Origin of the sequence: Cellulomonas sp. URHD0024 (assembly GCF_000426185.1) — a bacterium.
Classification (GTDB): domain Bacteria; phylum Actinomycetota; class Actinomycetes; order Actinomycetales; family Cellulomonadaceae; genus Cellulomonas.
Genome location: NZ_AUEW01000001.1, coordinates 745,480 through 801,436, shown reverse-complemented (window position 1 = coordinate 801,436; position 55,957 = coordinate 745,480). Strand labels below are relative to the sequence as shown.

57 protein-coding genes (2 of these 57 running past the window's edge) are annotated in these 55,957 nt (G+C 70.4%); 31 read left to right on the top strand and 26 right to left on the bottom strand.

Going from position 1 to position 55,957, the window contains the following annotated elements:
- Together sucB and lpdA are read right to left on the bottom strand one after the other, a co-directional pair.
- A protein-coding gene (gene sucB, locus I847_RS0103770; protein WP_028048628.1) for a 2-oxoglutarate dehydrogenase, E2 component, dihydrolipoamide succinyltransferase crosses the window boundary here: on the bottom strand, nt 1–761 show its start. 1,084 nt of this gene lie to the left of the window's left edge; the window shows 761 of its 1,845 coding nt (coding positions 1–761); it begins with the start codon at nt 759–761; its stop codon lies beyond the left edge, outside the window.
- Nucleotides 762–791: 30 nt separating this feature from the next.
- Nucleotides 792–2,192 carry a dihydrolipoyl dehydrogenase gene (gene lpdA, locus I847_RS0103765; RefSeq protein WP_369751700.1) on the bottom strand — a complete coding sequence of 467 codons (1,401 nt, stop codon included), beginning with the start codon at nt 2,190–2,192 and terminating at the stop codon, nt 792–794.
- A 170-nt stretch (nt 2,193–2,362) separates the two neighbouring features.
- On the opposite strand from lpdA, the gene I847_RS0103760 reads away from it, so the two are divergent.
- Complete coding sequence (locus tag I847_RS0103760; RefSeq protein WP_028048626.1) at nt 2,363–2,707, top strand: hypothetical protein; 345 nt, start codon at nt 2,363–2,365, stop codon at nt 2,705–2,707.
- Between the two features lie 10 nt (nt 2,708–2,717).
- Here I847_RS0103760 and I847_RS0103755 read toward each other — a convergent pair whose 3' ends face one another.
- Nucleotides 2,718–4,193, bottom strand: coding sequence for a leucyl aminopeptidase (locus tag I847_RS0103755; protein WP_028048625.1), 1,476 nt, complete (start codon nt 4,191–4,193; stop codon nt 2,718–2,720).
- 41 nt (nt 4,194–4,234) lie between these two features.
- On the opposite strand from I847_RS0103755, the gene I847_RS0103750 reads away from it, so the two are divergent.
- From I847_RS0103750 to I847_RS0103735, 4 genes are read left to right on the top strand one after another with little or no spacing between them, the layout of a single operon-like run.
- Nucleotides 4,235–4,594 (top strand): hypothetical protein, encoded by a 360-nt coding sequence (locus I847_RS0103750; protein ID WP_028048624.1) that lies wholly within the window; start codon nt 4,235–4,237, stop codon nt 4,592–4,594.
- Nucleotides 4,591–4,989: a hypothetical protein gene (locus I847_RS0103745; RefSeq protein WP_231384056.1), complete on the top strand. Its 399-nt coding sequence runs from the start codon at nt 4,591–4,593 to the stop codon at nt 4,987–4,989. The genes I847_RS0103750 and I847_RS0103745 overlap by 4 nt, the downstream gene beginning before the upstream one ends.
- A gap of 10 nt (nt 4,990–4,999) precedes the next feature.
- Nucleotides 5,000–6,064, top strand: coding sequence for a quinone-dependent dihydroorotate dehydrogenase (locus I847_RS0103740; protein ID WP_028048622.1), 1,065 nt, complete (start codon nt 5,000–5,002; stop codon nt 6,062–6,064).
- Nucleotides 6,064–6,276 carry a hypothetical protein gene (locus I847_RS0103735; protein WP_028048621.1) on the top strand — a complete coding sequence of 71 codons (213 nt, stop codon included), beginning with the start codon at nt 6,064–6,066 and terminating at the stop codon, nt 6,274–6,276. Before I847_RS0103740 ends, I847_RS0103735 begins: the two co-directional genes overlap by 1 nt.
- Here the strand turns inward: I847_RS0103735 and I847_RS0103730 are convergent.
- Nucleotides 6,273–7,733 (bottom strand): PLP-dependent aminotransferase family protein, encoded by a 1,461-nt coding sequence (locus I847_RS0103730; RefSeq protein WP_028048620.1) that lies wholly within the window; start codon nt 7,731–7,733, stop codon nt 6,273–6,275. The two genes, I847_RS0103735 and I847_RS0103730, sit on opposite strands and share 4 nt — an antisense overlap.
- A gap of 200 nt (nt 7,734–7,933) precedes the next feature.
- On the opposite strand from I847_RS0103730, the gene I847_RS21755 reads away from it, so the two are divergent.
- On the top strand, nt 7,934–8,557 hold the full coding sequence (locus tag I847_RS21755) for a YitT family protein (RefSeq protein WP_369751699.1): 624 nt from the start codon (nt 7,934–7,936) through the stop codon (nt 8,555–8,557).
- Between the two features lie 3 nt (nt 8,558–8,560).
- On the opposite strand, the gene I847_RS0103720 is transcribed toward I847_RS21755, so the two are convergent.
- Both I847_RS0103720 and I847_RS0103715 read right to left on the bottom strand, forming a co-directional pair.
- Nucleotides 8,561–9,571 carry an aldo/keto reductase family protein gene (locus I847_RS0103720; protein WP_028048619.1) on the bottom strand — a complete coding sequence of 337 codons (1,011 nt, stop codon included), beginning with the start codon at nt 9,569–9,571 and terminating at the stop codon, nt 8,561–8,563.
- A 9-nt stretch (nt 9,572–9,580) separates the two neighbouring features.
- Nucleotides 9,581–10,156: a DUF3043 domain-containing protein gene (locus tag I847_RS0103715; protein ID WP_028048618.1), complete on the bottom strand. Its 576-nt coding sequence runs from the start codon at nt 10,154–10,156 to the stop codon at nt 9,581–9,583.
- Between the two features lie 32 nt (nt 10,157–10,188).
- Here I847_RS0103715 and I847_RS0103710 point away from each other — a divergent pair, with 32 nt between their 5' ends.
- Nucleotides 10,189–11,550 (top strand): dipeptidase, encoded by a 1,362-nt coding sequence (locus tag I847_RS0103710; protein ID WP_028048617.1) that lies wholly within the window; start codon nt 10,189–10,191, stop codon nt 11,548–11,550.
- Here I847_RS0103710 and I847_RS0103705 read toward each other — a convergent pair.
- Genes I847_RS0103705 through nadA form a run of 3 tightly spaced genes read right to left on the bottom strand, consistent with a single transcriptional unit; the run spans nt 11,541 to nt 13,664 of the window.
- A complete protein-coding gene (locus I847_RS0103705; RefSeq protein WP_028048616.1) occupies nt 11,541–11,864 on the bottom strand; it encodes an antibiotic biosynthesis monooxygenase in 324 nt (107 codons plus the stop codon). The genes I847_RS0103710 and I847_RS0103705 overlap by 10 nt on opposite strands.
- Nucleotides 11,861–12,460, bottom strand: a complete 600-nt coding sequence (locus I847_RS0103700; RefSeq protein ID WP_028048615.1) for a DJ-1/PfpI family protein — start codon at nt 12,458–12,460, stop codon at nt 11,861–11,863. Before I847_RS0103700 ends, I847_RS0103705 begins: the two co-directional genes overlap by 4 nt.
- A gap of 1 nt (nt 12,461) precedes the next feature.
- On the bottom strand, nt 12,462–13,664 hold the full coding sequence (gene nadA / locus I847_RS0103695) for a quinolinate synthase NadA (protein ID WP_028048614.1): 1,203 nt from the start codon (nt 13,662–13,664) through the stop codon (nt 12,462–12,464).
- Nucleotides 13,665–13,723: 59 nt separating this feature from the next.
- Here nadA and I847_RS0103690 point away from each other — a divergent pair, with 59 nt between their 5' ends.
- On the top strand, nt 13,724–14,917 hold the full coding sequence (locus tag I847_RS0103690; protein ID WP_028048613.1) for a glycerate kinase: 1,194 nt from the start codon (nt 13,724–13,726) through the stop codon (nt 14,915–14,917).
- Nucleotides 14,918–15,067: 150 nt separating this feature from the next.
- Nucleotides 15,068–15,418 (top strand): iron-sulfur cluster insertion protein ErpA, encoded by a 351-nt coding sequence (gene erpA, locus I847_RS0103685; RefSeq protein ID WP_028046529.1) that lies wholly within the window; start codon nt 15,068–15,070, stop codon nt 15,416–15,418.
- A 41-nt stretch (nt 15,419–15,459) separates the two neighbouring features.
- Here erpA and I847_RS0103680 read toward each other — a convergent pair whose 3' ends face one another.
- Nucleotides 15,460–15,678: a sulfurtransferase TusA family protein gene (locus tag I847_RS0103680; RefSeq protein ID WP_028048612.1), complete on the bottom strand. Its 219-nt coding sequence runs from the start codon at nt 15,676–15,678 to the stop codon at nt 15,460–15,462.
- Nucleotides 15,678–16,814 (bottom strand): cysteine desulfurase family protein, encoded by a 1,137-nt coding sequence (locus I847_RS0103675; RefSeq protein WP_028048611.1) that lies wholly within the window; start codon nt 16,812–16,814, stop codon nt 15,678–15,680. Before I847_RS0103675 ends, I847_RS0103680 begins: the two co-directional genes overlap by 1 nt.
- A gap of 307 nt (nt 16,815–17,121) precedes the next feature.
- Here I847_RS0103675 and coxB point away from each other — a divergent pair, with 307 nt between their 5' ends.
- From coxB to I847_RS21750, 4 genes are all read left to right on the top strand, one after another.
- Nucleotides 17,122–18,006, top strand: a complete 885-nt coding sequence (gene coxB, locus I847_RS0103670; RefSeq protein WP_028048610.1) for a cytochrome c oxidase subunit II — start codon at nt 17,122–17,124, stop codon at nt 18,004–18,006.
- Nucleotides 18,006–19,817, top strand: a complete 1,812-nt coding sequence (gene ctaD / locus I847_RS0103665; protein WP_028048609.1) for a cytochrome c oxidase subunit I — start codon at nt 18,006–18,008, stop codon at nt 19,815–19,817. The genes coxB and ctaD overlap by 1 nt, the downstream gene beginning before the upstream one ends.
- The gene (locus tag I847_RS0103660) at nt 19,814–20,212 is read left to right on the top strand and encodes a cytochrome c oxidase subunit 4 (RefSeq protein WP_028048608.1); all 399 of its coding nucleotides are present in this window, start codon (nt 19,814–19,816) and stop codon (nt 20,210–20,212) included. Before ctaD ends, I847_RS0103660 begins: the two co-directional genes overlap by 4 nt.
- A 62-nt stretch (nt 20,213–20,274) precedes the next feature.
- Nucleotides 20,275–20,673: an META domain-containing protein gene (locus I847_RS21750; RefSeq protein ID WP_081680394.1), complete on the top strand. Its 399-nt coding sequence runs from the start codon at nt 20,275–20,277 to the stop codon at nt 20,671–20,673.
- A gap of 73 nt (nt 20,674–20,746) precedes the next feature.
- Here I847_RS21750 and I847_RS0103650 read toward each other — a convergent pair whose 3' ends face one another.
- From I847_RS0103650 to I847_RS0103630, 5 genes are all read right to left on the bottom strand, one after another.
- Nucleotides 20,747–21,373, bottom strand: coding sequence for a superoxide dismutase (locus I847_RS0103650; protein ID WP_028048607.1), 627 nt, complete (start codon nt 21,371–21,373; stop codon nt 20,747–20,749).
- 114 nt (nt 21,374–21,487) lie between these two features.
- Complete coding sequence (locus I847_RS0103645) at nt 21,488–23,239, bottom strand: ubiquinol-cytochrome c reductase cytochrome b subunit (RefSeq protein WP_028048606.1); 1,752 nt, start codon at nt 23,237–23,239, stop codon at nt 21,488–21,490.
- The gene (locus tag I847_RS0103640) at nt 23,236–24,279 is read right to left on the bottom strand and encodes a Rieske 2Fe-2S domain-containing protein (RefSeq protein ID WP_369751698.1); all 1,044 of its coding nucleotides are present in this window, start codon (nt 24,277–24,279) and stop codon (nt 23,236–23,238) included. The genes I847_RS0103645 and I847_RS0103640 overlap by 4 nt, the downstream gene beginning before the upstream one ends.
- Nucleotides 24,276–25,061: a cytochrome c gene (locus I847_RS0103635; RefSeq protein ID WP_028048604.1), complete on the bottom strand. Its 786-nt coding sequence runs from the start codon at nt 25,059–25,061 to the stop codon at nt 24,276–24,278. Before I847_RS0103635 ends, I847_RS0103640 begins: the two co-directional genes overlap by 4 nt.
- A 68-nt stretch (nt 25,062–25,129) precedes the next feature.
- Nucleotides 25,130–25,777 (bottom strand): heme-copper oxidase subunit III, encoded by a 648-nt coding sequence (locus I847_RS0103630; protein WP_081680390.1) that lies wholly within the window; start codon nt 25,775–25,777, stop codon nt 25,130–25,132.
- Between the two features lie 311 nt (nt 25,778–26,088).
- Between I847_RS0103630 and I847_RS0103625 the strand changes: the two genes are divergently transcribed.
- Complete coding sequence (locus I847_RS0103625) at nt 26,089–26,517, top strand: response regulator transcription factor (RefSeq protein ID WP_028048602.1); 429 nt, start codon at nt 26,089–26,091, stop codon at nt 26,515–26,517.
- Nucleotides 26,514–27,560 carry an anthranilate phosphoribosyltransferase gene (gene trpD, locus I847_RS0103620; protein ID WP_028048601.1) on the top strand — a complete coding sequence of 349 codons (1,047 nt, stop codon included), beginning with the start codon at nt 26,514–26,516 and terminating at the stop codon, nt 27,558–27,560. Before I847_RS0103625 ends, trpD begins: the two co-directional genes overlap by 4 nt.
- Before the next feature lie 151 nt (nt 27,561–27,711).
- Here trpD and I847_RS0103615 read toward each other — a convergent pair whose 3' ends face one another.
- Both I847_RS0103615 and I847_RS21745 read right to left on the bottom strand, forming a co-directional pair.
- The gene (locus I847_RS0103615; protein WP_028048600.1) at nt 27,712–27,993 is read right to left on the bottom strand and encodes an Lrp/AsnC family transcriptional regulator; all 282 of its coding nucleotides are present in this window, start codon (nt 27,991–27,993) and stop codon (nt 27,712–27,714) included.
- An 8-nt stretch (nt 27,994–28,001) separates the two neighbouring features.
- Entirely contained in the window at nt 28,002–29,885 is a 1,884-nt protein-coding gene (locus I847_RS21745; protein WP_081680388.1) for a DEDD exonuclease domain-containing protein, read from the bottom strand.
- 77 nt (nt 29,886–29,962) lie between these two features.
- Here I847_RS21745 and I847_RS21740 point away from each other — a divergent pair, with 77 nt between their 5' ends.
- On the top strand, nt 29,963–31,270 hold the full coding sequence (locus I847_RS21740; RefSeq protein WP_051274416.1) for an NYN domain-containing protein: 1,308 nt from the start codon (nt 29,963–29,965) through the stop codon (nt 31,268–31,270).
- A gap of 36 nt (nt 31,271–31,306) precedes the next feature.
- On the top strand, nt 31,307–31,528 hold the full coding sequence (locus tag I847_RS0103600; RefSeq protein WP_028048599.1) for a hypothetical protein: 222 nt from the start codon (nt 31,307–31,309) through the stop codon (nt 31,526–31,528).
- A 4-nt stretch (nt 31,529–31,532) separates the two neighbouring features.
- On the opposite strand, the gene I847_RS0103595 is transcribed toward I847_RS0103600, so the two are convergent.
- Nucleotides 31,533–33,347, bottom strand: coding sequence for a long-chain fatty acid--CoA ligase (locus tag I847_RS0103595; protein WP_028048598.1), 1,815 nt, complete (start codon nt 33,345–33,347; stop codon nt 31,533–31,535).
- Between the two features lie 201 nt (nt 33,348–33,548).
- On the opposite strand from I847_RS0103595, the gene I847_RS0103590 reads away from it, so the two are divergent.
- The gene (locus I847_RS0103590) at nt 33,549–34,493 is read left to right on the top strand and encodes an ROK family glucokinase (RefSeq protein WP_028048597.1); all 945 of its coding nucleotides are present in this window, start codon (nt 33,549–33,551) and stop codon (nt 34,491–34,493) included.
- 4 nt (nt 34,494–34,497) lie between these two features.
- On the opposite strand, the gene I847_RS25345 is transcribed toward I847_RS0103590, so the two are convergent.
- A complete protein-coding gene (locus I847_RS25345) occupies nt 34,498–35,040 on the bottom strand; it encodes a hypothetical protein (RefSeq protein ID WP_051274415.1) in 543 nt (180 codons plus the stop codon).
- A gap of 113 nt (nt 35,041–35,153) precedes the next feature.
- On the opposite strand from I847_RS25345, the gene I847_RS0103580 reads away from it, so the two are divergent.
- From I847_RS0103580 to I847_RS0103570, 3 genes are all read left to right on the top strand, one after another.
- Nucleotides 35,154–35,954, top strand: a complete 801-nt coding sequence (locus I847_RS0103580; RefSeq protein ID WP_028048596.1) for a 1-acyl-sn-glycerol-3-phosphate acyltransferase — start codon at nt 35,154–35,156, stop codon at nt 35,952–35,954.
- 97 nt (nt 35,955–36,051) lie between these two features.
- Nucleotides 36,052–37,272, top strand: coding sequence for a pyrophosphate--fructose-6-phosphate 1-phosphotransferase (locus tag I847_RS0103575; RefSeq protein WP_028048595.1), 1,221 nt, complete (start codon nt 36,052–36,054; stop codon nt 37,270–37,272).
- Complete coding sequence (locus I847_RS0103570) at nt 37,269–38,624, top strand: class II 3-deoxy-7-phosphoheptulonate synthase (RefSeq protein WP_028048594.1); 1,356 nt, start codon at nt 37,269–37,271, stop codon at nt 38,622–38,624. The genes I847_RS0103575 and I847_RS0103570 overlap by 4 nt, the downstream gene beginning before the upstream one ends.
- A gap of 39 nt (nt 38,625–38,663) precedes the next feature.
- On the opposite strand, the gene pknB is transcribed toward I847_RS0103570, so the two are convergent.
- Both pknB and I847_RS0103560 read right to left on the bottom strand, forming a co-directional pair.
- Nucleotides 38,664–40,685: a Stk1 family PASTA domain-containing Ser/Thr kinase gene (gene pknB / locus I847_RS0103565; protein WP_028048593.1), complete on the bottom strand. Its 2,022-nt coding sequence runs from the start codon at nt 40,683–40,685 to the stop codon at nt 38,664–38,666.
- Between the two features lie 31 nt (nt 40,686–40,716).
- Entirely contained in the window at nt 40,717–41,877 is a 1,161-nt protein-coding gene (locus I847_RS0103560) for a LysM peptidoglycan-binding domain-containing protein (RefSeq protein ID WP_034608796.1), read from the bottom strand.
- Between the two features lie 144 nt (nt 41,878–42,021).
- Here I847_RS0103560 and I847_RS0103555 point away from each other — a divergent pair, with 144 nt between their 5' ends.
- Nucleotides 42,022–42,435, top strand: coding sequence for an Rv2175c family DNA-binding protein (locus I847_RS0103555; RefSeq protein WP_028048591.1), 414 nt, complete (start codon nt 42,022–42,024; stop codon nt 42,433–42,435).
- A gap of 54 nt (nt 42,436–42,489) precedes the next feature.
- Here I847_RS0103555 and I847_RS0103550 read toward each other — a convergent pair whose 3' ends face one another.
- Entirely contained in the window at nt 42,490–43,611 is a 1,122-nt protein-coding gene (locus tag I847_RS0103550) for a polyprenyl synthetase family protein (RefSeq protein ID WP_028048590.1), read from the bottom strand.
- A 10-nt stretch (nt 43,612–43,621) separates the two neighbouring features.
- Nucleotides 43,622–44,155, bottom strand: a complete 534-nt coding sequence (locus I847_RS21730) for a hypothetical protein (protein ID WP_051274414.1) — start codon at nt 44,153–44,155, stop codon at nt 43,622–43,624.
- A 142-nt stretch (nt 44,156–44,297) separates the two neighbouring features.
- Between I847_RS21730 and I847_RS0103540 the strand changes: the two genes are divergently transcribed.
- From I847_RS0103540 to I847_RS0103520, 5 genes are all read left to right on the top strand, one after another.
- A complete protein-coding gene (locus I847_RS0103540; RefSeq protein ID WP_028048589.1) occupies nt 44,298–45,416 on the top strand; it encodes a DUF4192 domain-containing protein in 1,119 nt (372 codons plus the stop codon).
- A gap of 117 nt (nt 45,417–45,533) precedes the next feature.
- A complete protein-coding gene (locus I847_RS0103535) occupies nt 45,534–45,923 on the top strand; it encodes a universal stress protein (protein ID WP_028048588.1) in 390 nt (129 codons plus the stop codon).
- Nucleotides 45,924–46,124: 201 nt separating this feature from the next.
- On the top strand, nt 46,125–47,702 hold the full coding sequence (locus tag I847_RS0103530; protein ID WP_028048587.1) for an RNA polymerase sigma factor: 1,578 nt from the start codon (nt 46,125–46,127) through the stop codon (nt 47,700–47,702).
- A 213-nt stretch (nt 47,703–47,915) separates the two neighbouring features.
- Nucleotides 47,916–48,590 carry an FMN-dependent NADH-azoreductase gene (locus tag I847_RS0103525; RefSeq protein WP_028048586.1) on the top strand — a complete coding sequence of 225 codons (675 nt, stop codon included), beginning with the start codon at nt 47,916–47,918 and terminating at the stop codon, nt 48,588–48,590.
- 256 nt (nt 48,591–48,846) lie between these two features.
- Complete coding sequence (locus I847_RS0103520) at nt 48,847–49,125, top strand: YciI family protein (protein ID WP_028048585.1); 279 nt, start codon at nt 48,847–48,849, stop codon at nt 49,123–49,125.
- A 69-nt stretch (nt 49,126–49,194) separates the two neighbouring features.
- On the opposite strand, the gene I847_RS0103515 is transcribed toward I847_RS0103520, so the two are convergent.
- The gene (locus I847_RS0103515; RefSeq protein ID WP_196804457.1) at nt 49,195–49,404 is read right to left on the bottom strand and encodes a hypothetical protein; all 210 of its coding nucleotides are present in this window, start codon (nt 49,402–49,404) and stop codon (nt 49,195–49,197) included.
- A 227-nt stretch (nt 49,405–49,631) separates the two neighbouring features.
- On the opposite strand from I847_RS0103515, the gene I847_RS0103510 reads away from it, so the two are divergent.
- The 4 genes from I847_RS0103510 to I847_RS0103495 all read left to right on the top strand — a co-directional run bounded on the left by I847_RS0103510 (nt 49,632) and on the right by I847_RS0103495 (nt 54,147).
- Nucleotides 49,632–51,758, top strand: coding sequence for a type IIA DNA topoisomerase subunit B (locus I847_RS0103510; protein WP_028048583.1), 2,127 nt, complete (start codon nt 49,632–49,634; stop codon nt 51,756–51,758).
- 22 nt (nt 51,759–51,780) lie between these two features.
- A complete protein-coding gene (locus I847_RS0103505; protein WP_028048582.1) occupies nt 51,781–52,143 on the top strand; it encodes a DUF2200 domain-containing protein in 363 nt (120 codons plus the stop codon).
- 67 nt (nt 52,144–52,210) lie between these two features.
- Nucleotides 52,211–53,239 (top strand): GNAT family N-acetyltransferase, encoded by a 1,029-nt coding sequence (locus I847_RS0103500; RefSeq protein ID WP_231384055.1) that lies wholly within the window; start codon nt 52,211–52,213, stop codon nt 53,237–53,239.
- Between the two features lie 122 nt (nt 53,240–53,361).
- The gene (locus tag I847_RS0103495; protein WP_028048580.1) at nt 53,362–54,147 is read left to right on the top strand and encodes a lysoplasmalogenase; all 786 of its coding nucleotides are present in this window, start codon (nt 53,362–53,364) and stop codon (nt 54,145–54,147) included.
- Here I847_RS0103495 and I847_RS0103490 read toward each other — a convergent pair.
- Nucleotides 54,119–55,957, bottom strand: partial view of a DNA topoisomerase (ATP-hydrolyzing) subunit A gene (locus tag I847_RS0103490; protein WP_028048579.1) — the 3' portion only. Its footprint extends 636 nt past the window's final position; the window shows 1,839 of its 2,475 coding nt (coding positions 637–2,475); its start codon lies off the right edge, out of view; its stop codon occupies nt 54,119–54,121. The genes I847_RS0103495 and I847_RS0103490 overlap by 29 nt on opposite strands.

The following is a 55,957-nucleotide window of genomic DNA, read 5'->3' as shown; positions in this document are numbered from 1 at the left end:
GCGGCGGGTGCGGACACGGGCTGGGGTGCCGGTGCAGCCTCGGCCGGTGCCGACGAAGCGGAGCCGGATCCACCCGAACCGGAGCCGATGACGGCCAGCGTCGCGCCGACCTCGACGGTCTCGTCCTCCTGGACCAGGATCTGCTCGAGCACCCCGGCGAACGGCGACGGGATCTCGGTGTCGACCTTGTCGGTGGAGATCTCGAGCAGCGGCTCGTCGACCTCGACCGTGTCGCCGACGCTCTTGAGCCAACGCGTGACGGTGCCCTCGGTGACGGACTCGCCCAGTGCGGGAAGGGTGACGTTCTCGCCGGTGCCACCGCCGTCCGACGACGCCGCCGGAGCCGCAGCGGGCTCCTCGTGCTCCTCGGTCGACTGCACGGGTGAGACCTCGGCGGCGGACTCCTCGGCGGGTGCCTGCTCCGCAGGCGCCTCAGCCTCGGCGGGCGCCTCAGCCTCGGCGGGAGCCGACGATCCCTCGCCGGAGGCCGACGACCCCTCGTCGGAACCCGACTGCGAACCGGAGCCGGAGCCGATCACGGCCAGCGTCGCGCCGACCTCGACGGTCTCGTCCTCCTGGACCAGGATCTGCTCGAGGACCCCGGCGAACGGCGACGGGATCTCGGTGTCGACCTTGTCGGTCGAGATCTCGAGCAGCGGCTCGTCGACCTCCACCGTGTCGCCGACGTTCTTCAGCCAGCGGGTGACGGTGCCTTCGGTGACGGACTCACCGAGGGCGGGCAGCTGCACGTTGTCGGACATGACCGCTCGTGTCTCCTTCGAATCGTGTGGTCAGTTGTGGGCGTGCAGCGGCTTGCCGGCGAGGGCGAGGTGCGCCTCTCCGAGAGCCTCGTTCTGCGTCGGGTGTGCGTGCACGAGCGAGGCGACGTCCTCGGGGTAGGCCTCCCAGTTCACGATGAGCTGGCCCTCTCCGATGAGCTCGCCGACGCGCGCGCCGATCATGTGGACGCCGATGACGGGGCCGTCCTTCTGGCGGACGAGCTTCACGAAGCCCTGCGTGCCCAGGATCTGGCTCTTGCCGTTGCCGCCGAGGTTGTACTCGAGGATCTCGACGTTGTCTGCACCGTGCACCTCCTTGGCGCGTGCCTCCGTGAGGCCCACCGACGCGACCTCGGGGTCGGAGTACGTCACGCGGGGGATTCCCGACTCGACGATCGTCGCCGGGTTGAGCCCGGCGATCTCCTCGGCGACGAAGATGCCCTGGGCGAACCCGCGGTGCGCCAGCTGCAGGCCGGGCACGATGTCGCCGACGGCGTAGATGTTGCCGACGCCCGTGTGGAGGCGGTCGTTCGTGATGACGAACCCGCGGTCGAGCGTGATGCCCTGGTCCTCGTAGCCGAGGCCCGAGGTCCGGGGACCGCGGCCGACGGCGACGAGCAGGAGCTCGGCGTCGAACGTCTTGCCGTCCTCGAGCGAGACGTGCACGCCGTTGTCGTCCTGCGTGACGCCGGCGAACCGGACGCCGAGGTTGAACGTGATGCCGCGCTTGCGGAACTGGCGCTCGAACGCCTTGGACAGCGCCTCGTCCTCGTTCGCGACGAGGTGCGGGAGCGCCTCGATGATCGTGACGTCGGCCCCGAAGGACTTCCAGACGGAGGCGAACTCGGAGCCGATGACGCCGCCGCCGAGCACGATCACGGACTTGGGCACCCAGTCGAGCTGCAGCGCCTGGTCGGACGTGATGACTCGGCCGCCGATCTCGAGGCCGGGCAGGGTCCGCGCGTAGGAGCCGGTGCCGAGGATGATGTTCTGACCGGTGATGCGCTGGCCGTCGACCTCGACCGTGTCCTTGGCGACGAGCTTGCCGTAGCCCTCGAAGACGGTGATGTTGCGGGACTTGATGAGGCCCTGCAGTCCCTTGTACAGGCGGCCGATCACGGTCGCCTTGTACTCGTTGACGCCCGCCATGTCGATCTTCTCGAGCGTGGTGTGGACGCCGTAGTGCGCGCCCTCGCGGGCGTGGTCGGCCAGCTCGGCGGCGTGCAGCAGCGCCTTGGTGGGGATGCAGCCCACGTGCAGGCAGGTGCCGCCGACCTTGTCGGCCTCGACAAGTGCGACGGACTTCCCCAGCTGGGCGGCCCGGAGCGCAGCCGCGTAGCCGCCGCTGCCTCCGCCCAGGACGACGATGTCGAAAGCGGTGCCGTTGGTGTCGGCCACGTGCAGACTCCTCATACGCAGACGGGTGGTCTCAAGCTCGCCGACCATCTTGTCATCCCCGCAGGTCCCGAACGACCCGGACGCTCGGCGCGCTCATGTGACCCTCGGAACAGTCGTCCCATGACTGCTGTTCCGTCTGGTGCGTCACAGGCCCCGCAGGGGCGCGGAATGTACCCTCAGGCGGCATGGGCCTGTTCTCTCGTCGGAAGCACCCGCCGGCCAACGACGCACCGACCGACCGTTCCGCCCGAGACGCCACGGTCGCGCACCTCAAGGAGTTCATCCTCACCCGGGTCGGGGTGGAGGCGTACGTCGAACCGCGCACCAACTCCACGCCCACCACCGTGATGCTCGTCGCGACGGACGGGGAGTGGACGCGTCGACGCGTGCCGGACGGTGAGGCCGCCGCGGAGATCGCGCGCGAGATGAGCATCCCGATCTACGACGTGCAGCGCACCGGCTACCCGCAGCGCGTCCGCGACTACAACTCCCGCCAGCGCATCCTGCGGAAGCGCGCCAACGGCGTCTGACAGCCGGTTCCTAGGCCTGCGGGACCCGGCCTTCGATGAGGCTCAGCATCGTGCGGACGCCGACGCCCGTGCCGCCGACGGCGGTGTACCCATGGGCGCTGCGCTCGTTGTACGCCGGACCGGCGATGTCCAGGTGCGCCCACGGCGTCTGACCGACGAACTCCTGCAGGAAGATCCCCGCGGTGAGCATGCCGCCGAACCGGTCGCTGATGTTGGCGATGTCGGCGACCTTGGACTTCAGCCCGGCGCGCAGGTCGGCAGGCAGCGGCATCGGCCAGAACTGCTCACCGGACGCGCCTGCGGCCGCGACGACCTCGGCTCGCACGTCGTCCGTGCCCATCACCGCGGACACGCGGTGGCCGAGCGCGATGACCTGCGCGCCCGTGAGGGTCGCGATGTCGAGGACCACGTCCGGCTTCTCGCCGACCGCCTCGACGAGCCCGTCGGCCAGCACCAGGCGGCCCTCGGCATCCGTGTTGAGCACCTCGACGGTCTTGCCGCCGCGGATCGTGATGACGTCCGACGGCCGCTGGGCGGTCCCGGACGGCATGTTCTCCGCCAGGCAGAGCCAACCCGTGACCGCGACGGGGAGCTCGAGACGAGCCGCCGCGACGACCGTGTGCAGCACGGCGGCCGCACCGGCCATGTCGGACTTCATCGCCTCCATGCCCGCGGCCGGCTTGATCGAGATGCCGCCCGAGTCGAACGTGATGCCCTTGCCGACGAGCGCGACCTTGCCCTTGGCGCGCGACGGCGAGTAGGCGACCTTGACCAGCCGCGGACCGCGCGACGAGCCCTGTCCGACGCCCGTGAGACCGCCGTACCCGCCCGCGAGCAACGCCTTGTCGTCGACGACCGTGACCCGCAGACCCTTGGCGCCCGAGTCCTTGACCGCAGCCTTGGCGAGGTCTGCGAACGCCGCGGGGTAGAGGTCGTTCGGAGCGGTGTTCACCAGGTCGCGGGTGCCGTGCACCGCGGCAGCGACCACCGAGGCCCGGTCGACCGCAGCCTTGGCGGCTCGGTCGCGCGGGTGCTTGGTGACGATCTGGATCTCCCCGACGGGCGCCTTCGCCGAGGCGCTGTAGCGCGTGTAGGAGTACGCGCCGAGGAGGGCGCCCTCGGCGACGGCCGCCACGGACTCGGCGTCGTCGGCGGGAAGTGCGAGGCCCACGCTCGCGGTTCCGGCGAGGTCGCGGGTCGCGGCACCGGCCGCCCGGCGCAGGGCCTCCGGTGTGAGCGGGCCGGCGCCGACCCCCGTCAGGACGAGCACCGGGGCGACGAGGCCGGTGCCGGGCAGCCGACGGACCTCGTCTGCAGCGCCGGTGACGCCGAGGGCCGACGCAGACGACGCCAGGAGCGTACGAAGCTCCTTGGGCAGCTGGTCGGCGCCGAGGACGACGGGTGCGCCGTCCTGCTGGCTGACGGCGACGACCAGGGCGTCGACGACGAGGCGGGCAGGGTCCTGTGAGGTCAGCGTCACGGTCACGCGTCCGACTATAGGTCGGCGCGCCGGTACGGTGGGGCACCGTGATCGTCCCCCTCGCGCTGCTCGTCGTCGGCCTGTGCGCCGTGCTCGGCGCCTGGGCCCTGTGGTTCGTCGTGCGCGACCGCGCCGTGGTCCTGCGTCAGCTGTGGGGCGGTGCGGTGGTCGAGGCGGTGCTCGTGGTCCAGGCGATCGTCGCCGGAGTCCTTGCCGCCACCCAGGCTCCGGACGTCGACGGGGTGCTCCTGTGGGGGTACGTCCTGACGCAGCTGCTCATCCTGCCGATCGCCGCAGCGTGGGCCTTCGCGGAGCGCACCCGGTGGAGCAGCGTCGTGCTGCTCGTCGGCGCACTGACCGTCGCATTCCTGGAGTACCGACTCCTGCAGATCTGGGGGACCGTGTGAAGACCCGTTCGACCGCCAGCGGACCGGGACGCCTGCTCGTCGCCGTCTACGGCATCCTCGCGCTGGCCGCGACTGCACGCGGCCTCTACCAAGTCGCGACGAAGCTCCACGAGGCGCCCGTCGCCTACCTGCTCTCGCTCGCCGCGGGACTGGTCTACATCGTCGCCACGATCGCCCTGGCGAAGGACTGGCGGACTGCCGCGTGGTGGGCGGTGAGCATCGAGCTCGTCGGCGTCCTGACGGTGGGTGTCCTGTCCCTGACCGTCGTCGACGACTTCCCTGACGAGACCGTGTGGTCGGCGTTCGGACAGGGCTACGGCTACATCCCGGTGATCTTGCCGTTCCTCGGGCTGCTCTGGCTCTGGCGGACCGGCCGACCCGCGGAGACCACCTAGGGTTGAGTGCGTGTACCGCCTGCTCTTCGACGTCGTATTCCGCCGCATGGACCCCGAGCGTGCGCACGAGCTCTCGTTCGGCCTGATCCGTGGGGTCGCGCGTGTCCCGCTGCTGCGAGGACTCGTCGCCCGCGTGTTCGCGCCGCCGGCACAGGGTGCGGTCCAGGTGTTCGGCCGTCGTTTCCCGTCCCGGTTCGGCCTCGCCGCCGGGTTCGACAAGAACGCCCAGGGCATCCTCGGCATGACGATGCTGGGATTCGGCTTCGTCGAGGTGGGGACGGTGACCGCGCACCCCCAACCGGGGAACGAGCCGCCGCGGCTGTGGCGGGTGCTCGAGCAGCGCGCACTGCGCAACAGGATGGGCTTCAACAACGAGGGTTCCGCCGAGGTGGCAGCGCGCCTGCGCCGGCTGCGTGCGACTCCGGCAGGTCGTCGGCTCGTGGTCGGGGTGAACATCGGCAAGACCAAGGTCACGCCGACCGAGCAGGCGCCTGTCGACTACGCGGCGAGCGCCGGACGGCTGGCTCCCTATGCGGACTACCTCGTGGTCAACGTCTCCTCCCCGAACACACCGGGCCTGCGTGACCTGCAGTCCGTCGAGGCGCTGCGCCCGATCCTGGAGGCGACGCGTGTCGCGGCCGACGAGGCGACCGCGGCGGCGGGCAAGCCTGCGGTCCCGCTCCTGGTGAAGATCGCGCCGGACCTGTCCGACGAGGACGTCGACGCCGTTGCCGAGCTCGCGGCCGAGCTCGGGCTCGAGGGGATCGTCGCGGTGAACACCACGATCGCCCACGACCTCGGCGCGGGTGGCCTGTCGGGTCCGCCCGTGCTGGCCCGCGGGCTGGACGTGGTCGCACGCCTGCGCAACAGGCTTGGCCCGGAGGCGGTGATCGTCGGCGTCGGCGGCATCACGACGGCGGCGGACGCGCGCGAGTACGTCGCCGTCGGCGCGACCCTGGTCCAGGCCTACACGGGCCTGATCTACCAGGGCCCGTTCTGGCCGTCCCGCATCAGCCGCGCGCTCGGTGCCGACCAGGCCCTCCGATCGCCCGCGCAACGCAGGGCGGTCGCGTGATGGTGCTCCGGCCGCAGTGGGAGTGGCGGTTCGACGGTGCGGACACCGAGCCGGTCAGCAGCCCGGTGAGCCCCGTCTTCACCACCCAGTACGACGCCGAGCAGTGGCTGGGGGAGCACTGGCGCACCCTCGCTGCGCAGGGCGTGCACGCGGTCCGCCTGCTGCACGAAGGCACGCAGGCGACACCGACGCTGACGCTGCCCTACACCTAGACCATGGCGTGCACGCGGGCCGCACCGCGGCCCGGCTCGGTGATGCCGAGGTTCGCCCACGCGTCCGCGAGCGCCGCGACGCCGCGGCGCAGCTCGTCATGGGACGTCGTGAACGGGACCCGCAGGTTCTGCTCGAAGCTGCCGTCCACGCCGAAGGCCGTCCCGGGCACGATCCGCACGCCGTGCCGGACCGAGATCGCGGCGAGTGCGCTGGAGGCCGGTGCGCCCAGATCGACCCACAGCGACAGGCCGCCGCGCGGGAGCTCGAAGTGCCAGGAGGGCAGCCGGTCGAGCAGCAGGCCGGCCAGGAGGTCGCGGTGCTCGCGCAGGACGGCGCGTCGGCGGTCGAGCAGGTCCACGGGCCGCGCGAGAAGCTCGGCGACCACGAGCTGCTCGAGCAGCGGCGTGCCGATGTCGACGGTCGCACGCGCCGAGGCCAGCCGGGCCACGAGGTCCGGGTGACCGCGGACCCAGCCGACCCGCAAGCCGCCCCAGAACGACTTGGACGCCGACCCGATAGAGACGACGAACGCCGACCCGGTCCCGTCGCCGGCGAACGACGAGGGTGCGGGCCCGTCGATCGTCAGCTCGGTCAGGACCTCGTCGCCGACGACGGTCGTGCGGTACCGCCGAGCCAACGCGCGCACGGCGGCGCGCTCGTCGTCGTCGAGCGAGGTGCCCGTCGGGTTGCGATGGTCGGGCACCAGGTACACGAGCCGGGGGGCGACCTGGCGGATGGTCGACTCGAGCAGGTCGATGTCGAGCCCACGCTCCCCGGACGGCACGGGCACCGGACGCGCGCCGGCGCCCCGGACCACCTCGATCGCGTGCGGGTAGGTGGGGTGCTCGACGACGACACGGTCACCCGGGCCGGCGTGGGCGTGCACGAGGAGGTGGATCGCCTGCTGCGCACCCGTGGTCACCAGGATCTGGTCCGGCGTCGTGGGTGTGCCGCGGACCGAGTACCACGCGGCGATGGCCTCGCGCAGGACGGTCAGCCCGAGGGGCGCGTACCCGGTCCCCGTCAGGTGACGGGGGAGTGCGTCGAGTGCCGCGAGGTAGGCGCTGTGCAGCACGGACGGGGCCGACGGAGCCGCCATCGACAGGTCCACGACGCCCGGCTCGTCGTCGTGGGGCTTCGGGAACGTCCCTCGTGCGCCGCGATCGCTCGGCAGCGTGGTGACGGTGCCGGAGCCGCGCCGACTGGCCAGGTAGCCCTCGTCGCGAAGCAGTCCGTACGTGGCCGTGGTGGTGGTCCGGGAGATCCCGGCGGCCTCAGCGAGCTCGCGTTCGCTCGGCAGGCGGGTGCTGAGGGGAACCGAGCCCGACAGGATCGCCGCACGCAGCGCGTCCGCGAGAGCGATGTAGGCCGGGCCGGGACGCTGCCAGGCACCGAGCACGGACTGCAGCCGCCGGCCGCTGATCCGGCGGTCGGCCGGCAGGTCGGTCATCGTCATGGAGCCACTCTTGCACAAGTGGCTATGTCCAGGAAGGCCAATCGCCGCGCAGGCTTGGCGACCATGGACATGTGGCTATCGATTATTCTGATACTCGTGCTGACAGCGTCGATCGTGACCGCCACGACGGCGATGCGGCGTCGGCGTCGTCCTCGACCGCAGCGTGAGCCGCGGTACGGGTGGACCGAATGGAACTTCCGGTGACCCGCAGGTCCGGGCAGCTCCTCGGTGGGCTCGTGCTCTACGCGGCGTCGATCGCGATGGTCGTGCACGCCGGGCTGGGCTCCATGCCGTGGGACGTGCTGACCCAGGGGATCGTCGCGCACACGGGTCTGTCGTTCGGGATGGTGACGCTGCTGACCGGCGTCGTCGTCCTGACCTGCTGGATCCCGCTGCGTCAGCGCCCGGGTATCGGGACGGTGGCCAACGTCGCGGTGATCAGCATCCTCGTCGACCCGTTCCTCGGCGTTCTCGACCGGCTGCCCGACCCGCTGCCCCTCGGTGCGCGCGGCGCGCTGGCGGTCGCCGGGATCGTCCTCAACGGCCTGGCGACCGGTCTCTACGTCGGCGCCCGCCTCGGGCCGGGTCCGCGCGACGGGCTGATGACGGGTCTGGTCGCGCGGACGGGCTGGTCGATCCGGCTCGTCCGCACCGGGATCGAGGTCGTCGTGATCTCCGCCGGATGGATCCTCGGGGGCACCTTCGGGCCTGCCACGGTGCTGTACGCGGTGGCCATCGGACCGCTCGTGCACGTGTTCCTGCCGCGGTTCACCGTGCCGACGGCCGACGCCGCGGCTGCGGAGCCGGCCGTCGTGCCGGTCTGAGGATCAGCGCGGACCCGGCGCGCCCAGGGCCGTCTCGGCGGGGTCGTTGACGACCGAGTCGCCCAGGACCGTGTCGATGCGCTTGAGGAGCTCGGGCGGGATGACGACGCCGGACGCCTTGACGTTCTCCGTGACCTGCTCGGGACGAGAGGCGCCGATGATGGCGGAGGCGACGTTCGTGTTCTGGAGCACCCAGGCGACGGCCAGCTGAGCCATCGTGAGGCCGAGCTCGTCCGCGACGGGCCGCAGCTTCTGGACGCGCGGGAGCACCTGCGGGCGAGCGAGGATGCGCCCGATGAACCCTGCGCCCCCCTTCTCGTCGGTAGCCCGCGACCCGGCGGGCACGGGCTGATCGGGCAGGTACTTGCCGGTGAGCACACCCTGCGCGACGGGGGACCAGACGATCTGCGAGAGGCCGAGCTCGGCCGACGTCGGGACCACCTCGCCCTCGATGACCCGCCAGAGGGCCGAGTACTGCGGCTGGTTCGAGACCAGGTGGATGCCGAGCTCCTGGGCCAGGGCGTGCCCGGCACGGATCTGGTCCGCGGTCCACTCGCTGACCCCGATGTAGAGAGCCTTGCCGGCACGGACGACGTCCGCGAACGCCTGCATCGTCTCCTCGAGCGGCGTGGACTGGTCATATCGGTGTGCCTGGTACAGATCGACGTAGTCGGTCTGCAGGCGCTGCAGCGAACCGTCGATCGACTCGAGGATGTGCTTGCGGGACAGGCCCGAGTCGTTTGCGCCGCCGGGGCCGGTCGGCCAGTAGACCTTGGTGAAGATCTCCAGACTGGCACGCCGTTCGCCCTTGAGCGCCTCGCCGAGGACGCTCTCGGCCTTGGTGTTCGCGTAGACGTCCGCGGTGTCGAAGCTCGTGATGCCCGCGTCGAGCGCGGCCCGGACACACGCCTTCGCGGTGTCGTTCTCCACCTGCGAACCGTGCGTGAGCCAGTTGCCGTAGGTGATCTCGGTGATCTTGAGGCCGGAGCGGCCGAGGAAGCGGTAGGAAACCATTCCTCGACCCTAGCTGGGGTACTGGCCGCGCTTCACCTGGGGCTTCGGCAGGCGGGACCGGCGGATCTGGAGCGCTCGCGTCACCGTGTAGAACGGCGCGCCCTTGAGCGCGACGTCGGCGCCGAACTTCGCCTTCAGACGCTTCTTCGTGCTGCGCCACAGGAACCAGGAGTCGATCGAGAACAGGATCATGTAGGCGTACAGCGCCAGGATCGCGCCGAAGGCGATGGGCGTCTGCTGGAACGCGAACTGGAGGACGATGAGCGCCACGGCGACCGGGAGCACGAACTCGCCGAGGTTCCAGCGGGCGTCGACGACATCGCGCATGAACCGCCGCTGCGGGCCGCGGTCCTTGAGCGGCATGTGCTTCTCGTCGCCGGTCTGCATCGCCTGGTACTCGAGGCTCCGCTGCTTCTTGCGGTCGTCGGCCTGTGCACGGTTCGCGCCCTTGCGGTCCGTGCTCACCAGGGGACGCTTGTTGGCCGCCTCGGCCTCCTTGCGCTTCGGCGTCGGTCGCCCCTTGCCCACGGGCTCGCTCGGGCCCTCCGACAAGGCGGGCTGCTGGTCATTGCTGCGTCCGGGCACGACGCCAGGGTAGTCGAGTAGCGTGCTGAACCGTGACTGACATCGCTTCCGACGAACGGACCGAGGCGTTGCGTCTGCGGACGACGGACCTCTTCGGTGCCCTGCGCGCAGATCTCGAGGCGCTGGTGCGGATACCCAGCGTGTCGAACGCGGAGTTCGACCAGGCGCACGTCGTGGCGAGCGCGGATGCGGTCGCGGGCCTCCTGCGCGGGGTCGGCTTCGACGACGTCCAGGTCCTGCAGGTGGACGGGGGCGCGCCGGCGGTCGTCGGCCGACGCCCGGGACCTGTCGGTGCCCCGACCGTCCTGCTCTACGCGCACCACGACGTCCAGCCACCCGGCGAGGACGCCGACTGGCAGAGCCCGCCGTTCGTGCCGACGGAGCGCGCCGGCCGGCTCTACGGGCGTGGCGCTGCCGACGACAAGTCCGGGGTCATGGCGCACGTCGGAGCGTTGCGCGTGCTCGGTGACGAGCTCGCGGTCGGTGTGACGGTGTTCGTCGAGGGCGAGGAGGAGATCGGCTCGCCCACGTTCCTGCCCTTCCTCACCGCCCACCGGGACCTGCTCGCTGCCGACGTCATCGTGGTCGCCGACTCGAACAACTGGGCCGTAGGAGTTCCGGGACTGACGACGTCGCTGCGCGGGCTGGTCGACTGCGTCGTCGAGGTGGCCGTGCTCGACCACGCGGTGCACTCGGGCATGTTCGGCGGAGCAGTCCTCGATGCGCCCACCCTGCTGGCTCGCCTGATCGCGACGTTGCACGACGATGCCGGCGACGTCGCCGTCGCCGGGCTGGTGCGCGCGCCCGACCCGACCGTCGACTACGACGAGGCCGCGTTCCGAGCCGACGCTGGTGTGCTCGACGGCGTCCGACTGGCCGGTACCGGGCCGATCACGGCTCGACTCTGGACGCGGCCCGCGATCGGTGTCATCGGTCTCGACGCACCCCGGGTCGCGACCGCGTCGAACACGATCACGCCGCGCGCCTCGGCCAAGCTCTCCGTGCGCATCCCGCCCGGTCAGGACCCCACGGCGGCGATGGCCGCGCTGCGCACCCACCTGCTCGACCACGCGCCGTTCGGCGCCCACGTCACCGTCACCGACGGCGAGGCCGGCAAGCCGTTCCAGGCGCCGACCGACTCGCCCGCGATGCAGGCTGCACGGTGGGCCTTCGCCCAGTCGTGGGGGATTGAGCCGGTCGACATCGGCGTGGGGGGATCGATCCCGTTCATCGCCGAGCTGCTCGACGTGTTCCCGAAGGCATCCATCCTGGTCACAGGCGTGGAGGACCCGGACAGTCGAGCGCACGGAGCGAACGAGTCGGTGCACCTCGCAGAGCTGGCCAAGGTGGTGCTCGCCGAGGCGCTCCTGCTCGAGAAGCTTGCTCAGGCCTGAAGGGTGTCCACCACGACGAAGTGCTCGACGACCGGGAACGGGTCGTAGAAGTGGTGCAGAAGATCGCGCCACCGGGCGTACTGCGGCGAGCCGCGGAAGCCGACGGTGTGCGCCTCGACCGACTCCCAACCCATGAGCAGCAGGTAGGAGCCGGGGCTCTCGACGCTCCGTGAGACCCGCACCCCGCGGAAGCCGGGGATCTCGGCGAGGAGGGGCAGCGCCTGCTCCAGCGCACGCTCGAATGCCTCGTGCTGGCCGGCCCTGACCGGCAGCAGGGCGTGCTCGAGCACCGGGGCGGCGAGCAGGTCGCTCATACCGGGGGCTGCGGGTCGTACTGGATGCCGCGGCGGACGTCGCGTGCCACGTCGACGGACTCGAGGCGCGCGACGAGATGCAGCGCCAGGTCGATCCCGGCCGACACCCCGGCCGACGTGACGAGGTCGCCGTCGTCGACGAACCGGGCCTCGGTGTCGGCGAGCACGTCCGGTTCGAGCTCGAGCAGCTCGTCGAACGCCGCCCAGTGCGTGGTCGCGGGGCGACCGCTCAGGAGACCGGCGGCCGCGTAGACGAGTGCGCCGGTGCAGACGCTGGCAAGGACCGGAGTGGTCGCGCGCATCGCGTGCACCCACGCCAGGTGCTCCGGCTGACGCAGCAGGAGACGTGTCCCGTGGCCGCCGGGGTAGACCAGGACGTGCAGCGGTCCGAGGGCTGCCACGGAGGCGTCGGGCACCAGCCGGAGGCCCTTGGCGCACACCACGCCGCCACCGTCCTGCGAGAACGTCAGGACCTCGGGGTGCAGCTCGGAGTGGTCCGCCCAGTACTTCAGCACCTCGTAGGGTCCGACGACGTCCAGCTCCTCGGCGCCGTCGAACACGAAGATGCCGACGCGCAGCCCGTTCCCCGTGGACACGTCAGTACCCGGGCAGTGCGAGCATCTGGTCGAGGGCCACCCGCGCCCAGTGCGCGACGTCGGCGTCGACGACGATCTGGTTGACGGTGCGACCGGCCAGCAGCGACTCCATGGCCCAGACGAGGTGCGGCAGATCGATCCGGTTCATGGTCGAGCAGAAGCAGACCGTCGAGTCGAGGTAGTGGATGTTCTTGTCCGGGTGTGCGGTCGCGAGACGACGCACGAGGTTCAGCTCGGTGCCGATCGCCCACGACGTGCCGGGCTCGGCCGCGTCCAACGCCTTGATGATGTACTCCGTCGAGCCCACCAGGTCCGCAGCGGTGACGACCTCGTGCTTGCACTCGGGGTGCACGAGGACCGTCACGTCGGGGACCGCCGCCCGGATGTCGGTGACGTTGCGCTCCGAGAAACGTCCGTGGACCGAGCAGTGCCCGCGCCACAGGATCATCCGGGCGTCCCGCAGCTGCTGCGTGGTCAGCCCGCCGCCAGGCTTGCGCGGGTCGAACACCACGCAGTCGTCCAAGGAGAGCCCGAGCTGCAGCACGGCCGTGTTCCGGCCGAGGTGCTGGTCGGGCATGAACAGCACCTTGCCGCCGCCGCCCACCCCGCCGACCTGGTCGAACGCCCACCGCAGCGCCACGTGCGCGTTCGACGACGTGCAGATGGTGCCCCCGTGACGTCCGGTGAACGCCTTGATGGCAGCCGTCGAGTTCATGTACGTGACCGGCACCGTGGCGTCGGCGATCCCCGCGTCCACGAGCACGTCCCAGGCGTCCTCCACCTGGTCGATCGCCGCCATGTCCGCCATCGAGCAGCCGGCCGCGAGGTCCGGGAGGATGACCTGCTGGTGGTCGGACGTCAGGATGTCGGCCGACTCGGCCATGAAGTGCACGCCGCAGAAGAGGATGAACTCCGCCTCCGGCCGTGCGGCGGCTTCCCGCGCGAGCTTGAACGAGTCGCCGGTGACGTCGGCGAAGTCGATGACCTCGTCGCGCTGGTAGTGGTGGCCGAGCACGAACGCGCGGGTTCCCAGCGCGGCGCGGGCGACGCGTGCCCGTTCGACGAGGTCCGGGTCGCTGGCTGCCGGAAGGTCGCCGACACACTCGACCCCGCGCTCGGAGGCGAGGTCGATGCCGCGCCCGAGCAGCAGCAGGGCCGACGGAGCCGGCTCGGAAAAGGTGCTGCGATCCGTGGTGACGCTCACGCGCCGATCCTCGCACACGGGCCCGTTGCTGAGAGCCGACGCGGTCCAGCCGTGCCACGATGCACGGCGTGCGCGTCCTCATCGCCCCCGACAGCTTCGGCTCGAGCCTGACCGCCGACGAGGCGGCCGACGCGATCGCCGGTGCCTGGCGCGCGGTCGCGCCGCACGACGACGTGCTCACCTGCCCGCTGTCCGACGGGGGCCCAGGGTTCGTCGCGACGCTGCACCGCGCCCTGGGCGGTTCGCTGGTGCCGGTCACCGTGACGTCCCCGGTGGGTGAGCAGGTTCCGGCCGTCTTCCTGCTCGTCGGCGCGACGGCCTACCTGGAGTCGGCGCAAGCCATCGGGCTGCCGCTGGTGCCCGTCGACCGACGCGACCCCGGCCGGACCACGACCCGCGGGGTGGGCGAGCTGGTGGCCGCAGCCCTCGCGGCCGGCGCAGCCCGGATCGTGGTCGGCCTCGGGGGGTCGGCGACGAACGACGCCGGTGCGGGCGCTCTCGTCGGGCTTGCGGAGGCACTTGGTGTCCCGGGCGTCTCGGCGACCGCTCTGGCATGTGGCGGCGCACCCCTGGGCGCCGTCACGGAAGACGACCTCGCGGGCCTGCGAGCACTCCGTGACCGCCTCCGCAGAGTGGACCTCGTCGTCGCGACCGACGTGGACGTCCCGCTGCTCGGGTTGCAGGGCGCGAGTGCCGGGTTCGCGCCGCAGAAGGGTGCAACACCGCTCCAGGCCCAGGCGCTCGAGCGTGCGCTGTCGGACTTCGCCCACGTCGCGACCTCGGCGCTCGGGGACGCGATCCGTCCCGACCTCATGGCCGGTGCGCGAGCCACGTCGGCGACGACGCGCCTGACCACCGCGCCCGGAGCAGGCGCCGCGGGGGGCCTGGGCTTCGGGCTCGGCCTCGTCGGGGGCCGCCTCGTGCCCGGGTCGGGATTCGTCGCCGAGGCCGTCGGCCTCGACGCGCGGATCGCGGAGGCGGACGTCGTCGTGACCGGCGAGGGGCGGTTCGACTGGCAGTCGCTGCACGGTAAGGCGGCGACCGAGGTCGCGTCCCGAGCGCTCGCGCACGCGGTCCCGACGATCGTGCTCGCCGGCGAGGTGCTCGTCGGTCGACGCGAACTGTCAGCCGCGGGGATCACCGCGGCGTACGCCGTCGGCGAGACGCCGGACGAGGTGCGCGCGGCACTGGAGGCCCCGGCGCAGACTCTCGCCGCCCGCACGACCCGGGTCGCTCGGACGTGGTCGCGGTAGCTCGCACTCGTGGTGCGACGCACCGCACACCGATGATCGCGCGGGGGAGACGTACCCTGGAGGGGAACAACTCGGCGCCGGGTGCTGTTACGCAGACGGTCCAAGGCCGATTGCGCAGACGCACCATCCCGTGAGCCCACTGGAGAGACTATGAGCGAGACCACGCAGACCACGACGCACGGCGTCCTCCTCACCGACGTCGCCGCCGGGAAGGTGCGCAGCCTCCTGGAGCAGGAAGGCCGCGATGACCTGCGTCTTCGTGTCGCCGTCCAGCCCGGTGGATGCTCGGGCCTGATCTACCAGCTGTACTTCGACGAGCGCGTCCTCGACGGTGATGCCGTCAAGGACTACGACGGCGTCGAGGTCGTCGTGGACCGCATGAGCGTCCCGTACCTCGAGGGTGCGACGATCGACTTCGCCGACACGATCGAGAAGCAGGGCTTCACGATCGACAACCCGAACGCCGGCAGCGCCTGCGCGTGCGGCGGCTCGTTCAGCTGATCTGCCTGAGAAGGGCCCCGGCTCGTGGCTGGGGCCCTTTCTCATGCCTGGGTGCGGACCGTGAGCGAGTGGACGCCGTCCGCCTGAGTCGCCTCGACCATGACGTGGCCGCGCATCCGGGCCCAGGCCGGTACGTCGTGCACCGCCGCCGGATCGGTCGCGAGCACCGTCAACGTGCTGCCCACCGGTGCGTCCTTCGCGGCCCGGGCGAGCCGGATCACCGGTGCCGGGCAGCGCAACCCACGGGCGTCGACGACGATCACAGCGCTGTGACCCCCCACGACTCCCGCACCGCCGCGACGATGCCCGGCAGCTCGTCCAGGAATCTGCCCACCTCTGCCGAGCGTGCGCCGCGGGGTAGCGCGAGGCGGATGTTGCCGTGGGTGAGGGCCCCCATGGCGGCAAGGACGTGGCTCGGTTCGAGCGCGCTCGACGTGCACGCCGACCCGGATCCGACCGCGAACCCGCGTGCGTCCAGCGCGCCCAGGAGCGCCTCCCCCTCGACATAGAGGCAGGAGAAGGTCAGGACGTGGGGGAGTCGCTCCACGGCATCGCCCACGACATCGACGTCGGGGACCTCGGCAGCCACCCGCGTGCGCACCGTGTCGATCAGCTCGCGCCGGCGGACGTCGTCCGGCGCACCGGTGGCCACCTGCAGTGCCACGGCCGCGGCGAGCGCAGCGGGGACGCTGACGCCCCCGGGGAACCAGCGGTCCTCGTCGTCGGGCCAGTCGGGGGAGCGACGCACCCCGGCGCGTGTGACGAGCACCCCGAGCCCTCCGGGACCTCCCCAGTCGCCCGAGTCGCCGGCGAGCAGGTCCCAGGCATCACCCACGTCGACGTGTCCGAGGCTCGCGCCCGCATCGACGAGCAGCGGGACACCGGCTGTGCGCGCAGCGTCATGGACGGCCCCGACGGGCTGGAGCGTGCCCACCTCCCCGTTCGCGTGCTGCAGGGCCGCGAGTGCTACCCCAGGCAGGCGGACGACGTCGGCGAAGGCGAGCGCATCCACCCGACCGGTCGAGTCGACGGGCACCGTGACCCGGTGGCCGGCGAAATCGGCGGCATTCAGCACGGCCGCGCGCTCGACGGCGCCCACGACGATGTCGCCACCCACGCGACGACGACCCCGCGCCACCGATCGAACAGCCGCGTGGAGCGCAGCGGTGTGCGACGGAGACAGGTCGACGTCCTGCGTCCGGACGCCCACGACTGCGGCGATCGCCTCCCGTGCGCCGTCGAGCAGCATGCGAGCCCGCCGACCCTCTGCATGCAGCCTGCGCGGGTCCGCCCACCCCTGGTCCAGCGCCTCGACGAACGCGGCGCGGGCCTCCGCGAGCAGCGGAGCGTGCCCGCCGGCGTCGAGGACGACCCGCCCGACAGTGGTGTCGGTCACAACGGGCGCCTCGCGCGGTCGGGTCGTCTCGCGTTCACCACTCGTGCTCACGGAGGCACGTTAACCCCGCGAGGCGCGTGACCAGGCGGGAGACGGTCCTCCCGGACGGCCCGCCGGGCTGTGCACCCCCCGTGCGGACCGGGGCCTGACGTGACGAACGTCGTGCTGACACGGCGTCGTCAAGAGTCGAGCCCAGCACGAAACGCGCGGCCCGGGGCGCTAGGCTGCACCAGTCGAGGACGAAGGTCCCGGACGACGCCACCGCACCATGGGAGCGCCGACGGGACGCGAGTGAGAGGTCCCCCCGTTGCACCCGGACACCCCCCGCCGCACGCGGCGGCCAGCGCTGGTCCTGGCTGGTCTGCTTGCTGTCGCCGTCGTCCTCCTGAGCGGATGCTCCGAGCAGGTGGAGCGAGGCTTCCTGCCTGGCTCGTCGGAGCACGAGATCACCAACCAGACCGGTCGGATCACGAGCCTGTGGGTCGGCTCCTGGATCGCCGCGCTCATCGTCGGCGTCATCACCTGGGGCCTGATCCTGTGGTGCGTCACCGTCTACCGGAAGCGCAAGGCGGACGACACCCTCCCGGTGCAGCTCCGGTACCACGTGCCGCTCGAGATCATGTACGTGATCCTGCCGATCATCATGGTCGGCGTGCTGTTCTACTACACGAACCGCGACACGACGGCGCTCGTCGACACGTCGGCGAAGACCGAGAACCACGTGCAGGTCATCGGCAAGCAGTGGAGCTGGGACTTCAACTACCTCGACGACGACGCGTACGAGACCGGCCAGCACGCGCAGGACGTCGGCAGCGCCGGCACGGGCGTGCTGCGTGACCAGGTCACGCTCTGGCTCCCCGTCGACGAGTCGGTCACGTTCACGCTCAACTCGCGCGACGTCATCCACTCGTTCTGGGTGCCCGACTTCCTCATGAAGATGGACGTCATCCCCGGCAAGACGAACTCCTTCCAGCTCACGCCGAGGGTGATCGGCTTCTACGAGGGCAAGTGCGCCGAGCTCTGCGGTGAGTACCACTCGTCGATGCTGTTCAACGTCAACGTGGTCTCGCGCGAGGAGTACGACACACACATCAAGGAGCTCCAGGAGAAGGGCCAGGAAGGCTCGCTCGGACTCGAGTACAGCCGCCAGCAGGACACCGCGCCCGACGCGGCGAAGGAAGGCGAGAACTGATGGCTGCCGTCGCGGAGCACATCCCCGGACTGGCGCCGTCGCGCCAGACGCTAGGCCGCACGGTGATCAAGTGGATCACCTCCACCGACCACAAGACGATCGGGTACCTCTACCTGATCACGTCGTTCGTCTGGTTCGCCGTCGGCGGCACCCTCGCGCTGCTCATCCGCGCGGAGCTCTTCGACCCGGGCATGCAGGTGTTCCAGTCGAAGGAGCAGTACAACCAGGCGTTCACCATGCACGGCACGATCATGCTGCTGCTGTTCGCGACGCCCCTGTTCGCCGGGTTCGCCAACGTGATCATGCCTCTGCAGATCGGTGCGCCCGACGTCGCGTTCCCGCGGCTGAACATGCTCGCGTACTGGTTCTTCTTCTTCGGCGGCACGATCGCCGGGTTCGGCTTCTTCACACCCCAGGGCGCCGCGTCGTTCGGATGGTTCGCCTACGCGCCGCTGTCCAACACGGTCTACTCACCGGGGCTCGGTGGAGACCTCTGGGTGTTCGGGCTGGCGCTCGCCGGCTTCGGCACGATCCTGGGTGCCGTCAACTTCATCACGACGATCGTCACCATGCGCGCCCCCGGAATGACCATGTTCCGCATGCCGATCTTCACCTGGAACACCCTGGTGACGTCGCTGCTCGTGCTCATGGCGTTCCCGCCGCTCGCCTCGGCACTGTTCGCGCTCGGCGCGGACCGACGGTTCGGCGCCCAGGTGTTCAACCCCGAGAACGGCGGCGCCATCCTCTGGCAGCACCTGTTCTGGTTCTTCGGGCACCCGGAGGTCTACATCATCGCGCTGCCGTTCTTCGGCATCGTGACCGAGATCCTGCCGGTGTTCAGCCGCAAACCGATCTTCGGCTACCGCGGTCTGGTGTACGCCACGATCGCCATCGCCGCCCTGTCGGTGACCGTCTGGGCGCACCACATGTACGTCACCGGATCGGTCCTGCTGCCGTTCTTCTCGTTCATGACGATGCTGATCGCGGTGCCCACCGGTGTGAAGTTCTTCAACTGGATCGGCACGATGTGGCGGGGCAAGATCACGTTCGAGACGCCCATGCTGTGGACGATCGGCTTCCTTGTCACGTTCCTGTTCGGCGGTCTGACGGGCATCATCCTGTCCAGCCCGGCGCTCGACTTCCAGCTGTCGGACTCGTACTTCGTCGTCGCCCACTTCCACTACGTGGTCTTCGGAACCGTGGTGTTCGCCATGTTCGCCGGGTTCTACTTCTGGTGGCCCAAGATGACCGGCCGGATGCTCGACGAGCGCCTCGGCAAGGTGCACTTCTGGATGCTGTTCATCGGCTTCCACACCACCTTCCTCATCCAGCACTGGCTGGGTGTGAAGGGCATGCCGCGCCGGTACGCCGACTACTCGCCAGCAGACGGCTTCACGACGATGAACCAGGTCTCGACGATCGGCGCCGTCATCCTCGCCGCGTCGACGCTGCCCTTCCTCTGGAACGTGTACACGACCTGGCGCAACGCCCCGCTCGTGACCGTCGACGACCCGTGGGGTTACGGCGCCTCGCTCGAGTGGGCCACCAGCTGCCCGCCCCCGCGGCACAACTTCACGTCGCTGCCACGTATCCGTTCGGAGCGTCCGGCGTTCGACCTGCACCACCCTGAGGTGGCTGCCATGGACTTCGTCGAGCCGGATCCCAACCCTGTGCTCGACTGGGAGTCGGACCGCCGCGGCCAGCAGAGCGTCGCCCGCGATCGGATCATGCACGGGACCGGCGAGCCCGAGCAGTCCACAGCGACGATCGTGGATGACGGAGCCGGAACGGACGAGGACGAGACGCGATGAAGCTCGAGACCAAGCTCTTCCTCTACGGAGTTCTCTTCTTCGTACCGGTCGGTCTGATCTACGCCTGGTGGAGCGGTGGCGAGGCGGTCGGGACCGTCGGCATCCCGCTCGTGGGTGGTCTGGTCGGCATGATCGGCGCGTACTTCGCGCTGCTGGGCCGCCGCATCGACGAACGCCCCGAGGACGACCCGAACGGTCAGATCGAGCAGGGCGCCGGCGACCAGGGTGTGTACAGCCCGTGGAGCTGGTGGCCGCTCGTCCTCGGTGTGGCCGCCGCGATCGCGTTCGCGGGGCTCGCCATCGACTTCTGGCTCGTCGGCATCGGCGTCGCCCTGGGTGTCATCGGACTCGTCGGCTGGGTCTTCGAGTTCTCTCGCGGGCAGCACGCGCACTGACGTCCTCACCTGGGTGTTCCAGCCCGTGTGAGCAGGGATTTCGCCCTGCTAGCGTCGACGGCATGAGGCATCCTCGCGCAGTCGTGGCTCGAACCATCCTCCTTGTCGCGCTGGCGGGGGCGGCCTTGACCGCCTGCGCCGGCGACGACTCCTCCGGCTCTTCCCTGAAGTCCACCGACGTCACGGGACAGTGGAACGAGCCGGACTCCAAGCCCTTGGTCGACCTCCTGTTCCTCAAGAACGGGACGGTCAGCGGGTCCGACGGGTGCAACCAGCTGAACGGGACCTGGAAGATCAGTGGCTCGACGGTCGAGCTCGGGCCGTTCACCGCCACGATGATGGCGTGCGGCGACGTCGACACCTGGTTGTCCGGAGCGACGTCGGCAACGATCGACGGCAAGACCATGACGGTCCTGGGGGACAGCGACAAGAAGATCGGAACGCTCGAGAAGGTCTCCTGAGCGCACGACGGCCGTGGGCCCGCACTCGACGACGAGTGCGGGCCCACAGGCGTTGTGCGGGGCGTAGAGAGGGCTAGAGGGCGACGATCAGCCCGGAGGTCTGCGTGCGCGCGCGCTCGAAACGAGCCGCGGCGTCCGACCAGCTCACGATGTTCCACCACGCCTTGACGTAGTCCGCCTTGACGTTGACGTAGTCCAGGTAGAACGCGTGCTCCCACATGTCGAGCACGACGACCGGGACGAGGCCGAGAGCGATGTTGCTCTGCTGGTCGTAGAGCTGCACGATGACGAGCTTCTGGCCGATCGAGTCCCACGCGAGGATCGACCAGCCAGAGCCTTGGATGCCGATCGCGTTCGCGGCGAAGTGCTTCTGGAACGCGTCGAACGAGCCGAAGAACTCGTCGATCGCGGCGCCCAGCTCGCCGGTGGGCCTGTCGCCACCCTCGGGGGAGAGGTTCTGCCAGAACACCGAGTGGTTGACGTGCCCGCCCAGGTTGAAGGCGAGGTTCTTCTCGTGGAGGTTCACCGCGGCGAAGTCGTCGGCGTCGCGTGCCGCGGCGAGCTTCTCGAGCGCCGTGTTGGCGCCGGCGACGTAGGCCGCGTGGTGCTTGTCATGGTGCAGCTCCATGATGCGCCCCGAGATGTGCGGCTCGAGCGCCGCGTAGTCGTAGGGCAGATCCGGAAGCGAGTAGTCAGCCATGCGTGAGTACCTCTCCTGCGTCGGTGTGGGACTGTCCGCCCCTGAGAAACGAAGAAGCGGGCGGCTCGCCGTGACGGCGAGCCGCCCGACTCCTCGGACAACTCTTGCTCAGGATCAGTGATTCCGCCCGTCAGGGGCAGTCTCGTCCTTCGGATCCACGAGGTGCTGGCCACCGCCGACGACGCCGGCCTGGGTGCCCGCGCTTGTCAGCTCGGCAGGGGCGGGCTCGCCGCTCCCGATCGCGTCGTGCTCTCCGTGGGAGTGCGCGGCGACGAGCTCGGCGGGCGTGACCGGCTCGATGCGGTCCTCGTAGAACGTCTCCGAGAGGCGCTGCCGCATGCGGTCCAGCCGGTATCCCTTGCGGCGCACGCCGCGTGAGTCCTCGGCTGGCTCGATCTCCAGCGGACGAGTGTTGTCGTGCTGCACCCGCAGCCACCGCTCGTGCGCGTCGAGGGGCTTGTGCACCTCGATGTACTCGCCGTTGGCGAACCGGACGATGCGACCGGTCTCGTGGCCGTGCAGGACGAGCTCGCGGTCCTTGCGCTGCAGGCCGAGGCAGATGCGCTTGGTGATCCAGAAGGCGAACCAGGGTCCGAGGAAGACCAGGGCCCGGAACGTCCACGTGATGTCGTTGATCGACAGGTGGAAGTGGGTGGCGATCAGGTCGTTGGAACCGGCGAGGATGAGCACGAAGAACGCAGTCAGGAGCGACACGCCGAACGCGGTCCGGAACGGTCGGTTCCTCGGGCGGTCGAGCACGTGGTGCTCCTTGCGGTCACCCGTCGCGAACGCCTCGATGAACGGGTAGAGCGCGAGTGTGGTGAACAAGATCCCGGGGACGACCACGGCAGGGATGAGGACGTTCAGCGACAGCGTGTACTGACCGATGACGACCTCGGCGAAGCCGGGCATCATGCGCAGCGCACCCTCGAGGAACAACATGTACCAGTCGGGTTGGGCGCCCGCGGAGACGATCGACGGATCGAACGGGCCGTAGTTCCAGACCGGGTTGATCGACATCGTCGCCGCCATCAACGCGATGACACCGAAGACGATGAAGAAGTAACCGCCGGCCTTGGCTACGTAGATCGGGAAGAGCGGGTAGCCGACGACATTCTTGTTGCTTCGTCCGGACCCCGGGTACTGCGTGTGCTTGTGCAGCACGACGAAGAACAGGTGCAGCCCGATCAGCGCAAGGATGATGCCGGGAATCAGGAGGATGTGCACGGTGAACATGCGCGGGATGAGCACCTCACCCGGGAACTCGCCGCCGAACAGGAAGTACGAGATATAGCTGCCGATGACCGGGATGGACCGCACCACACCGTCGGTGATCCGCAGGCCGTTGCCCGAGAGCACGTCGTCGGGGAGCGAGTAGCCGGTGAAGCCCGCGGCGAGCCCGAGGATCATCAGCGTGAAGCCGACGAGCCAGTTGAGCTCGCGAGGCTTGCGGAACGCTCCCGTGAAGAACACCCGCATCATGTGCGTGACGATCGAGGCCATGAAGATCAGCGCGGCCCAGTGGTGGATCTGCCGCATGAGCAGGCCACCGCGCACCTCGAACGAGAGCCTCAACGTCGAGGCGAACGCCTCCGACATGTGCTGTCCCTGAAGGGCCACCCACGGACCGTCGTACGTCACCTCGTTCATGCTCGGGACGAAGAACAGGGTGAGGAAGACGCCCGAGATCAGGATGGTGATGAAGCTGTACAGCGCGATCTCACCGAGCAGGAACGACCAGTGGTCGGGGAAGATCTTTCGCGCGAAGACCTTGACGGCGGTGCCGAGGCCGGTGCGCTGGTCGAGGTAGTCCGCGGTGCCGGCAGCAATCTTCTCGACAGGAGAGGGGGTTGATGTCGTCGTCACGTGAGTCGCTCCCAGAAGCTCGGGCCGACGGGTTCATGGAAATCGCTCTGTGCGATCAGATAGCCCTCGTCATCGACGGTGATCGGCAGCTGCGGCAAGGGCCGCTTCGCCGGTCCGAACACGACCTTTGCTCCGTCTGCCACGTCGAACGTTGACTGGTGGCACGGGCACAGGAGGTGGTGAGTCTGCTGCTCGTACAGCGCGACCGGACATCCCACATGGGTGCAGATCTTCGAGTATGCGACGATCCCGTTGTAGGACCAACTCTTCTTGTCCTCGGATTCTTTGAGATCCTCAGGATCGAGTCGGACCAGGAGCACGATCGACTTCGCCTTCTCGTCGAGCGGGTGCTCCTGCTCGTCGAGCTTGTCCGGCTGGACGTGGAAGATCGACCCGATGGTCACGTCCGACGCCTTGATCGGCCGGCCCGTCGGGTCCGTCGTGAGTCGGGTGCCCTTGCGCCACATCGTGTACTTGAACTTGCTGACGTCCCAGTCGCCGCCGACATTGCCGACGATCGGCACGACGATCGCCAGCGGGAAGAGTGCGAGCGCCCCGATCATGGTGCCTTGCAGGAGCCCGCGACGACCGATCGCCGAGTCCGCAGCGCCTTCCTTGAGCACCTCGACGGCAGCCGCACGGGTGTCGTCGGAACTGCGCTGCTCGTGCCGGTCCTCGGCCTTCTCGTGATCGTTCATCAGGGCCTTGCCCCAGTGGACAGCGGCGATCCCGATGCCCAGAAGGGATACGGCCAGGCCGAGGCCGAGGAGCAGGTTCGACCGCAGGATCGTGTGCGGCTGGTCGCCCGGCGGGACCGCGAAGTACGCGATCAGGAAGCCGATGGTGGCGAGGATCGAGATCACGAACAGGAAGACGACCTGACGCTCGGCCTTCTTGTTCGCCTTGGGGTCCAGGTCACCCATGCGGTCGTGGTGCTCCGGGTGGCCGGGGTCCTCGAACCGCTCGGGGTAGGTGCCGTCCTCGCGGAGGATCAGCGAGTTGTCGGTCGTGGCCTCGGGGGCCGGGTCGTGAATGCTCACGAGGACTTCGCTCCGATCCAGACCGCTGCGCCGATGAGCAGGCCGAGCCCGACCACCCACGCCCAGAGGCCTTCACTGACAGGGCCGAGGGCGCCGAGGGTCAGGCCGCCCGGGGACGCGCCGCCCTGCTGGTCGATGAACGCGATGACGTCGCGCTTCTCCTCCGGCGTGATGTTCGCGTCGTTGAACACCGGCATCGACTGCGGGCCGGTGAGCATCGCCTCGTAGATGTGCGTCGGCGTCGTGTCCCACAGCTTGGGCGCGAACTTGCCCTGCGAAAGTGCGCCACCGGCGCCGACCGCGTTGTGGCACATCGCGCAGTTGGTGCGGAAGATCGCCATCCCGTTCGAAGCGTCGCCCAGCTTGGGGTCGACCATCTCCGCGGTCGGGATGGCAGGCCCCGCACCGAGCGACGCCACGTACGCCGCCAGCTGGTTGATCTCCTCCTGCTCGAACTGGACCGGCTTGGCCTCGATCTGCGGGCCGTTCATCTGCGCCGGCATGCGACCGGTTCCCACCTGGAAGTCCACGGCTGCGGCGCCGACGCCGATCAACGAGGGACCACTTGCGGTGCCTGCCGCCGACGGTCCGTGGCACGTGGCGCAGTTGGCTTGGAACAGCTTCTCACCGGTGGCGATGTCGGTGGCGTCCGCCTTCACGGTCGCCGCGCCCGCTGATGTCGGTGCCAGCACCGCGTACAGCGCACCGGTGAGCAGCAGCGCCAGCAGGAGCAGCACGATCGGCGCGCGCCGATCCTGCCTGCGGGCTGCGAGTGCCTTCACGGATCGATCCTCGTCTCGCACGTTGGGGATGGGGGTTCAGCTCTGGCGGGCGGCGACGCCCACCGGTGCTACTTGAGCAGGTAGATCATGGCGAACAGCGCGATCCAGACGACGTCGACGAAGTGCCAGTAGTACGAGACGACGATCGCGGTCGTCGCCTCGTGGTGGCCGAAGCGCTTCGCGCTGAACGAGCGACCGAGCAGGAAGATGAACGCGATGAGTCCGCCGAGCACGTGCAGACCGTGGAAGCCGGTCGTCAGGTAGAACACCGAGCCATAGGGGCTGGACGACAGCGTCAGGCCCTCGCGGACGAGGTTCGCGTACTCGAAGATCTGGCCCGCGACGAAGACCGAGCCCATCACGTAGGTGAGGGTCATCCACTCGTTCATGCCCCACCGGCGAACGTTCAGCAGCGACCCGCTGCGCACCGGCTGGAACCGCTCGGCCGCGAACACTCCGGCCTGGCAGGTCACGGACGAGAGCACCAGGACGATCGTGTTGGCCGTGGCGAACGGGATGTTCAGCTTCGCGGTCCAGAACGTCCACTCGTCAGGCGCTGCGGATCGCAGCGTGAAGTACATGGCGAAGAGGCCGGCGAAGAACATGAGCTCGCTGGCCAGCCACACGATCGTCCCTACCGACACTGGGTTCGGACGGTTCACGCTCACGTGTGGGCTGGTGCGGGGGGCAGCCGTTGCGGTCGACACGTTGGCCATTATGGCTGACCCGGCCCCGCCGTGGGCCATTGGAACGGCGCGGTGTCGGCGGGTAAATGTCACATCGTCAGGATCCGTGGGGTGGCCGGTACGGCAGAGGCGGCCGTGGGGCGCGGGATCACGCGGCAGACGGTCGTCGTCGGGACCCGTCCTCAGGCCCTGACGACGATGGGTGTACCGACCCGGAGACCGGCGCGTCGCGGTGCTCGTGCTATGTGTCGGCGGCTCGAGACGTGTTGCTCCTCACCGCCTCGCGACGACCCGTGCCAAGATTCCCCTCGGACGCACGTCGACGATGAGTGAGGACCTCCATGAGCACCGGCCAGCCCGAGAACGCAGCCGTCCCGGCGGCACCGCGGATCCTTCTGTACAGCGACGACGTGGACGCGCGCGAGCAGGTGCGGCTGGCCGTCGGACGACGCCTGCGTCGGGGCGCACCGGACATCGAGTGGGTCGAGGTCGCGACCGCCTCCGCCGTCGTCTCGAGCACGGAGGCCGGTGGGCTGGATCTGCTGATCCTCGACGGCGAGGCCGACAAGGTCGGGGGCATGGGGCTCGCCCGCCAGCTCAAGGACGAGATCTACCAGTGCCCGCCCGTCCTGGTGCTCACCGGTCGCCCGCAGGACGCCTGGCTCGCCTCGTGGTCCAACGCGGAGGCGGTCGTCAGCCGGCCGCTCGACCCGGTCGAGCTGCACGCGGCCGTCGCGGCGCTCGTCGAGGCTCGGGCCGTCGCCCGATGACCGACGCTCCGACCTGGTCGGACCTCTTCGCCACCCTCGTCGACCGGCGGGACCTCACCTCCGAGCAGACCGCGTGGGCGATGGGCGAGATCATGAGCGGTGAGGCGTCGACCCCTCGGGTCGCCGCCTTCCTCATCGCCCTGAAGACCAAGGGCGAGACGGTCACCGAGCTCACGGGCCTGGCCGACACGATGCTCGAGCACGCCGTCCGCATCGCTGTTCCGGGGCGGACCATCGACATCGTGGGCACCGGCGGCGACCGCTCCCACACGGTCAACATCTCGACGATGTCGGCGCTCGTGGTCGCCGGCGCGGGGCTCACCGTGGTCAAGCACGGGAACCGGGCCGCGTCGTCGTCCTCCGGCTCCGCCGACGTGCTCGAGGCGCTCGGCATCCGTCTCGACCATCCGCCGGCGCGGGTCGCCGAGATCGCGACCGAGGTCGGCATCACCTTCTGCTTCGCGCAGATGTTCCACCCGTCGTTCCGGCACACCGCACCGGCGCGCAGCGAGCTCGGCATCGGGACGGCGTTCAACTTCCTCGGACCGCTGACCAACCCGGCGCAGCCGGGGTCCGCCGCGATCGGCGTTGCCGACGCCCGGATGGCTCCGCTCATGGCGGGCGTGCTCGCCGGTCGGGGCGCGAGTGCGCTCGTGTTCCGTGGCGAGGACGGGCTCGACGAGATCGCACCCACCGGGCCGACCCGGCTCTGGGAGGTCCGCGACGGCGAGGTGCAGGACTCCCTCGTCGACTGGACGGACCTCGGCGTCGCCCGGATCCAGCTCGAGTCGCTGCGGGGCGCGAAGGCGGACTACAACGCCGACGTCGCGCGCCGACTCCTCGACGGTGAGCACGGGCCCGTGCGGGAGACCGTCGTGCTCAACACCGCAGCCGCCCTGGTCGCCGATGGCACGCTGCCGGGGACGGACGCCGGCTCGCTCACCGATCGGCTGGTGGCCGGCGCCGGGCACGCACGGGAGTCGCTGGACAGCGGGCGGGCCGCCGACGTGCTCGCGCGGTGGCGGGCCGCCAGCGCGGGCTGAGACCTCCCGGGCCAGCTCGTGCCGCAGCGCAGGAGGCTGGAGCGGCAGGCCAGATCCGCAGCAAGCGGTCCGACCCGCCGGGCAGCGCGGGCACGTGCGGCTCGCGGACGAGAGCCCCGACCGTCCAGCACCCGTCCCGTGGGCCCGCCTGCTAGTCCTCGAGTCCCAACGAGAACGCCTGCTCCAGGTCGTGCTGGCTGTACGTCCTGAACGCGATGTAGGTCTGGGTGCGCAGGACGCCGTCGACCTTGCTGATCTTGTCGGCGATGACGTCGGCGAGGTGGTCGTGCTCGCGGACGCGGACCATGGCGACGAGGTCGACCTCGCCGGTGACGGAATAGACCTCGCTGACGCCCGTGATGTCGGCGATCGCGGCAGCGACCTCCGGGATCCGTGCGGCGTCCGAGTCGATGAGCACGATGGCGGTGAGCATGCTCGACATCATGCCGTGCGAGGACGCCGTACGCCGGTGGGCAGGACCTGCGCGTCTGCGGCGTCGAGCTCGCCGCTGAGCACGGTCGGCGGACGCTCTCCGAGCGCCTCCGCCGGGTGGAGCACGAACCCACCGTCAGGTCGGGGCACGATCGCGATCGCGGCTGCGGGGTCCTTCAGGCGCAGGGCCGAGCGCAGCGGATAGGCCCACGTGCTCGCGACCTCCACGAGGCGGACCCCGGGCTGGTCGAGCCACGCGAGGACCAGGTCCGTCTCCTCCGGATGCGCCGCCGGGGCGGGTGCCACGGAGGCCTCGACGTGCTCACCCGACGCCTGAAGAGCGCCGATCGCGGGACGCGGGTCGGTGCGCCGGTCGACCCGCGCCGTGCCCGCGAGACGGCCGTAGCGGACGAGCACGACCTCCCAGCCGCCGTCGTCCGTCCGGCGTGCTGCCACGAGCTCCGAGCACGCTGCGAGGGGGGCGAACCGTTGCGCGCGGGCGGCACCGCGCAGGAACGCGCCAAGGCGGTCGCGCACGGTGGCGGCCTCCTCGAAACGCTCCTGGCCGACGAGCGCCGAGATGCGGCCTGCGTGCGCGACGACCACGGCGTCCGCATCAGCGAGCATCGCGTGCCGGACCGACGCGACGGTCGCGGCGTAGTCGGGCGCCTCCTGGATGCACGGCGCGCTGCACCTCCCCATGTCGGCGAGCACGCACGCGGAGGCACCGACCGGTGCGACCAGCGGCAGCCTGCGCGTGCACTGGCGGATCGGGAACGTCTCGTGCAACGCCTCGAGGGCCAGCTGTGCCGTGGCGCCGGACGAGAACGGACCGATGTAGCTCGCGCCGTCGTCCGCCTTCACCTCGCGCACGACGGACAGCCTCGGGTACGGCTCGGACGTGAGCCGCACCCACGGCATGCGCTCGGGAAAGCGGGACCGCCTGTTGTAGCGGGGGGAGTGGGCCGCGATGAGTCGCAGCTCGCGGACGCGCGCCTCCAGTGCGGTGGCGCACGGGATGGGGTCCACCCGGTGTGCCACGCGCACCATCTCGATCATCCGGCCGCGCTTCTCCGCTGACGTGAAGTAGCTGCGGACGCGCTGCCGGAGCGATGTGGTGGACGTGCCGACGTAGAGCACCTCCTCGCCGGGGCCGCGGAACAGGTAGACCCCCGGACAGTCGGGCAGGCCGTCGGCGAGCGTGCGCTTGCGACGTACGTCCTGCGGGACGGGGTCCGTCGCCGTCGCGAGGTCCTCGAGGTGCGTGATGCCGAGCGGGGCCATCCGGCCGAGGAGCGCGTGCAGGACGTCGACCGTCGCCTGAGCGTCCGCGAGCGCCCGGTGGTTGGGTGTCACGGTCGCGTGGAACAGGGCGGCCAGCGAGGACAGCTTGTGGTTCGGCACCTCGTCGCGGGTGACCACCCGACGGGCGAGTCGGACCGTGTCCAGGACCTTGTTGCCCGGCCAGGCGTGCCCGGTGCGCGCAGCGGCAGCCTTGAGGAACCCGATGTCGAACGGGGCGTTGTGGGCGACGAGAACGGCACCGCGGGAGAACTCGAGGAAGCTCGGCAGGACCTCCTCGATGGGCGGCGCACCGATGAGCATCGTGGTGGTGATGCCGGTGAGCACCTGGATGAAGGGAGGCACCGGGCCGCCCGGGTCCACCAGCGTCTGGAACTCGCCGAGCACCTCGCCACCGCGCACCTTGACCGCACCGATCTCCGTGATCGCGCAGTCCGACGGGGTCCCGCCCGTCGTCTCGAGGTCGACCACGACGAACGTCACGTCCGACAGCGGTGTGCCGAGATCCTCGAGGGTGGGCTGGTGCGCTCTCGCGTCGGGCCCCGGGGTCGTGTCCGCCCGGACGGGGCGCAGGCGACGGACGGACGACATGGGGCGGACGCTACAGACGGTCACCGACACGGCACCCGCGGCGCACCGGTGGGTGTGTCGCCACCTAGGGTGCTGGGATGACCGGCATCGACCTCGAGGACGCGGCGAGCGTGCCCGACGACCGGTCGGACGTCCCGCCGACGCTGCGGTCCGCCCTCGTCCAGATCGCCTCGGACGCACTCGGTGGCTTCGAGCCCGTCGCCGTCCCTGCACCGCTGCGGGCTGTCCACCGGTTCGCGCCACGACGTCGGGCGTCCGCCGGGGCGGGGCCGCTGTGGACCGCGCTGCTGCAGGAGGACGGCTTCCGCAGCAGCGTCGCGCGGGTGTGGGCGCAGGCGAACCCCGACCTTGCGGCGCAGCTCGTCGACGGCCACCCGGAGCAGTCCCTGCAGGCCGCCGCAGGTGCATGGCTCATGGGTGACGGGGTCTGGCGGAGCCTGGTGCCGGCGGGCGTGGCGGCGCCGGACGACGGCGAGGTCGCACAGCTGCGCGTGAGCCTGGCTCGGTCACAGGCCGAAGCCGAGCGCCTGCGCGCGGACCTGACGTCGGCGACGCAGGACGCGCGTTCCGCGCAGGATCAGCTCTCCGCACTGCAGCGCGAGCTGCGCCGACTGCGTTCGGATGCCGACCGCGCGCGCAGCGAGGGCCGGAGGGCGGCCGACGAGGCGCAGGCCATGCTGAACGCCGTCGAGCTCGCCCGGTCCCGCGCCGACGAGGACCTGCGGTCGGCGGTCGACGAGCGACGCGCCGCGGCGGCGGAACGCACGGCGGCTCGCGCGGAGCTGCGGGCCGCTCGCAAGCTCGCCGATGCACGGGTCCGGCTCCTGCTGGACACGATCGTCGACGCGGCGAGCGGGCTGCGCTCGGAGCTCGCCCTCCCGCCGGCGGGGGAGAGGCCCGCCGACCTCGTCGGGCGGACCGACGAGGGCTCGGGACGCACCGCTCCTCGGCCGGGTTCGCGCGGACGCTCCGTCGACGACCCCGCCCTCCTCGAGGAGCTCCTGCGCCAACCGTGGGCGCACCTGATCGTGGACGGCTACAACGTCTCGAAGACGGGCTTCGCGGGGCTGACGCTCGCCGAGCAGCGGCGTCGGCTCGTCGACGGACTCGCGGCGGTCGCGGCACGCACGGGGGCCGAGGTCACTGTCTGCTTCGACGGTCAGGAAGGGCAGGGCGCGACCGGGGGGCAGCCGCGAGGGGTTCGGGTCCTGTTCGCCGTCGGGGAGATTGCAGACGACCTGATCCGCCGCCTCGTGCACGCCGAGCCGCCCGGACGGGTGCTGGTCGTGGTCACGAGCGACCAGGAAGTGGTCCGGGACGTCGAGGCGGACGGTGCGTGGGTGGTCCCCTCGAGCACTCTCGTGGCGCGGATCCAGCACCTGTGAGACCGACTGTCGGTGGCCGTCGCTAGCGTCCGGCGCATGATCATCGACTGCGACACCTGCACCGAGCGCGGCGCCGCGTGCGCGGACTGCGTCGTGACGTTCCTGACCATCCCGGTCCGTCCGAGGTCGCCCACCCAGCCTGCAGGGCACACCGAGCACAGCCAGCACACCGAGCTCGGTGCGGACGAGCAGCGGGCGATCGAGGTGCTCGCCGCCTCAGGGCTCGTGCCACCGCTGCGGATGGTGCGGGCGATGTGACCCGTCAGCTGCCTGCGGGCGATGCGTAGAGCGCGTCCACCTCGTCCGCGAAGTCCTTGAGCACCTGGGTGCGACGGATGCTGAGCTTCGGGGTGAGGTAGCCGTTCGCGATCGTGAGGTCCTCGCCCAGGATGCGGTACTTGCGGATCGACTCGGCACGTGAGACGGCCTTGTTGGCCTTCTCGACCGCCAGGTCGAGCGACGCGAGCACGTCGGGGTCGGTTGCCGCCTGGGCGACGGTCATCTCGGGCTTGCCGTGGCCCGCCAGCCAGCCCGGGACGCCCTCCGGATCCAAGGTGATCAGCGCACCGATGAACGGACGCTGGTCGCCGACGACGACGACCTGGCTGATCAGCGGGTGCGCGCGGAGCCGGTCCTCCAGGACTGCGGGCGCGACGTTCTTGCCGGCGGCCGTGACGATGATCTCCTTCTTGCGCCCGGTGATCCGCAGGTAGCCCTCGTCGTCGAGCGCACCCAGGTCCCCCGTGCGGAACCAGCCGTCCACCAGAGACTCGCGCGTCGCCACGTCGTTGGCGTGGTAGCCGCGGAACACCGGGATGCCCTTGACCTCGACCTCACCGTCGTCGGCGATCCGGATCGACGTGCCGGGCATCGGGACACCGACGGTCCCGATCTTGGTTCCCTTGCCAGGACGGTTCACGGTCGCCGGTGCGGTGGTCTCGGTCAGGCCGTAGCCCTCCAGGACGTTCAGCCCGAGGCCGCGGTAGAAGTGACCCAGGCGTTCGCCGAGCGGAGCGCCTCCGGAGATGGCGTACTTCGCGTTGCCACCGAGCGCCGCACGCAGGCGCTTGAGCACCAGGACGTCGGCCACCTTGTGCTGGAGCCTGAGCCACGGGCTCGGCCCGCGCGGCGTGTCAAGCGCGCGTGAGTACACAATGGACGTCTTCGCGGCGCGCTGGAAGATCGCGCTCTTGCCACCTGCAGCGGCCTTCTGCTCGGCGGAGTTGTAGACCTTCTCGAACACGCGCGGCACGGCGAGGATGAACGACGGCCGGAAGGACGCCAGATCCTCGATCAGCGTCGAGGTGTCCGGCGTGTGCCCGAGGACCGCGCCCGCCGGGATGCAGAGCACCTCGATGAACCGGGCGAACACGTGGGCCAGCGGCATGAAGAGCAGCGTGCGTGCGCCGGGCTCGCCGACGACCTCGTACAGGTCGGCGACGGTGTTGACGGTGAGCTCGTAGAAGTTGCCGTGCGTCAGCTCGACGCCCTTCGGGCGGCCGGTGGTGCCCGAGGTGTAGATGACCGTGGCGACGTCCGAGAGCGCCGCGAGTCCGCGGCGTCGGGCGATCTCCTCGTCGGGAACCGAGTCCGCGCCCGCCAGGATCGTCTCGATCGCGCCGTCGTCGAGCAGCAGCACCTCGCGCAGGGTCGGCGCGTCCGCACGGACCTCCTCGACCGTCGCGGCGTGCGCGGCGGTCTCGACGACCAGGAGCGAGACGTCCGCGTCGGTGAGGATCCAGAGCACCTGCTCGGCGGAGGACGTCTCGTAGAGCGGCACCGGCACGGCGCCGACGGCCCAGACGGCCCAGTCCAGCAGGGACCACTCGTAGCGGGTGTGCGACATGATCCCGACCCGGTCCCCGGGCTCGACGCCGCGAGCGACGAGGCCCTTGGCGACGGCGACGATCTCCGCGTCGAACTCCTGCGCTGTCAGGGGGATCCACGGGCCGCCCGCCTGCGCCTTGTGCTCGATGACGACGCGGTCGGGGGTTCCCGTCACGCGGTCGGCGAGCAGGTCGTTCAGGTTGTTCGAGGGGTCGACCTCGAGACGCAGGGGAGTTCGGAACTCGTCCATGCTGGCTCCAGTGACAGTGGCGAAGTGTGCGACGAGGATACGTGACGCGCACGTGACATCCGGGCAGGTTCGGTACGCTCGCGTCGCGGTCGGGAACGGTGGTCGGACGGGTGCGCACCGAGGCGCGCCGTGCGGCTAGCGTGGAGGACCGCAACCGGACGGTCCCGAGCACGGCACGAACGCGTAGGAGCACACGAAAACATGCACGCCATCGGTGTGGACATCGGCGGGACGAAGATCGCGGCGGGTGTCGTGGACGAGGACGGCGAGATCCTCGCGCAGACCCGACGCGACACCTCTCCGGACGACGCCGCCGGAATCGACAAGGCGATCGCCGACGTGTACGCGGAGCTCAGCGCGTCGTACGAGATCCGGGCGATGGGTCTCGCGGCCGCCGGGTTCGTCTCGGCCGACCGTTCGTCCGTGCTCTTCGCTCCCAACATCGCGTGGCGCGACTACCCGCTGCGCGAGCGCGTGGCGTCGCTCATCCAGGACGACATCACGATCGTCGTCGAGAACGACGCGAACGCAGCGGGCTGGGCCGAGTTCCGGTTCGGTGCCGGCCGCGACGTCGACGACATGCTGATGCTGACGGTGGGCACCGGCCTGGGCGGCGCGATCGTCACCGACGGCAAGCTCGTCCGTGGTGCGTGGGGTGTGGCCGCCGAGATCGGCCACATGCGGGTCGTCCCCGGTGGTCACTACTGCGGCTGCGGGCACGAGGGCTGCTGGGAGCAGTACGCCTCGGGCAGCGCGCTCGTACGGGACGCCCAGGCGATCGTGATCATCCAGCCCGACCGGGCGACGCGGCTGCTCGAGCTTGCCGGCGGCGACGCGGAACGCCTCACCGGACCGCAGATCACCCAGGCAGCCCAGGAGGGCGACCCGCTGGCTGTCGAGCTGCTCGCCGAGCTCGGAAAGTGGGTCGGTGAGGGAGCGGCGTCCGTGACCGCACTGCTCGACCCGGCGCTGATCGTCGTGGGCGGCGGCGTGGCTGCGGCCGGTGACCTGCTGCTCGCGCCCGCGCGTCGCGGCTTCGCCGAGCAGCTCTCGGCGAGAGGGCACCGCCCCGAGGCCGCACTCGTGGTCGCCTCGATGGGCAACGACGCCGGGATGGTCGGCGCCGCGGATCTTGCGCGGGTCTGACCTGTCAGACGACGGCACCCGTGTCGTCGTCCCCTGGCTCCCGGCGGTTCGGCATGCGCCAGAGCAGGACACCGACACCGAGCACGAACACGACCGCGGCCGCCTGGATCAGCGCGGCCGGAGCGGTAGGCCACGCGATGACCACGATCAGCAGGAACAGCGGCATGCCCACCGCGGCGATCCACGCCATCGTCAGGAGGGGGTCACCGCCGAGGACCGGACCCGGGTCCGGCGGGACGAAATGCTCCTCGGAGTCGACGGTGGCCTCCGCCTCGTCGAACTGCGCGGATCCCTCCCAGTCGCGTCCGGAGAGGTCCGGCGCCGGGCGCACGACACGCGACTCCGCGATCCACGGGGCTACCGGGAACTCGAGCGGGGTGGCGGCCTCAGGCTCCACGGGCGCGGTTCCGTCGTACCCTGCGAGGTCCCCGAGCTGCGCGACGATGCCGTTCCAGACGTCCTCGTCGGACGGTGGGTCGGTCTCGTCCGGGACGTCAGCGCCCTGCGACGGGACGCCGTCGTCAGGGTCGTCGGGGCGAGGTGCCATAGGAGCACTCTAGAGTCGTGCACAGCGGTCGGCGTGGCACGTGGGGGCTCTGCACGTGCGAGCTCAGCAACGAGTGAACGCACAGTCCGTGGGTCGGGTCGAGAGGTGAACCGTTGTTCTACTGGTTGATGAAGCGGGTCTTCGTCGGTCCGCTGCTGCACCTCGTCTACCGTCCCTGGGTGCGCGGCGCCGAGAACGTGCCCGAAGAAGGTGGCGCGATCCTGGCGAGCAACCACCTCGCGGTCATCGACTCGTTCTTCCTGCCCCTGGTTCTCGACCGCGAGCTCGTCTTCATCGGCAAGCAGGAGTACTTCACGGGTGCGGGCGTCAAGGGTCGGTTGACGGCAGGGTTCATGCGTGGTGTCGGGACGATCCCGGTGGATCGCGGGGGCGGCAAGGCGAGCGAGGCCGCGCTGCGCACGGGTCTGCGACGGCTCCGCGAGGGCGACCTGTTCGGTATCTACCCCGAAGGGACGCGTAGCCCCGACGGCCGCCTCTACCGCGGGAAGACGGGCATCGCGCGCCTCGCGCTGGAGTCCGGCGCGCCCGTGGTCCCGGTGGCGATGGTCGGCACGGATGTGGCGCAGCCACCCGGGCGGCGGATCCCCAAGGTCATGCGGATCGGCATGGTGATCGGCGAGCCGCTCGACTTCAGCCGGTACCAGGGGATGGAGAACGACCGGTTCATCCTGCGCTCGGTGACCGACGAGATCATGTACGCGATCATGGCCCTGTCGGGGCAGGAGTATGTCGACGTCTACGCGGCCACCCAGAAGGCGCGCATCGCGACCGGCCACCCCGCAGCGGCGGGCGACTCGGCCGACCACCTGCCTTCCGCGCCGGGCGGTCGACCCGTGCCGGACGTCCAGGTTCCGGTACCGCCGGAGGGCGAGCCTGAGACGTCAGTAGGATGACCCGGTCGGCGTCGAGCCGACCGTGCGCCCGCGTGGGCGTCGTCCTGGCGATCCCTGCGGGGAGCTGCGCCACAGGTTTCAACGAGAGGTGTGTCTCATGTCGGTTCGTCGCGTCGCCCTCCTGACCGCGGGTGGCTTCGCTCCGTGCCTGTCGTCCGCCGTAGGCGGGCTCATCGAGCGCTACACGGAGATCGCTCCCGACATCGAGATCATCGCGTACGAGCACGGGTACTACGGCCTTCTGCGCGGCGACAAGATCGTCATCGACGAGGAGACTCGGGCGAAGGCCGGGATCCTGCACAAGTTCGGCGGGTCGCCCATCGGCAACTCGCGCGTCAAGCTCACCAACGCGGCTGACTGCGTGAAGCGCGGTCTCGTGAAGGAGGGCGAGGACCCGCTGCAGGTTGCGGCCGAGCGCCTGAAGGCCGACGGCGTCGACGTCCTGCACACCATCGGTGGCGATGACACGAACACCACGGCGGCCGACCTCGCGGCCTACCTGCACGACAACGGCTACGAGCTCACGGTCGTCGGTCTGCCCAAGACGATCGACAACGACGTGGTGCCCATCAAGCAGTCGCTCGGCGCGTGGACCGCCGCCGAGGAGGCCGCAGGGTTCGCCGCGAACATCATCGGCGAGCACCGTTCGGGTCCGCGCATGCTGATCGTGCACGAGGTTATGGGCCGGCACTGTGGGTGGCTGACCGCAGCCGCGGCCGCCGACTACCGCAGGTGGCTCGACGCGCAGGAGTGGGTTCCCGGCATCGGCCTGACGCGCGAGCGCTGGGACATCCACGCGGTGTTCCTGCCGGAGCTGGCGCTGGACATCGACGCCGAGGCGGCGCGTCTGAAGCAGGTCATGGACTCGCAGGGCAACGTCAACATCTTCCTGTCCGAGGGTGCGGGCATGCACGAGATCGTCGACCAGCTCGAGGCCTCCGGCACCGAGGTGGGGCGCGACGCGTTCGGCCACGTGCGCCTCGACACGATCAACCCCGGTCAGTGGTTCGCCAAGCAGTTCGCCGAGAAGCTGGGCGCCGAGAAGGTCATGGTCCAGAAGTCCGGGTACTACTCCCGCGCTGCGGCCGCGAACGCCGAGGACCTGCGGCTCATCAAGTCGATGACGGACCTGGCGGTCGACTGCGCGCTGCGCGGGGAGTCCGGCGTGATCGGGCACGACGAGGAGCAGGGCGACGTGCTGCGGGCGATCGAGTTCCCGCGCATCGCGGGCGGCAAGGCGTTCGACGTGTCGCAGCCGTGGTTCGGCGAGCTCCTTGCGGACATCGGTCAGGACCTCGTGCCGGCGAGCCACTCATGACGGTCGAGCCGGATCCCCAGGTCGTCGCCGGGCTGGATGCCTGGCGGTCCATGTCCCCGGTCCAGCAGCCGCAGTGGCCGGATGCGGCTGCACTTGCTCGCGTCACGGACAAGCTCGCCACGGTGCCGCCACTGGTGTTCGCGGGCGAGGCCGACGCGCTGCGATCGCAGCTGGCCGCGGCCGGCCGTGGTGAGGCGTTCCTCCTGCAGGGCGGTGACTGCGCCGAGACGTTCGGCGAGGCGACGGCGGACAACATCCGCAACAAGATCAAGACGATCCTCCAGATGGCGGTCGTCCTGACCTACGGCGCGAGCCTCCCGGTCATCAAGATGGGCCGGATGGCCGGGCAGTACGCCAAGCCCCGCTCGTCGGACAGCGAGACCCGCGACGGAGTCACGCTGCCTGCGTTCCGCGGCGACATCATCAACGGGTTCGAGTTCACGCCCGAGGCGCGCACGCCGGACCCGCAGCGGCTGCTCGAGGCGTACCACACGTCCTCGTCGACGCTGAACCTGATCCGTGCGTTCACCACCGGCGGCTTCGCGTCGCTGCTTCGGGTCCACGAGTGGAACCGCGGCTTCATGGCCAACCCGGCGTACTCGCGCTACGAGGAGATCGCGGCGGAGATCGACCGCGCGATCCGCTTCATGGCCGCCTGCGGCGCGGACTTCGACGCCCTGCGCACCGTCGAGTTCTTCGCGAGCCACGAGGGTCTGCTGCTCGACTACGAGCGACCGCTCACGCGGATCGACTCGCGCACCGGCCTGCCCTACGACTGCTCCGGACACTTCGTCTGGATCGGGGAGCGGACGCGTCAGCTCGACGGCGCGCACGTCGACTACTTCTCCCGCGTGCAGAACCCGCTCGGCATCAAGCTCGGCCCGACGACCACAGGCGACGACGCCCTCGCGCTCATCGACAAGCTCAACCCGAGCGGCGAGGCCGGACGCATCACCTTCATCACGCGCATGGGCGCCGGCAAGGTCCGCGACCTGCTGCCTGCGCTCGTCGAGAAGGTGACGGCTGACGGCCGTCCCGTCACCTGGGTGTGCGACCCGATGCACGGCAACGGGATCACCTCGGCATCCGGGTACAAGACGCGCCGGTTCTCGGACGTCATGGACGAGGTGGCCGGCTTCTTCGAGGTGCACCGCGCACTGGGGACGGTCCCGGGCGGTCTGCACATCGAGCTCACCGGCGACGACGTCACAGAGGTCCTGGGCGGCACCGAGGAGATCGACGACGAGGGCCTGTCGCGCCGCTACGAGACGCTGGTCGACCCTCGACTGAACCACCAGCAGTCCCTCGAGATGGCGTTCCAGGTGGTCGAGCTTCTCCGCGCAGCGAGCTGAGTCCTCCCTGGCGCGTCCTGGCCGGTCGGCCGGGACGCGCTAGGTGATGGACAGCGTGATGACCGCGTCCTTCGGGGCCATGTCGCCACCCGAGGGACTCTGGCCGACGACGAAACCCAGACCGAAGTAGGCGGCCGCCTTCTTGGTCTTGACCTGGAACCCGGCTTCGGTGAGCGTCCTGGTCGCTGCGTCGACGCCCTGGTGGTTCACGTCGGGGACCGGGAACAGCTCCGGGCCCTTCGAGACGTGCACGGAGATCGTGTCAGTCCGGTGGCCTGCGGTCGCCGGCGCGGGTGACTGGTCGATGATGATCCCCTTGGGCACGGCGTCGTTGAACACCTCCGTCGGGGCGATCTTCAGGGCATCGGCTGCGACGAGCTTCGTCGCATCGGCCACGGTCAGGTTGACCACCGAGGTGATCGTGACCGCGGCGGGTCCGTCCGAGATCGTGAGCGTCACGAGCGTGTTCCGGTTGACCTTGGCGTCCGGGACGACGTCGCTCCCGTCCGGCAGTGTCGCGCTGAGAACCTTGCCGGCGGCGACGTCGTCCGCGTTGGCCGGGTCGGTGTACTGGACCTTGAGACCCGCGTCGGTGAGCACCTTGGCCGCGTCGGCCTGCAACGCCCCGACGACCCCGCCGGGCACGACCACCAGATCCGGCCCTCTCGACACGACGAACGCGACCGTCGCGCCCTTGCGGATCCGACTGCCCTCTCCGGGGTCGGTCGCGAACACCTCGTCGATCGGTGCCGAGCTGAAGTCCTTCGTCGACTTTCCCCGGAGCCCCGCCCGCTCGAGGATCTGCGTCGCATGTGCCTCGTCCTGCCGGACGATCGTCGGGACCGCGGTGTACGCGCCCGGCCCCTCCTGGCCGTACCACCACCAGCCGCCGGCGACCATGGCGGCCAGCACACCCAGAGCGACGATCCAGCGCACGAGGTGCCGCCGTCGGGCCGGGTCTGGCAGGCCGCCCGAGGCGAGCTCTGCCGCACTGACGCCGAGGCCGATCGGAAGGGCGACGGTCGCGCCGCGCGCATCGGAGACCAGCTGTGTCGTCTCCGCCTGGTCGGCGGCGAGCTCACCCGGCACGTCGTCGTCGGCGACGTCCGGTTCCAGATCGGGACCGAGGTCCGTCTCGTCGGGATCCGTCGCCGCCGGCAGGACGATCGACGGCGCCACGTCGGCGTGCCGATCGAGTGTCTCCTCATCGAGCGCGAGCCGTGTCCGGCGTAGGAGCGCCAGCGCCGCGCCTGCGTCGAGCGGGCGGTCGTCCGGGTCGCGTGCCGCGAGGGAACGCACGACCTCGTCGACCTCGATGGGGAGCCAGTCGACGAGCTCAGAGGGGGCCGGGACGTCGTTGTAGACGTGCTGGAAGGCCACCTGGATGGGTGTGTCGCCGGTGAACGGCTGGCGGCCGGTCAGCATCTCGAACAGCAGGATGCCGCACGCGTAGACATCGGTGCGTGCATCACTGAGGCCACGGGTGACCAGTTCAGGCGCCAGGTAGGCGACGGTCCCGAGCACTGTTCCCGTCGTGGTCGACGTCACCTCGGTGACGGCGCGGGCGAGACCGAAGTCGGCCAGCTTGACCCGGCCATCGGTGGCGAGGAGGACGTTCTCGGGCTTGATGTCCCGGTGCACGAGCTCGCCGCGGTGCGCCGTCGCGAGGGCATCGAGCACGCACTCACCGATCCGGAACGCGTCCCCGACCGTCAGGGCGCCCCGTTCGCCGAGGTAGCGACGCAGGTTGGCGCCGTCGACGTACTCCATCGTCAGGTAGCTGGTCTCGCCGTCGAGCCCCTGGTCGTACACGGCGACGAGGCCGGGGTGCGTGAGCCGGGCGGCGGTGCGCGCCTCGCGGCGGAACCGGGCGACGAAGTCGGCTCCCGACGCTCCCTCCGCCAGGTGCGCATGCATGACCTTCAGTGCGACATCCCGGTCGAGGCGCCGGTCCACAGCGAGGTAGACGGTGGCCATGCCCCCGCGGGCGATGCGGGACACGACCTCGTACCGGCTGTCGACCAGGCGGCCGACGAGCGGATCGGTGACGGTTGTTCCCACTCGCAGGAGTGTACGGGCGCAGGTCCGACTCTCAGCGGAAGCGCGTCATGTGGGTCTGCACGTTGGCGACGTAGATGCGTGTGTCGGCGAACATGCCGTTCCGCTTCACGGACGTTGCGCCCTGGTAGTACCCGGCGATCGCTGTGGGCAGGTCCGGAGCCGACTTCACCAGCGAGCGCAGGATGGCCACGCCCGCGACGGCGTTGTCGTCGGGGTCGAGCAGGTTCAGCGGGCGTCCGACGAGCTCTGATGCCCAGGCGCCCGAGCTGGGGATGATCTGCATGGCGCCGATGGCGTTGGCGGGGGAGACCACTGCGTGGTTGAAACCCGACTCCTGGAAGGCGACAGCCTGCGCGAGCGCGGGGTCGACACCCATCGACCGCGCGGTGGCCGCGATCTTCGCCTGCATCTGCGCCTTCGACGGGACCGGCGCCCCCCGCAGCGCGGACAGGTTCGCGTTGGCCGCCGCGACGACCGGAGCGGAGTACGTGCGACCGGCGAACGTGTTGCCGACGACGGCGGGTGCCGCTGCCACCGGGACGGTGAGGGCCTGACCGATGCGGATGAACGCCCGTGCGTCGAGGTGGTTCGCCGCGACGATGGCGGCGACCGAGGACCCGAGCTTCGTCGCCACGGCCGAGACGGTGTCCCCGGGTCGGACGGTGTACGTGACGGAGCCGGCGGCCTTCGCGACCGCCGTGGGTGCCGCGGGTGCGGCGGCTGCGGCAGGTGCCGGCGCGGCTGCCGCTCCGGGGACGGTGAGCGTCTGCCCGATCCGGATCATCGCGCGTCGGTCCAAGCCGTTCGCGGCGACGATCGCCTGGACGGTGGTGCCGAACCGCGCGGCGATCCGACTGACGTTGTCGCCGGCCACGACCCTGTAGCTGGCGGCCGCCGGTGCGCGGGTGACGGCGACGGCCGGGGCCTGCACGCTGCTCGGGATGGTGAGGACCTGGCCGATCCGGATCCGGCCGGCGTCCGCCAGTGCGTTCGCCCGCGCGATGGCGCCGACACTGCTGCCGTGACGAGCGGCGATGTGGCCGACGGTGTCACCCGAGCGGACCGTGTACTGCTCGTCGGCATGGGCAGCGCCAGCCGTGGCCGTCGCGGCGACGGCGACCAGCGCGAGGGCGCCGGTGCTGGTGGCGACTCGGCGAAGACCGACCGACCGGGCTGCGACGGACTGGGACATGGGCGACACCTCGTGTGACGAAAGTTAAGAGAAGTGACCTGTGTGACAGGAGTGACAAAATGTGACGGTAGCCCACGGAATCCCGCGTGGAAAGCGCCCGCCCGAATTGCCGAGGTGTAATTCACGGATGCGTACTCTGGTCGGGTGAACGCATCTGCAGACGCCCTGGACCTCCTTGTAGCCGAGTGGCTCACCGTCCCCGATGTCGCCGAACGCCTCGGCACCGATCCCTCGAAGGTCCGCCGCATCGTCCAGGAGCGACGTGTCGTGGGCACCCGTCGCGGCGATCCCCGGGTCTTCTCGATCCCCGCGTCGTTCCTGGTGCCGGGCCACCTGGCGAACCCTGCACAGCCCACGCAGCCAGATGCGCACGAGCCGTGGACGGTCCTCGCATCCCTCCAGGGGACGCTCACCGTTCTCGCCGATGCCGGGTTCTCCGACGAGGACGCGATCGAGTGGCTCTTCACCGAGCAGGCTGCGCTGCCCGGGACTCCTATCGACGCACTTCGGTCCGGGCGCAAGACCGAGATCAGACGGCTGGCTGCCGCCGAGCTCTGAGCGTCCGCGAGTGCCCGTCGACCGCGGTGATCATGAGCGGCGGGCAGCGCCTCCTCAGGCGAGTCGGTCGACCGCCGCATGCGCCAGGCCCACCAGCTGGCTCCGCGCCGGCTCCGGCCAGCCGCGTGCATCCATCAGCCCGAAGGCGACGGTGGCGAGCGAGTCGATGAGCTGCTCCATGTCGTCCGGCGCCCCGGTGGCCTGGATCGCCTCGGCCAGCTGGGTCACGTCCGCCTCGGTCAGGGCGCGATCGCCCAAGCGCGTACGCAGCAGCGTCACCGTCGCCTCGTCGCCGACCGCACGTGCCCGTGCGACCGCGCGGGCGGTCAGCACGGTGCGCTTGCCCTCACGAAGGTCGTCGCCGGCGGGCTTTCCTGTGGTGGCAGGGTCGCCGAAGACGCCGAGCAGGTCGTCCCGCAGCTGGAACGCCTCGCCAAGTGGCAGTCCGAGCTGCCGGCACGCAGCCAGCTCGGCGTCGTCCGCGTCCGCGAGCGCGGCGCCGAGCGTGATCGGGTGCTCGACGCTGTACCGCGCCGCCTTCGCGCGGATGACCTCGCGGGAGCGGACCTCGTCCCGCTCGGGATCGTCGCCCCACGGGAGTGCCTGAGCGAGGACGTCGAGGTACTGCCCGACCGTGACTTCGGTGCGCATGAGGTCGAAGACCGCCCGCGCCCGCGCCGCCCGCTGCGCCGGTTGAGTCGCGAGGGCGCTGGCGAACTCCTGCTCACTGGCGACGAGGGTCAGGTCGCCGAGGAGGATCGCCGCCGACATGCCGAAGCGGTCGGGGTCGCCTGTCAGTGCGTGCTCCCCATGCAGGCGGGCGAACGCGCGGTGGGCAGCGGGAAAGCCGCGCCGGGTGTCCGAGTCGTCCATCACGTCGTCATGGAAGAGTGCCGCGGCCTGGAACAGCTCGAGCGCGGCTCCGACCTGGATCACGGCGTCTGCCTCGGGACCGCCCGCCGGACCGCCGTGTGCCCGCCACGACCAGTAGCAGAACGCGGCTCGTAGACGCTTGCCGCCGGAGAGCATCAGGGCTACTGCATCGGCGAGGCGGTCGGCGTCGTCGCTCGCGCCGGCCAGGACCGTGCGCAGCTGGGCGACGTGGCGTGCCAGGACCGCGTCGACGCGATCGCGGACGTCGTCGGCGTCGACGAGGCTGGGGGCCGAGAGAGTCACGCGGGGCAGCCTACGGCGACGTGGTGCGCACCCGACCACCGAGCGTGAGGGTGCGCTGGTCGTCCCGGTCGAGGATCCCGACGAGGAGCAGCTCCGAACCGTCACCACGGGTGAACGTGGACTGCGCGGCGAGACCGGGCTCCGGGGCCGGGGGAGTTCCCTCCACGAAACCGGCTGCGAGGAGCGGTGCGCCGACCGCGGCGAGCAGGGCGGCCGTGTCCTGCTCGGAGCGCAGGTTGAGGCTGATCTCGGTGAGGTCGGTGCCCTGCACCGGTTCGGCCGACGAGACCAGCACCTCGGCGCCCGCGGGGACCGGGACCAGGTCGACGGGGAACCCGGCGACGACCTCACCCACTGCGGAGTGCGTGCTGTCGGCCCCAGGGAGCAGGGTCTCGGTCGGGGCCGGTGACGCGGTCACGGCCGTCGACCCAGCGGCCGGTCCCGTCCCGGGGTTGCTGGTCGAGCAGCCCGCCACGCACAGCATGGTCGCGACGAGCGCAGCAACTGCTGCGGCGCGCGCGACAGGCGTGGACCGGCTGGGCATCGGGCCAGGTTAGCGGGCCCACCCGTGCGGCCGGTCATCCGACGGGCGTCGTCGAGGCGACCACACCCCCGCACCGGCGGGGTTCGCACACAGATTGCGTCACTCGCCACCGCACGACCCTGCGGGCGGGTGGGCTGTGCCCATGGAGATCACCACAGTTCGGATGACCGAGGCACGCGAGCTGCTCGCCCTCGTGCCTCATCGCCTCGGCTTCAGGCCGCGGGACAGTGCCGTTGCCATCAGTCTTCGGGCGCCGCGCGGCAGGGTCGGCCTGGTCGTGCGGGTCGACCTACCGCACCTGGCCGACCCCCAGGAGGGTCCCGCGCTCGCCCGTCGCCTGCTGGCGTACCTGGGCCGCGACGACGCCGAGCGTGGGGTGCTGGTGCTCTACACGGACGACGACCCGCGCCGCGATGTCGGCCCCGCGCAGCGTGCTGCCCAGTGCTTCCGTGACGCCGCCGAGCCGTCTCTCGGGGACGTCCCGGTGTGGGTCGTGACGAGCTCCGGGTACCTGTCCCTCGACTGCGTCGACGACTGTTGCCCCCCGGGAGGCCGACCCCTGCTCGACCTCGACAGTACGCAGATCGGCGCGCAGCTGGTGCTCGCCGGCTCCGCGGTAGCGGACTCACGCGAGGACATCGCGCGGATCCGCTCCGCCGGCGCAGAGCGTCGCCGGACGGTCGCGAGGGCTCGTCGTCGCTGGGAGTCCCATCGAGAAGAGGCGTTGGTGGGTGGCCCACTGACCCTGGCGTCGTGGCGGGTCGACTCGGTCATGGCATGGCGTGAGGTCGTGCGACGGATGTCCATGCCCGACGGACCCGGCACACGTGTTCCGTGGGGGAGGCTCGAGGCCGGGCTCGACGATCGCCGGGTCCGCGACGCGATCCTCGTCGCCCTCGTCCCAGGGACCGGTGACCTCCCGGAGCGTTCGGTCGCTGGCGATGCCGAGGACGTCGAGAGCGCACTCGGTGCGGCGATGGCGAGGATCATCGACCCGGCGCATGCGGTCACCCCGCCGGAACCCGCGACGGCGGTGCACGAGGCGGCACTGGAAGGGGTCGTCGCCCACGGGCGCGTGGGCGTCCAGGCGCCCGCGCTGACCTTGCTCGCTCTCCTGTCGTGGTGGCGCGGGGACGGTGCACGGGCGCGCGTCCTGCTCGACGGTGCTCTCGACGCCGAGTCGGGATACCGGTTGGCCGCGCTCCTCGACGACGCCCTCGGCGCGGCGGTACCTCCGGGCTGGGTGCGACGTTCCGGCTGACCGGCAGGCGGGCGTTCGTCGTCGGGGGGTTCGACGTGCCGGACGATGCGCTCGTGGTCCGAGCCGGCCTCGGGTACGTTCACCGAAGGGCCGTGTCGCCGTGGACGGGAGAAGCCGATGGGAATCGTGGTGGGCTACCTGGCCACCCCGGAAGGTCGGTCGGCTCTGGCGGCGGCGGTCGACGAGGCGCGTCGGCGTCAGACGCCGGTCGTCGTGGTGGTCAGCGCGCGTCCGGGCGAACCCGACTCCGAGCGCGCCGTCATCGAGGCGGATCTCGACCAGGTGCGAGCACACCTCGCCGAGACGGGCGTCGAGCACGAGGTCCTGCTGCTCGAGAGCGGCGACGTCGCTGACGATCTGATCTCGACGGCCGAGCAGGTCGGCGCTCAGCTGATCGTCCTGGGTCTTCGTCGCCGCAGCCCAGTCGGAAAGCTCATCCTCGGCGCCAACGCACAGCGAGTCCTGTTCGACGCGTCCTGTCCGGTTCTCACGGTCAAGCCCAGCTGACCCCCGAGCGAGCGACGCGCCCGGCCCCAGGGAACGGGAATCTCTCGCGGCTCTCGTTCGTTGTGACCGTGAACCCCGTGAGATCCGCCCTGGCGGTCGCCTGGTCGTGCCCCCAGATTACGGCGAGACGCTCGCGGGGTCGGTACAATATCTATCTAGACGCCCGGCCCCTCCCGGTGTCGCCTTGCCGAAAGGTCGTTCGTGTCGTCCCAGACCCCGCACCCAGCTCTTCCGCGTGAGTTCGAGCACCCTGCCCTGCAGGAGCTCGTCCTTCGCGGCCGCACGCACGGCATGGTCGGTGCCGAGGAGTTGCGCACCGCGTGCGAGCAGGCTGACGTCCAGGACGCCAAGCGCCTGCGCGCTGTCGTCCGCGGCCTCGCCACGGCCGGCATCGGCGTCACGGAGCCCACCGCCAAGCCTGCCCGCGTGGCCGCCGCCACGAGCGCGAAGGCACGTCCCGCCGCCAAGGCTGTCGTGGCCGCCGAGGACGCGACCGCGACGACGACGCGTCGTCGCGCGACCGCGGCTGCCGACCCGACAGGCGACGCGCCCGCTGCCCCGAAGCCCAGGACCACGCGCGCCAAGGCCGCCCCGGCCGCCAAGGCAGCGGCCGTGAACGCCGACACCGAGTCGTCCGAGGACGAGCCAGTCGACGCCGAAGAGATCGACATCGAGGACATCGAGGTCGTGGACGTCGTCGCCGAGGTGATCGAGGTCGTCGAGGCGGTCGAGGCAGCAGACGAGGACGACGAGTCGGAGGACGGTGAGAAGAAGCCCGCCGCCAAGGAGGAAGAGTCCGAGGACAGCGGTTTCGTCTACTCCGACGCCGACGACGACGATGCTCCGGCGCAGCAGGTCGTCACCGCAGGTGCGACCGCTGACCCGGTCAAGGACTACCTGAAGCAGATCGGCAAGGTCGCGCTGCTGAACGCCGAGCAGGAGGTGGACCTGGCCAAGCGGATCGAGGCCGGCCTGTTCGCCGACGAGCGGCTGAACGCGGGCGTCGCGATGGAGCCCAAGATCAAGCGCGAGCTCGAGTGGATCGCGAACGACGGTCGACGCGCCAAGAACCACCTGCTCGAGGCGAACCTGCGACTCGTCGTGTCGCTGGCCAAGCGGTACACCGGTCGCGGCATGCTGTTCCTGGACCTGATCCAGGAGGGCAACCTCGGCCTCATCCGCGCGGTCGAGAAGTTCGACTACACCAAGGGCTACAAGTTCTCGACGTATGCGACCTGGTGGATCCGGCAGGCGATCACCCGCGCGATGGCCGACCAGGCGCGCACCATCCGTATCCCGGTGCACATGGTCGAGGTCATCAACAAGCTCGCGCGCGTCCAGCGCCAGATGCTCCAGGACCTGGGCCGCGAGCCCACGCCGGAGGAGCTGGCCAAGGAGCTGGACATGACGCCCGAGAAGGTCGTCGAGGTCCAGAAGTACGGCCGCGAGCCGATCTCGCTGCACACACCCCTGGGCGAGGACGGCGACAGCGAGTTCGGTGACCTCATCGAGGACTCCGAGGCTGTCGTCCCGGCCGACGCCGTGAGCTTCACGCTCCTGCAGGAGCAGCTGCACCAGGTGCTCGACACGCTCTCGGAGCGCGAGGCCGGCGTGGTGTCGATGCGTTTCGGCCTGACCGACGGCCAGCCGAAGACGCTCGACGAGATCGGCAAGGTGTACGGGGTCACGCGTGAGCGGATCCGGCAGATCGAGTCGAAGACCATGTCGAAGCTGCGTCACCCGTCGCGCTCGCAGGTGCTGCGCGACTACCTGGACTGACACGCACACAGCCTGATGTCGTGACGAGGCCCGGACCACCTGGTCCGGGCCTCGTCACGTTGCGGCGACGCCACATGTTCATGCCGTGGATACAGCGCTGGATACGACGTGAAACATGAAGCTCCTAAATTCGACCTGAGAGGCGGAGCGGTCGCGATCGCCTTCCGGCCGCTGGTTGGTCGCCCATCACCCTCGCTGCGCTAGGGGCCGGACATGAAGCTGCTGCACATCATCGCGTCTCCTCGACACGGGGAGTCCAACACCCTCAAGGCGTCGGAGGCGTTCATCACCGGCCTCCGTGACCACCGTCCGGACGTCACCGTCGAGGTCATCGACCTGTACGACCACGATCTGCCCTCCATGGAGGGCGGGAACATCGAGGCGAAGTACGACCTGCTGGTCGGGCGCCCGATCGACCCGGGGCACGCGGAGGCGTGGTCCCACGTCGAGTCGTTGATCGCGCACTTCCAGGCGGCTGACGCGTACCTGATCACGGCGCCCATGTGGAACCTGAGCATCCCGTACGCGCTCAAGTACTACATCGACTGCATCGTCCAGCCGGGGTACACGTTCCGGTACGGCTCGACGGGGTACCCGGAGCCGATGGTGCTGGGCAAGAAGCTGGTCGTCGCCTCCACCCGTGGCAGCGACTACTCGGCCGGCGGACCGATGCACTCCTACGACTTCATGGAGCCCTACCTGCGGGCCATCTTCGGGTTCATCGGCATCACCGACGTGACGTTCGTCTGCGGGCAGCCTATGCACGGCTCGCCCGAGCAACGTGAGGCGGCGCTGGCTGTGGCGGTGGAGCAGGCCCGTGACCTCGCGGCCGGCCCCGAGTGGGCCGACTTCGCCGTCGACCAGGTGGCGGCCGTGGGGGCAGCCTAGAGCGCACGTCTCGACTAGCGGTGAGCCGGGACCGACGGTTGACTGTCGACACGGCCTACCGGAGGTGAATCATGGGTAGTCCTGGCCTCCGACCGGCGATCGCGCACCGGAGGACGACAGTGCGAGCGCGTGAAGCTGCGCCGGTCGCGCTCGCCGCACCACCGGTCCAGCAGGCGACGGCCGTGCGCGGTAGCGACCTGTGTGGCCGGGCAATGACCTTCGCCCGCGTGGTCGAGCGCGCCGAGGCGGTCCAGGCATGAGCCAGGTCCGGTACGTCCTGGTCTACGACTCGGGACCGGACGTCCTGACGCTCGCCCCTGTGCACTACGCGGCGCACAGCGTGCAGGTCCAGGACTTCGCCGACCGCGGCCTGCTGTTGGCGGTCGGCACCTTCGAGCAGCCCGAGGTCAACGGTGCCATGGCGATCCTCGTGAGCCGCGAGGCCGCGGAGGAGTTCGCGGCCAAGGACCCGTTCGTCGTGCACGGCGTGGTCTCGCGCTACCGGGTGCACGCCTGGACCGACGTCCTGGCCTGAGCAGCAGAAACGGGACGAGGCCCGGACCTTGCGGTCCGGGCCTCGTCGCCTCGTCTGTGGCGCGCGCGCTCAGGTCGCTGCGCCGGCTCCGGCACCGTGCTCGGCAAGCAGCCGGTCGGTCTCGTCCTGCACGTGGGTGGCCAGCTCGGCGAACTTCGGTGCGTGCTCGCGCGCGTGGTGCGCGCAGAACAGCAGCTCTCCGACCGGGAGGATCACCCGGACATAGGCCTGCGCGCCGCAGCGGTCGCAGCGGTCGGCCGCGGTCAGTGGTTGCGTCATGGTGCCCGTCACAGATCCATACAACCATCTCGTTCCCGGTTTGATGGCACCGGGAGCGGGTGGTTCGCTCACCGCGTAGTGGACTGTGACCATGCCGAAACAAATCGAGATCTGACGTAACAGGGCAAACGGCGAGATAGCGACAGAAGGTGGTCGTCCGAGGTCCCGCCACGACGCAGGACGGCATGGCGCCGGGTCTTGTCGGGGCCGGCGGATACCATCGGGCCGTGACCACGACCTCCTCGCAGTCCGGCTACACGGCCCGGCACCTGTCGGTGCTGGAAGGCCTCGAGGCGGTGCGCAAGCGCCCCGGTATGTACATCGGCACCACCGACAGTCGCGGCCTGATGCACTGCCTGTGGGAGATCATCGACAACTCGGTCGACGAGGCCCTCGCAGGCTACGGCGACCGCATCGACATCGTGCTGCACGCGGACGGCTCGGTCGAGGTGCGTGACAACGGACGCGGTGTGCCGGTCGACGTCGAGCCCAAGACCGGCCTGACCGGAGTCGAGGTCGTGTACACGAAGCTGCACGCCGGAGGGAAGTTCGGTGGGGGCTCGTACGGCGCGTCCGGCGGGCTCCACGGCGTCGGTGCCTCCGTGGTCAACGCCCTGTCCTCGCGCCTCGACGTCGAGGTCGACCGCAACGGCCGCACGCACCGGATGACGTTCCGACGGGGCGAACCGGGAACGTTCGACGACCGAGGCGGCATCGGCCCGGACTCGGTCTTCGAGCCCTTCGTCTCCGGATCGTCGCTCGAGCTGGGCGCCAAGGTGGCGCGGGCCAGGACGGGCACACGCGTGCGGTACTGGGCGGACCCGCAGATCTTCCCGAAGACGGCGGTGTTCGCCTACGACGAGCTCGTCACGCGTGCGCGGCAGACCAGCTTCCTGGTGCCGGGCCTGACGCTGATGGTCCGCGACGAGCGCGGTGTCGCCGGGACGCCCGGCGCCGACGGCCCGCACGAGGAGACGTTCCTGCACAGCGGCGGCGTCGTCGACTTCGTCGAGCACCTCGCGCCGGACCCGGCGGTCACCGACACCTGGCGGCTCACCGGGTCGGGCACGTTCCACGAGACGGTTCCCGTGCTGGACGAGCGCGGCCACATGTCGGCGCAGGAGGTGTCGCGGCTGTGCGAGGTGGACGTGGCGCTGCGCTGGGGGACCGGGTACGACACCGAGGTCCGCAGCTTCGTCAACATCATCTCGACGCCGAAGGGCGGGACGCACCTCGCGGGCTTCGAGGCCGGTCTGCTGCGGACGCTGCGCAAGCAGGTCGAGGTGAACGCGCGCCGGTTGAAGATCTCCGCGAAGGACACCTCCGAGCGGATCGACAAGGAGGACGTGCTCGCAGGGATGACTGCCGTGGTCACGGTCCGCCTGGCCGAGCCGCAGTTCGAGGGGCAGACGAAGGAGGTCCTGGGCACCGGACCGGTCCGGGCGATCGTCGCTCGCGTCATCGACACCGAGCTCGGGGCGATCTTCTCCTCGCCGAAGCGCGACCACAAGGCACAGTCGTCGCTGCTGCTGGACAAGATCGTCGGCGAGATGCGTGCACGCCTGTCTGCACGCAAGCAGAAGGAGATCTCGCGTCGCAAGAATGCGCTCGAGACCAGCTCACTGCCCGCCAAGCTCGCCGACTGCCGGTCCGACGACGTCGGCCGCAGCGAGCTGTTCATCGTCGAGGGCGACAGCGCGCTCGGCACGGCCAAGCTGGCCCGCAGCTCGGACTTCCAGGCGCTGCTGCCCATCCGCGGCAAGATCCTCAACGTCCAGAAGGCGTCCGTCTCGGACATGCTCAAGAACGCCGAGTGCGCCGCGATCATCCAGGTAGTCGGCGCGGGGTCGGGCCGCACGTTCGACCTGGAGGCGGCGCGCTACGGGAAAATCGTGCTGATGACCGACGCCGACGTGGACGGTGCGCACATCCGCACCCTGCTGCTCACCCTCCTGTTCCGGTACATGCGACCGCTGGTGGAGGACGGTCGGGTGTACGCGGCGGTGCCCCCTCTGCACCGGATCGAGGTGATCGGTGGCGGCGGGCGAAAGAACGAGTACGTCTACACCTACTCGGAGGCCGAGCTCGCCGCGACGCTGAAGAAGCTCGACCGGGCCGGCAAGCGCTACAAGGACGACATCCAGCGCTACAAGGGCCTGGGTGAGATGGACGCCGACCAGCTGGCCGAGACCACCATGGACCCCCGGCACCGCACGCTGCGCCGCGTCACGGTGGCCGGTGCCGAGAAGGCCGAGCAGACGTTCGAGCTGCTGATGGGCTCGGACGTCGCACCCCGCAAGGACTTCATCATCGACGGGGCCGACGGGCTGGACCGCAGCCGCATCGACGCCTGAGCCCCTGACGACGGAGGCGGACATGTCCACCAGTCGACTCTTCGGCATGAGCTTTGCCCGCATCTACCCGCTCTACGTGCAGAAGGTCGAGCGGAAGAACCACGGCAGGCACGAGGTGGACGAGGTCATCACGTGGCTCACGGGGTACGACGCGGCCGGCCTCGAGCAGGCGATCGTCGACGAGACCGACCTCGAGACCTTCTTCGCGCGGGCTCCCGCATGGAACCCGCACGCCTCCCAGATCACGGGCGTCATCTGCGGCATGCGGGTCGAGGAGATCGAGGACCCGCTCGAGCAGAAGATCCGCTACCTGGACAAGCTCGTCGACGAGGTCGCGAAGGGCAAGAAGATGACGTCGATCCTGCGCGGCGGAGCCGGCTCTTAGGACGACCGGCGGTTTGGCTCACCGTTTTCGGTTGCTCTGCGCTGCTGGCGACGGGATCGTGAACACCGTGAACCCCATCGAGGCTTCCATCGTCGAGCGTGTCGCAGCACCCACCGAGCTACCGTCGCTCGACGGCCTCGCCCACCTGACCTGGCGCCCGTTGACCCGGGACGACGTCCCGGAGCTCACGCGCCTGGTCAACGCTGTCGAGGAGGCCGACCACCTTCCCTACCGCAGCTCGCAGGACGAGGTGGACGAGCGGTTCGACGGCGACTGGAAGGACCACGAGCGTGACACCCTCACAGGGGTCGACGCCGACGGGCGCATCCGCGCGTACGCGCAGGTGAACCAGCCGCCCGGGGACACCCGGGTGGTGCGGGCCTTCCTGGACGGTGGAGTCGACCCCCAGTGGCGTGGCCAGGGGATCGGTCGCGAGCTCCTGGCATGGTCGGCGGGGCGCGGGCGGCAGAAGATCGCTGAGTCCGGCAAGGAGCTGCCCGCACGTCTGGCGGTCTTCGTCGACGACGACGCCACGGCCACCGTCCGCCTCCTGCGTGCCGGCGGCTTCGCGGCCGCGCGGTTCTACGCCGAGATGAGGCGCCCGCTGGGCGATCCGCTCCCGGACGTCCCGGCGCCCGAGGGGCTCACCATCGTCCCCTGGTCCACCGAGCTGGACGACCAGGTTCGCCTCGCGCACAACGAGGCGTTCGCGGACCACTGGGGCAGCGAGCCGCGGACGGTCGACGAATGGGCGCAGGGTCGGAGCATGTTCGCCCCGACCTGGAGCTTCGTCGCGGTCGACGACGCCACGGGCGAGGTGGCGGGCTACCTGTTCTCGGGTCGCTACGAGCAGGACTGGGAGATCTCGGGGTACAGCGCCGGCTATACCGATCTGCTCGGCGTCCGGCGGGCCTGGCGCGGAAGGGGGCTGGCCGGGGCGCTCCTGAGCACCGCGATGGCGGTCTACAAGGCCGACGGGATCGAGTTCGCCGAGCTCGGCGTCGACACCGCGAACCAGTCGGGCGCGCACCGGCTGTACACGAATCTCGGCTACGCGGTCTTCCGCAGCTCCACGATGTTCGCGATCAACCTCTGACACACCTCACCCGGCTGGGTGGCACGGGGCGGGTCTGGGCGGGCTAGCATCGGGCGCGGCGGGACGACGATGTCCCGCCACACTGCTGCCGGTCGACGTCGTCCGGCGTCGAGGAGGTCGTCGTGGGACGGACGTTGTCCTGGGTCGCGCGCATCTGGGTCGCGGTCTTCGTCGTCGTCGCGCTCGTGCAGGTCGGCGCCGAGTGGGTCGGGGCCGAGGGCGTCGCCCAGGTCACCCAGTGGGCGCTCATGCCCGTGCTGGCAGGGGCTCTCGTTGCTGCGACCCGTTGGCCGCGCGGCCACCTGGTGACCTGGACGCTCGTCGCGCTCGGGTTCTCGTGGCTGGGCGACCTCGTGCCGTCGTTCGTCGCGGACGACGCAGCATTCCTGGTCATGGTCGGGTTCTTCCTGCTCGCCCAGGTGGCGTTCGTCGTCGCCTTCGCGCCGGACGCGCGACGTTCCGTGCTGCACCGACGCCCGGTGCTCCTGCTGCCGTACGCGGCCGTTCTGGTCGGCATGGTCGGGGTCTGTGCGAACGGCGCGGGATCGCTGGCGATCCCCGTCGCGGTGTACGGCGGTTGCCTGACCGCGATGGCGGTGCTGTCCACCGGCGTCGGACGCATGGCCGGCGTCGGGGGTGCCGTGTTCCTGATCTCCGACGGCTTGATCGCGCTGGACGAGTTCGTCCCGTCGTTCCACCTTCCGCAGCACGACTTCTGGGTCATGGTGACCTACGTGGCCGCCCAGGCGCTGATCGCGGCCGCGGTCGTGCTTCGCAACATGCAGCAGCGCCGTGCCCCGGAGCCGACCGCGCGGCCGGTCGTGAGCCGGCACGCGATGCCCGACAACGTGGTCCTCATGGTGCGCGCCGCGCGGACGCTCAGCCGACCGCGTGTACCGGTGCGCTGAGCGGCGTTCCCGACATGTCGCGTCGCGGGTCGAGCGCGGGCAGCTCGATCGGCTGACCGGCTGATCCCGTGGCCCAGGCGGGTGCGTCGCCGACCCACGCGAGGATCAGGGCGTCCTCGTTGCGCAGGAACCGGTGTGCGCGGACGCCTCCCGTGGCTCTGCCCTTGGCGGGGTACACCTCGAAGGGGCTGACCTTGGCGGAGCCGGCCTGGGTCCCCGGCAGCGCACCGGAGGCGCCGGCGACGGTCACGACGACGGCCGTGGCGGTCTGGTCGGCTCGAACGGCGCCGAACGCCACGACCCTCTGACCGGCTGCGAGCTTGATCCCGGCCATGCCGCCCGCGGCACGGCCCTGAGGTCGCACGGCCGACGCGGGGAAGTGCAGGAGCGAGGCGTCCGACGCCACGAGCACGAGCTCGTCGGTGTCACCGACCGTGACCGCGCCCACCACCTCGTCGCCGTCCCTGAGCGCGATCGTCTCCCACGCGTCCCGGTTGCCCGGGACGTCGCCGGACGCGACGCGCTTGACCGTGCCCTGGGCCGTAGCCAGCGCAAGGGTGGGCGAGTCGGCGGCCAGTGACGCCAGCCCCACCACGCGCTCGCGCGGCAGGAGCGTCACGACCTCGCCGAGCGGCACACCACCGGAGAGGCTCGGGGTGCCGTCCGTCGGTGGCAGTGCGGGCAGGTCGAGCACCGAGACGCGCACGATCCGGCCCTGCGACGTGACGACGCCGAGCTCGGCCCGCGCGGAGGTCAGCACGGTGCCCGAGACGACGTCGTGCTTCGCGCGACGGGCACCGTCGACGCGGGTCGGGAGCTCCTCGGACGCGGTCCGGGCGAGCAGGCCGGTCCCGGACAGAAGCACCCAGCAGGGAGTGTCCGCGATCTCGAGGGGTGCCGCAGAACCGCGCGCTGCGGGCGCGCCTGTGATGGACGTGCCCCCGGCGGACTCCAGCAGGATCGTCCGGCGCGGCGTGCCGTAGGTCGCGGCGACGTCGGCCATCTCCTCCGAGACGAGCGCGCGGAGCCGTGCGTCGTCGGCCAGGATCTCGCGCAGCTCGGCGATCTCCGCGGCGAGCTGCTCCTGCTCCTTCTCCAGCTCGATCCGCGAGAACCGGGTCAGGCGGCGCAGCCGCAGCTCCAGGATGTACTCGGCCTGTGGCTCGGACAGGTCGAAGACGCTGCGAAGCCGTGCTCGCGCGGTGTCGGCGTCGTCCGACGTGCGGATGACCTGGATGACCTCGTCGATGTCGACGATCGCGACGAGCAGGCCCTCGACCAGGTGCAGGCGCTCGAGCCGCTTGGCCAGCCGGAACTCCGAGCGCCGTCGTACGACGACCAGCCGGTGCTCGACCCATACGACGAGGAGCTCGCGCAGGCCGAGGGTCTTCGGCTGTCCGTCGACGAGCGCGACGTTGTTGATCGAGAACGAGTCCTCCAGCGGCGTGAACCGGTAGAGCTGCTCGAGCACGGCCTCCGGGACGAAGCCCGTCTTGATCTCGATGACGAGCCGCAGCCCGTGCGTCCGGTCCGTGAGGTCGATCGCGTCCGAGATGCCCGTGAGCTTCTTGGTCTGGACGCCCTCCTTGACCTTCTCGATGACCTTCTCGGGTCCGACGCCGTACGGCAGCTCGGTGATGACGATGCCCTTGCGCTTGGGCGTCACGTTCTCGATGCGGGCGGTCGCGCGGGTCCGGAACGCTCCACGGCCCGTCCGGTAGGCGTCGCGCACGCCGTCGAGGCCGACGATCTTGCCACCCGACGGCAGGTCGGGGCCGGGCACGAACCGCAGCAGGTCCTCGAGCGTCGC

Excerpts from the sequence above, each read along its gene's own strand:
- lpdA (WP_369751700.1), bottom strand. The coding sequence starts at position 2,192 with ATGAGGAGTCTGCACGTGGCCGACACCAACGGCACCGCTTTCGACATC.
- I847_RS0103760 (WP_028048626.1), top strand. The coding sequence starts at position 2,363 with ATGGGCCTGTTCTCTCGTCGGAAGCACCCGCCGGCCAACGACGCACCG.
- I847_RS0103735 (WP_028048621.1), top strand. The coding sequence starts at position 6,064 with ATGGTGCTCCGGCCGCAGTGGGAGTGGCGGTTCGACGGTGCGGACACC.
- I847_RS0103730 (WP_028048620.1), bottom strand. The coding sequence starts at position 7,733 with ATGACGATGACCGACCTGCCGGCCGACCGCCGGATCAGCGGCCGGCGG.
- I847_RS0103720 (WP_028048619.1), bottom strand. The coding sequence starts at position 9,571 with ATGGTTTCCTACCGCTTCCTCGGCCGCTCCGGCCTCAAGATCACCGAG.
- I847_RS0103705 (WP_028048616.1), bottom strand. The coding sequence starts at position 11,864 with ATGAGCGACCTGCTCGCCGCCCCGGTGCTCGAGCACGCCCTGCTGCCG.
- I847_RS0103690 (WP_028048613.1), top strand. The coding sequence starts at position 13,724 with ATGCACGGCGTGCGCGTCCTCATCGCCCCCGACAGCTTCGGCTCGAGC.
- erpA (WP_028046529.1), top strand. The coding sequence starts at position 15,068 with ATGAGCGAGACCACGCAGACCACGACGCACGGCGTCCTCCTCACCGAC.
- ctaD (WP_028048609.1), top strand. The coding sequence starts at position 18,006 with ATGGCTGCCGTCGCGGAGCACATCCCCGGACTGGCGCCGTCGCGCCAG.
- I847_RS0103660 (WP_028048608.1), top strand. The coding sequence starts at position 19,814 with ATGAAGCTCGAGACCAAGCTCTTCCTCTACGGAGTTCTCTTCTTCGTA.
- I847_RS21750 (WP_081680394.1), top strand. The coding sequence starts at position 20,275 with ATGAGGCATCCTCGCGCAGTCGTGGCTCGAACCATCCTCCTTGTCGCG.
- I847_RS0103650 (WP_028048607.1), bottom strand. The coding sequence starts at position 21,373 with ATGGCTGACTACTCGCTTCCGGATCTGCCCTACGACTACGCGGCGCTC.
- I847_RS0103630 (WP_081680390.1), bottom strand. The coding sequence starts at position 25,777 with ATGGCCAACGTGTCGACCGCAACGGCTGCCCCCCGCACCAGCCCACAC.
- I847_RS0103625 (WP_028048602.1), top strand. The coding sequence starts at position 26,089 with ATGAGCACCGGCCAGCCCGAGAACGCAGCCGTCCCGGCGGCACCGCGG.
- trpD (WP_028048601.1), top strand. The coding sequence starts at position 26,514 with ATGACCGACGCTCCGACCTGGTCGGACCTCTTCGCCACCCTCGTCGAC.
- I847_RS0103615 (WP_028048600.1), bottom strand. The coding sequence starts at position 27,993 with ATGCTCACCGCCATCGTGCTCATCGACTCGGACGCCGCACGGATCCCG.
- I847_RS21745 (WP_081680388.1), bottom strand. The coding sequence starts at position 29,885 with ATGTCGTCCGTCCGTCGCCTGCGCCCCGTCCGGGCGGACACGACCCCG.
- I847_RS21740 (WP_051274416.1), top strand. The coding sequence starts at position 29,963 with ATGACCGGCATCGACCTCGAGGACGCGGCGAGCGTGCCCGACGACCGG.
- I847_RS0103600 (WP_028048599.1), top strand. The coding sequence starts at position 31,307 with ATGATCATCGACTGCGACACCTGCACCGAGCGCGGCGCCGCGTGCGCG.
- I847_RS0103595 (WP_028048598.1), bottom strand. The coding sequence starts at position 33,347 with ATGGACGAGTTCCGAACTCCCCTGCGTCTCGAGGTCGACCCCTCGAAC.
- I847_RS0103590 (WP_028048597.1), top strand. The coding sequence starts at position 33,549 with ATGCACGCCATCGGTGTGGACATCGGCGGGACGAAGATCGCGGCGGGT.
- I847_RS25345 (WP_051274415.1), bottom strand. The coding sequence starts at position 35,040 with ATGGCACCTCGCCCCGACGACCCTGACGACGGCGTCCCGTCGCAGGGC.
- I847_RS0103575 (WP_028048595.1), top strand. The coding sequence starts at position 36,052 with ATGTCGGTTCGTCGCGTCGCCCTCCTGACCGCGGGTGGCTTCGCTCCG.
- I847_RS0103570 (WP_028048594.1), top strand. The coding sequence starts at position 37,269 with ATGACGGTCGAGCCGGATCCCCAGGTCGTCGCCGGGCTGGATGCCTGG.
- I847_RS0103560 (WP_034608796.1), bottom strand. The coding sequence starts at position 41,877 with ATGTCCCAGTCCGTCGCAGCCCGGTCGGTCGGTCTTCGCCGAGTCGCC.
- I847_RS21730 (WP_051274414.1), bottom strand. The coding sequence starts at position 44,155 with ATGCCCAGCCGGTCCACGCCTGTCGCGCGCGCCGCAGCAGTTGCTGCG.
- I847_RS0103540 (WP_028048589.1), top strand. The coding sequence starts at position 44,298 with ATGGAGATCACCACAGTTCGGATGACCGAGGCACGCGAGCTGCTCGCC.
- I847_RS0103535 (WP_028048588.1), top strand. The coding sequence starts at position 45,534 with ATGGGAATCGTGGTGGGCTACCTGGCCACCCCGGAAGGTCGGTCGGCT.
- I847_RS0103525 (WP_028048586.1), top strand. The coding sequence starts at position 47,916 with ATGAAGCTGCTGCACATCATCGCGTCTCCTCGACACGGGGAGTCCAAC.
- I847_RS0103520 (WP_028048585.1), top strand. The coding sequence starts at position 48,847 with ATGAGCCAGGTCCGGTACGTCCTGGTCTACGACTCGGGACCGGACGTC.
- I847_RS0103515 (WP_196804457.1), bottom strand. The coding sequence starts at position 49,404 with ATGACGCAACCACTGACCGCGGCCGACCGCTGCGACCGCTGCGGCGCG.
- I847_RS0103505 (WP_028048582.1), top strand. The coding sequence starts at position 51,781 with ATGTCCACCAGTCGACTCTTCGGCATGAGCTTTGCCCGCATCTACCCG.